Genomic DNA, 55,219 nt, shown 5'->3' with positions numbered 1-55,219 from the left:
CTCCTCGACGACGTCCAGCTGCGCCTGCCGGACGGCGCCGAGCTGCGGGCCAGGGGCGGCAGGCGGCAGCTCCGGCGCCGCATCGCGCTGTCCGCGGCGGCGGTCGCGGCCGTGGCGGGGGCGGTGGTGTGGGCGGCGGCGCCCGGGGGCGGGGACGGCGGCAGGGACGTGCGCCCGGCGGACCGGCCGACGGAGCGGGGCGTGTACGAGAAGACGGACACCTCGTACAGGAAGAACGGCGTGGTGCACCTGCTGGGCGCGAAGAAGCTTCCGCTGTACGGGAAGTGGCACTGGCAGGACAAGGAGGATCAGGGCGTCGACGCGGAACTGAGCATCATGAAGATCGGGATCAACGACGTCGGCTGCGCGCCGCTCGGTTCGGGCGACGAGCCGGGCCACGGCCGCTACACCCGGACCTACCGGGGTGACAGCAACGCTGCCGCCCGGCACCGCTACGCGGAGTTCGGCCGCGCCGCCGACGCGGACGCGGTGGTCCGGCACCTGCGCAACGTGCTCCACGACTGCGGCATGGAACGGCGTGGGGAGGGGGCGGCCGCGTACTACACGGGGGTGGGTACGGGCCCGCGGTCCCACCTGCGCGTGTACCTGGAGCAGGGCGAGAAGTGGCTGTCGGTGGTGGAGACGCTGGACGACTTCGACCGGTCGTCGTAGGACACGGGTACGGGCACGGCCCCGCATCCCGACGGAAGGCCCGCGCCGCTCCAGGGCGGCGCGGGCCTTCCGCGTGTCCCGGCTCCGGGCGACGCGCCCAGCTCGGGTCAAGAGGGGGAGGGCGGGGCCGGGGCCGGGGGCTGTGCGGGACTACAGCGACTTGCGGGCCCCCGGGACCGCCAGCTCCGAGGCCGTCTCCGGGTAGTGGCACGCCGTCAGATGCCCCGCCCCGTTCCCGTCGATCTGGACCAGCGGCGGGTCCTCCGACGCGCACTTGTCCGTCGCCTTCCAGCACCGCGTGCGGAAGCGGCAGCCCGAGGGCGGGTTCACGGGGGACGGCACGTCGCCCTTGAGCAGGATGCGCTCGCGGCGCGGGACGTCGTCAGGGGTCGCCTCGGGGACCGCCGACAGGAGCGCCCTGGTGTAGGGGTGGCGCGGGTTCCCGTAGAGGCTCTCGCGGTCGGCGATCTCCACGATGCGGCCCAGGTACATCACGGCGACGCGCTGCGAGAAGTGGCGTACGACGGCGAGGTCGTGGGCGATGAAGAGGAACGCGATGCCCAGGTCCTTCTGGAGCTGCTGGAGCAGGTTGACCACCTGCGCCTGGATCGACACGTCCAGGGCCGAGACCGGCTCGTCCGCCACGATCAGCTTCGGCTCCAGGGCGAGCGCCCTCGCCACCCCGATGCGCTGGCGCTGGCCGCCCGAGAACTCGTGCGGGAAGCGGTTGAAGTGCTCGGGGTTGAGGCCGACCGTTTCGAGGAGCTCACGGACGCGTGCCTCGCGGCCGCCCGCCGGGTTGATGTCGTTGACCTCCATCGGACCCGCGATGATCTTGCCGACCGTCTGGCGCGGGTTCAGCGACGCATACGGGTCCTGGAAGATCATCTGGATCTCGGAGCGGACCGGCGCCAGCTCCTTGCGCGAGGCGTGCGTGATGTCCTGGCCGCGGTAGGAGATCTTCCCGCCGGTCGGCTCCAGGAGGCGCGTGATCAGGCGGCCCGTCGTCGACTTGCCGCAGCCGGACTCGCCGACCAGGCCCAGGCTCTCGCCCCCGCCGACGGTGAAGTCCAGACCGTCCACCGCCTGCACGGCGCCGATCTTCCGCTTGAACGGGAACCCGCCCATCACGGGGAAGTGCTTGGTCAGCCCGCTGACGTCCAGAAGAGGAGAGGGCGTGGTGCTGCTCATCGTCGTGAAATCCCGTCTCTTGTACGTCAGTCGGTGCGCGTGCCCGCGAAGTCCGCGAAGAACTCCGTGCGCTGGTCGGCCGTGAGGTGGCAGGCCGCGCCCCGGCCCCCGGTCAGTTCGAGGAGCGGCAGCTCGCCCGCGCAGCGACCGTCCCCGACCTGCTCGGTGAACGCGCACCGCGGGTGGAAGCGGCACCCGGAGGGCGGGTTGAGGAGGCTCGGCGGGGTGCCGGGGATCGGCGAGAGCGGCACGTCCACGGGGCCTTCCAGGGAAGGCATGGAGCCCAGCAGGCCCCAGGTGTAGGGGTGCTGCGGCGCACGCAGGACCTCCTTCTTCGTGCCCCGCTCCACGCACCGTCCGCCGTACATCACCAGGACGTCGTCCGCGATGTCCGCGATCACGCCCAGGTCGTGCGTGATGAAGATGATCGCCGTGCCGAACTCCTGCTGGAGGTCCTTCAGGAGGTCCATGATCTGCGCCTGGACCGTCACGTCGAGCGCGGTGGTCGGCTCGTCGGCGATCAGCAGCGTCGGGTTGCAGACCAGCGACATCGCGATCATCGCGCGCTGGCGCATACCGCCGGAGAACTGGTGCGGATAGTCGTCCACGCGCAGGTCGGGCTGCGGGATGCCGACCTTCGTCAGCATCTCGATCGACCGGTCCCTGGCCTCCTTCTTGGAGGCGCCGGTGTGCTTGCGGAACGTCTCGCCGATCTGCCGGCCGATGGTGTGGTACGGCGACAGGGACGCCAGCGCGTCCTGGAAGATCATCGCCATCTTGTTGCCGCGCAGCTGCTCCAGCTCCCGCTCGGTGGCGGTGAGCAGCTCCTTGCCGTCGAGGAGGATCTCGCCGTCGATGGCGGTGCTGTCCTTGTGGTGCAGGCCGAGGATCGTGAGGTTCGTGACCGACTTGCCCGATCCGGACTCGCCCACGATGCCGAGGGTCTTGCCTTTCTCCAGCTCGAAGTCGAGGCCGTCGACGGCCTTGACCATGCCGTCCTCGGTGGAGAAGTGGACGCGCAGGTCGCGTACGGAGAGGAAGGGGGTGCTCATGGGTTCCGGCTCCTAGGCGAGGCGCACGCGCGGGTCGATGAGGGCGTACACCGCGTCGACGAGGATGTTGAAGACGACGATCGCGGTGGCTGCGACGAGGACGACGCCCAGCAGCATGGGCAGGTCACTGGTGTTGACCGCCCGTACCGAGAGGTCGCCGATGCCGTGCAGTGCGAAGGTCTTCTCGGTGATGATCGCGCCGCCGAGGAGTACGCCGAGGTCGAGGCCGAAGATCGTGACGATCGGCCCCATCGCCCCGCGCCAGGCGAAGCGGAAGAACACCGAGCGACTGGAGAGCCCCTTGGCGCGCGCCGTGCGGACGTAGTCCTCGCTGAGCGTCTCGACCATCTGGGAGCGCGTCATGCGGGTGTAGTTCGCCGTGAAGATCAGCGAGAGCACCAGCCAGGGGATCAGCAGTCCGGAGAACCATTCGCCGGCGTTCTCGGTGATCGGCGTGTACTGAGGCCGGTCCATCCACTGCAGCTGGTGCACGAAGAGGAAGACGGCGAAGACGCCGACGACGTAGATCTGCAGCGAGGAGGCGATCAGCGAGGCGGACGAGGCGATCTTGTCGAGGGCCTTGCCCTGCTTCACGGCGGCCAGCATGCCGGTGCCCACGCCGAAGACGACGAACACGGCCGCGGCACCGAGCGAGAGCGACACGGTGGTCGGGAAGCGGTCCAGGATGGTGCCGAGGACCGGCTCACGGTTGCGGAACGAGTATCCGAGGCAGGGCGCGGGACAGTTGCCGTACGAGCCGTAGTCGCGGCCCATGAACAGGCCCTCGAACCAGTGCCAGTACTGCACCGGCAGCGGGTCGGCGATGCCCAGGTTCTGCCGTACCAACGCCAGCGTGTCGGGCGAGCAGACCTTGCCGCAGGCGAGACGGGCCGGGTCGCGCGGGGCGGCGTAGAAGAGAACGAAGACGAGGACGCTGATGATCAGCAGGATCACCGCGCCACCGACGATGCGGCGAAGGAGGAAGCGGAGCATGGCAGTTGGTTTTCCTGACGGATGCCGTGGGTGCCGTGGGTGATGAGGGGGCGGGGCGGTCCTCGGCGAGGAGCCGCCCCACCGTGGGGCCGGTCGTCAGGCCTTGACGTACGTCTTGTAGATCAGCGTCGCGGCGAACTGCGGGTCGTGCTGCGCGCCACCGACCTTGGAGCCGTGGAGGTAGAAGCGGCGCTGGTAGGTCTCCGGGATGATCGGCACGACCTCGGTCATGATCTTCTTGTCCAGCTCGGCCCAGGCCTTACCGGCTTCCTTCACATCCGGGATGACCGAGTTCTTCTTGATCGCCTCGTTGATCCAGCCGATGTCCGTCTGGGAGATGTTGTTCTGACCGTCACCGATCGCCTCGCCGTCGAACAGCGGCTGGATCAGGGTGTAGGCGGTCGGCCAGTCCGGGGACCAGCCGAACCACATGACGTCGAACTTGTTGTCGATGCGCTGGGCCTGGTCGTAGTAGTCCGTCGAGTTGAGCGGCTTGATGACCGGGTCGAAGCCCGCATCCTTCAGCGCGTTCTCGATGACGACCTTGGTCTTGTCGTACGTGGGGCGCTGCGGGAAGGCGTAGACGATCTTCTGGCCGAGCTTGCCGGCCTTCTTGAGGATCTCCTTGGCCCGCTTCGGGTCGCCCGCGGGCTTCTTCAGCTTGCCGAAGACGTCGAACTCCTCGCGGCCGATGATGTCGGGGCTGAGGATGGTGGTGGCCAGGTCGCCCGCCGACTCGCCGCCGTAGATCCGGCGGATCTGCTCCAGCGGCCAGGCGACGTTGAGGGCCTTGCGCACCTCGACGTCGGTGATGCGCTTGCAGTTGATGGCGTAGTAGTACGTGCCGGAGGACAGTCCGTTGAAGGACCGCTTCTTGACGTCCGGGTTGGTGAGCACCTTCTGCATGCGCTCGGCGGGGATGGGCTCGTAGATCGCGATCATCTGCTGGTCCTTGCCCTGGTCCGCGATGAAGCGGTCGCAGGAGTCAAGGCCCGTCGGGCCGAACTCGAACTCGAAGCTGTCCGGGTAGGCGTTGCGGATCGGGTCGGTCTTCGGGTCCCAGTGCTTGTTGCGCGTCAGCGTCATCGACTTGTCGATGGAGCGGTGCTTGACGAGGTACGGGCCGCAGGAGAAGGGCGCCTTGTCGTACTTCTCCTTGGTGTCGTGCTTCACGGGCACGGGAGAGTACGACGTCATCGCCAGGGTGAAGTTGAAGTCCGGGCGGGCTTCCTTCAGCTTGAAGGTGATCGTCTTCTTCGCCTTGTCGATGGCGATCGAGTCGAGGTGGTCGCCGCCATAGGGACCCTTGTAGCCCTCGCGCCACTTGGCGCCCTTGCCGGTCAGGGCCGTCTGGACGTACGAGGCGCCCTCGGTGATGAACGATGCCCAGGCGCGCTCGAAGCCGTGCCGGACGTCCTCGACGGTCAGCTCGCTGCCGTCCTGCCACTTCAGACCGTCCTTCAGCGTGAAGGTCCAGGTCTTGTTGCCGTCGGACGCCTTGCCCACGTCGGTGGCGAGGTCGCCGACGAGGGTCATCTTGCCCTTGGCGTCGATGAAGTAGCCGGTGAGGGCACGCGCGTAGAGGTTGGCCACCGAGGAGTTGTACGCGAAGTAGATGCGCTGCGGGTCCATGTGCGACACGTCGTCCTCGGCGACGCCGTAGATCGTGCCGCCCTTCTTCGCGCCCGGGACCTCGGGGGCGGGGCCCTTCGAGTCGTCCGCCGTGCCGATCTTGACGGAGGCGCCCGTGTACTCGGTGGCGCCACCGTGGTTTCCGCCCCCGCCACCGCCGGAGCCGCCGCTGCTGCACGCGGACAGAACCATTGATCCACCGGCCGCGACCGTGGTCGCGACGACGAAGTTTCTGCGGGAGAGAGACATGTGGCTACCAACCCTGATTGTCGAAGTAAAGAGGAGCGGAGGGAACGACCCGGCACGCCCGTCGCGTGTGCCAGGACCGGGGAGTGTCAGCGTTTGGTCTTCGGGTCCAGCGCGTCGCGCACGGAGTCACCGAGGAGGTTGAAGGCGACGACGAAGATCACCATGGCGATGCCGGGGAAGGCCATGTACGTGATGTCCTGCTCGTACACCTCGGAGGCGCGCTGGATCATCACGCCCCAGTCGGGGGTGGGCTCCTGAAGTCCCACTCCCAGGAATGCGAGTCCGGCCTCGGCGGTCACGAACATGGGGAGGGCGAGCGTGGCCTGGATGAGGATCGGCGTCCACAGGTTGGGAAGCAGTTCCTTGAAGATGATCCGGGCCGGCGAGGCACCGGTCACCTTCGCCGCCTCCACGAACTCCCGCTCCCGCAGGGCCAGTACCTCACCGCGCAGCAGACGGGCGATGGACGCCCAGCCGAAGGCGGTCATCACCGCGATGAGGCTGGTGACCGTCAGCCACGTCGGCGTCTTGTCCTCCGGGGCGACCACGACCGAGATCATCACGGGCCAGAAGGCGATGAAGAAGAGCGTCGAGGGGAAGGCCAGCAGGATGTCGATGACGCGGCCGATGAAGTAGTCGGTCTTGCCGCCGATGTATCCGGCCGTGATGCCGACGACGATGCCGATGATCGTCACGAGGATCGTCGTCGCCGCAGCGATCAGCAGCGAGTTGCGCATGCCGTACAGCAGGAAGGTGAGGACGTCCCGGCCCAGCTGGGGCTCGATGCCGAACCAGAAGTCGCTGGAGATGCCGCCGTTCGGCTTGATCGGATAGCTGAACTCGTTGAAGAGGCTCGGATCATTCACCCCGTACGTCGTGTACGGATTCTTCCCGTACACCTTCGCGATCAGCGGCGCGCAGAGCGCGATGACGAAGAAGAAGATCACGACGCAGGCGGCGATCACGCCGGACTTGTCCCGCTTGAAGCGGGTCCAGGCGAGCCGTCCCGGCGAACGGCCCTTGCTGCCCTGGTCCTTGGGCGGTTCGGGCGTGCCGTCTGTTTTGTCCGTCACTTCAAGCGTGGCGGCAGCGGCGGGAGTTGGGGAGGTCATGGCGCTCCAGGCCCGGAGAGGGTCATCAGGAATCCGCAGGACAACCAGCACCCACGGGCTTGGCGCGACTTTCGCAAGGCGTTTCCCACGCGGTCAATGAATCGTGGGCCGCTTTGAGCCTCTCTTGAGGTCCTTTACTTAGTCTTTACCTGAACATGGGCATGCCATTGCGTTGGCGTAATCATGCGTGATGGACAAGAAATGACAGCTCCGGGCAAACGTGGCAATGAGTCCGATATGAGTCCGATATGCGGGCGCGGACGTCTCGGAATGCGTACATCCGGATGGGCTCACACCCGTACGGGTGGGATAAATGTGCGGTTCATTCCTCTTGAGGCGATATTTGGCGGTAAGTAATCGCGGTAGCCAAGTAGCCAGGTAGCTGGGGACAGGAGGACTCCATGCGTGGAGCCACGCACGCCAAGTGGGCCGCATGTGCGGTGACCGTCGCTCTCGCGGCGACGGCCTGCGGTGGCGGGGGGAGCAGCGGCGGCGGCGGTGGCGACGGCTCCGGCATCGTGAGCTCCTCCTGGGGCGACCCCCAGAACCCGCTGGAACCGGCGAACACCAACGAGGTGCAGGGCGGCAAGATCCTCGACATGGTCTTCCGCGGCCTCAAGCGGTACGACCCGAAGACCGGCGAGGCCAAGGACATGATCGCCGAGTCGATCGACACCAAGGACGCCCAGAACTTCACGGTCAAGATCAAGGACAACTGGAAGTTCAGCAACGGCGAGAAGATCACCGCCAAGTCCTTCGTGGACGCCTGGAACTACGGCGCCAACCTCAAGAACAACCAGAAGAACGCCTACTTCTTCGGCTACATCGAGGGCTACGACAAGGTCCACCCCGAGAAGGGCGAGCCCGGCGCGCAGACCCTCTCCGGACTGAAGGTCGTCGACGACAAGACCTTCACGGTCAAGCTCAGCCAGAAGTTCTCCACCTGGCCCGACACCCTCGGCTACCCGGCCTTCGCGCCGCTGCCCAAGGCGTTCTACGACGACCACGACGCCTGGCTCTCCAAGCCCGTCGGCAACGGTCCGTACGCCGTGGACTCGTACACCAAGGGCTCGAAGATGTCCCTGCGCAAGTGGGACGGCTACCCCGGCGACGACAAGGCGCAGAACGGCGGTGTGGACATGAAGGTCTACACCGACAACAACACCGCCTACACCGACCTGATGGCGGGCAACCTCGACCTGGTCGACGACGTCCCCGCCTCGCAGCTCAAGAACGCCAAGAACGACCTCGGCGACCGCTACATCAACACCCCCGCGGGCATCATCCAGACCCTCGCCTTCCCGTTCTACGACAGCAAGTGGAACAAGCCGGGCCTGGAGAAGGTCCGGATGGGCCTGTCCAGGGCGATCAACCGCGAACAGATCACCGAAACGATCTTCCAGAAGACGCGGACGCCCGCCTCCGACTGGACCTCTCCGGTCCTCGGTGAGAAGGGCGGCTACAAGAAGGGGCTGTGCGGCGACGCCTGCGAATACGACGCCGCGGCGGCCAAGAAGCTGGTCGAGGAGGGCGGCGGCATCCCCGGCGGCACCCTCAAGGTCACCTACAACGCGGACACCGGCTCGCACAAGGAGTGGGTCGACGCCGTCTGCAACTCCATCAACAAGGCCCTCGGCAACGACAAGGCCTGCGTCGCCAACCCCGTCGGCACCTTCGCCGACTTCCGCAGCAAGGCCTCCAAGCAGGAGCTGGACGGCGCCTGGCGTGCGGGCTGGCAGATGGACTACCCGCTGATCCAGAACTTCCTGGAGCCGGTCTACTTCACCGACGCCCCGTCCAACGACGGCAAGTTCTCCGACAAGGAGTTCGACAAGCTCGTCAACGAGGCCAACGGGGAGACGGACACCAACAAGGCCATCGGCAAGTTCCAGGACGCCGAGAAGATCCTCGCCAAGGAGATGCCCGCCATCCCGCTCTGGTACCAGAACGGCAGCGCCGGCTACTCGGACAAGGTCTCCGACGTCTCGCTGAACCAGTTCAGCGTGCCGGTCTACAACGAGATCAAGGTCAACTGAGACGCCGGGAGCGGCCGCCCGGCCCCCGCGGGGGAGCCGGGCGGCCGCTCCCCTTAATTCCGGAGCCCCCATGGGACGTTATGTGATCCGGCGTCTGCTGCAGATGATCCCGGTCTTCATCGGCGCCACGCTGCTGATCTTCCTGATGGTGAACGTGATGGGCGACCCCGTCGCGGGCCTGTGCGGCGACCGCAAGTGCGACCCCGCCACGGCCGCCCAGCTGAAGAAGGAGTTCGGCCTCGATAAGCCGGTGTGGCAGCAGTACCTCACGTACATGGGCAACGTCTTCACCGGCGACTTCGGCACCGCGTTCAACGGTCAGAAGGTCACCGAGCTGATGTCGGCCGCCTTCCCGGTCACCATCCGCCTGACCGTCGTCGCCATCGTCTTCGAGATCGTCATCGGCATCTCGCTGGGCGTGCTGACGGGCCTGCGGCGCGGGCGCCCCATCGACACCGTGGTGCTGCTGCTCACGCTCGTCGTCATCTCCATCCCCACCTTCGTCACCGGACTCGTCCTGCAACTGCTGCTCGGCGTGCAGTGGGGCGTCATCAAACCCTCGGTGTCGAGCGAGGCGCCCTTCAACGAGCTATTGATCCCAGGACTCGTGCTCGCCTCGGTCTCCCTGGCGTACGTCACCCGCCTGACCCGCACCTCCATCGCGGAGAACCGGCGCGCCGACTACGTCCGCACCGCCGTCGCCAAGGGCCTGCCCCGGCGCCGCGTCGTCACCCGGCACCTGCTGCGCAACTCGCTGATCCCCGTCGTCACCTTCATCGGCACCGACGTGGGCGCACTGATGGGCGGCGCGATCGTCACCGAGCGGATCTTCAACATCCACGGCGTCGGCTTCCAGCTCTACCAGGGGATCCTCCGCCAGAGCACCCAGACCGTCGTCGGCTTCGTGACCGTCCTCGTCCTCGTCTTCCTGGTGGCCAACCTGATCGTCGACCTCCTGTACGCCGTACTCGACCCGAGGATCCGCTATGCCTGAACCCCATGAGCCAGAGGGCGCCATCGCCGCGACCGGCATGGGCGGCGCGATGGACCTCGCGGCGAGCGAGGCGACCTCCCTGGACAAGACGCCGGGCGGACCCGACGGCGGCGGCCCCTCCGCCCCCGCACGCAGCCTCTGGTCCGACGCCTGGCGCGATCTGCGGCGCAACCCGATCTTCATCGTCTCGGGCCTGGTCATCCTCTTCCTCGTCGTCATCTCCCTGTGGCCCTCGCTCATCGCCTCCGGCAACCCGCTGGACTGCGACCTCTCCAACGCCCAGAAGGGCTCGGCGCCAGGACACCCCTTCGGCTACAACGAGCAGGGCTGCGACGTCTACACCCGCGTCGTGTACGGCACCCGCGTCTCGGTCACCGTCGGTGTCTGCGCCACCCTCGGCGTCGCGCTCATCGGCAGCGTGCTCGGCGGGCTCGCCGGGTTCTTCGGCGGGGCGTGGGACGCGGTCCTCTCCCGCATCACCGACATCTTCTTCGCCATCCCCGTCGTCCTGGGCGGTCTGGTGCTCCTGTCGGTGGTCACCAGCTCCACCGTCTGGCCGGTGATCGGCTTCATGGTGCTGCTCGGCTGGCCGCAGATCTCCCGCATCGCCCGCGGCTCCGTCATCACCGCCAAACAGAACGACTACGTCCAGGCGGCCCGGGCGCTCGGCGCCTCCAACTCCCGGATGCTGCTGCGCCACATCACCCCGAACGCCATCGCCCCCGTGATCGTCGTGGCGACCATCGCGCTCGGCACGTACATCGCCCTGGAGGCCACGCTCTCCTACCTCGGCGTCGGTCTGAAGCCGCCGACCGTCAGCTGGGGCATCGACATCTCGGCCGCCTCCCAGTACATCCGCAACGCCCCGCACATGCTGCTCTGGCCCGCCGGAGCCCTGGCCATCACCGTGCTCGCGTTCATCATGCTCGGCGACGCGGTGCGCGACGCCCTCGACCCGAAGCTGAGGTAGGCGCCCATGGCAACCGTGGCATCCGAGGCGGCCGCGTCCGGCACGCCCGCGGCGTCCAAGCTGCTCGAAGTGCGTGACCTGCACGTGGAGTTCCGCACCAGGGACGGCGTCGCCCGAGCCGTCAACGGCGTCGACTACAGCGTCGACGCGGGCGAGACGCTCGCCGTCCTCGGCGAGTCGGGCTCCGGCAAGTCCGTCACCGCCCAGGCCGTCATGGGCATCCTCGACACCCCGCCCGGGAAGATCACCGGGGGTGAGATCCTCTTCCGCGGCCAGGACCTCCTCAAGCTCAAGGAGGAGGAGCGGCGCAAGATCCGCGGCGCCGGGATGGCGATGATCTTCCAGGACGCGCTGTCCTCCCTGAACCCGGTGCTCAGCGTCGGCGAGCAGCTCGGCGAGATGTACGTCGTCCACCGCGGCATGTCGCGCAAGGACGCCAAGGCCAAGGCCGTCGAACTGATGGACAGGGTGCGCATCCCGGCCGCCAAGGAGCGGGTCGGGCAGTTTCCGCACCAGTTCAGCGGCGGCATGCGCCAGCGCATCATGATCGCCATGGCGATGGCGCTGGAACCCTCGCTGATCATCGCCGACGAGCCCACCACCGCCCTCGACGTGACGGTCCAGGCCCAGGTCATGGACCTGCTCGCGGAGCTCCAGCGCGAGATGAACATGGGCCTGATCCTCATCACCCACGACCTCGGCGTGGTGGCGGACGTCGCCGACACCATCGCCGTCATGTACGCGGGCCGCATCGTCGAACAGGCCCCCGTCCACGAGATCTACCGGGCCCCCGCACACCCCTACACCCGCGGCCTGCTCGAATCCATCCCGCGCCTGGACCAGAAGGGCCAGGAGCTGTACGCGATCAAGGGGCTGCCGCCCAACCTCATGAACATCCCGCCGGGCTGCGCCTTCAACCCCCGCTGCCCCATGGCCCAGGACGTCTGCCGCACCGACGAGCCGCCGCTCGCGCAGGTGACGTACGAAGGACTGACCGCCGACCGCAGGAGCGCCTGCCACTTCTGGAAGGAGACGCTCGATGCGACACGGTGAAGGCGGCGCGCACATCAGCAAGAAGCAGCTGGCGGAGGAGGGCGAGACCGCGCGGCAGCTGATGGACAAGGCCAAGGGCGAGATGGACTTCGCCGCGCACGGATCGGAGTCGGGGCGCGAACCCATCCTCCAGGTCCGCGGCCTGGTCAAGCACTATCCGCTGACCCAGGGCATCGTCATCCGCAAGCAGGTCGGCGCGGTCAAGGCCGTGGACGGCGTCGACTTCGACCTCGGGCAGGGCGAGACGCTCGGCATCGTGGGGGAGTCCGGCTGCGGCAAGTCGACGGTCGCGAGGATGCTGGTCAACCTGGAGCGGCCGACCGCGGGCGAGATCCGTTACAAGGGAGAGGACATCACCAGCCTCTCCGGCCGCGCCCTGAAGGCGGTGCGCCGCAACATCCAGATGGTGTTCCAGGACCCCTACACGTCCCTGAACCCCCGGATGACGGTCGGCGACATCATCGGCGAGCCGTACGAGATCCACCCCGAGGTCGCGCCGAAGGGCTCGCGCCGCCAGAAGGTGCAGGAGCTGCTCGACGTGGTCGGGCTCAACCCCGAGTACATCAACCGCTATCCGCACCAGTTCTCCGGCGGTCAGCGCCAGCGCATCGGCATCGCGCGCGGCCTGGCGCTGCGCCCCGAGGTCATCGTCGCCGACGAACCGGTCTCCGCACTCGACGTCTCCGTGCAGGCCCAGGTCATCAACCTCCTGGAGAAGCTGCAGAACGAGTTCGACCTCAGTTACGTCTTCATCGCGCACGACCTCTCGATCGTGCGGCACATCTCCGACCGGGTCGGCGTGATGTACCTCGGGCGGATCGTGGAGATCGGCTCGGACGCGGAGATCTACGACCACCCCACGCACCCCTACACCCAGGCGCTGCTCTCCGCCGTGCCCGTCCCCGACCCCGAGGCGCGCGAGCACCGCGAGCGGATCATCCTCTCCGGAGACGTGCCCTCGCCCGCCAACCCGCCCTCCGGCTGCCGCTTCCGCACCCGCTGCTGGAAGGCGCAGGAGCGGTGCGCGCTGGAGGTCCCGCTGCTCGCCGTACCGGCGGAGTTCCGGCTCGACGAAAGCCCCGCCGCGCACGACTCGGCCTGCCACTTCGCCGAGGAGAAGCAGGTCGTGCCGTAGCGGGCGGGGCTGCTCGCGGCTACTTCCCCGGCAGGCCCAGGGAGCGCTTCAGGAAGTCCACCTGGAGCAGGAGCAGGTTCTCCGCGACCTGCTCCTGCGGGGTCATGTGGGTGACGCCGGACAGCGGCAGGACCTCGTGCGGGCGGCCCGCGGCGAGCAGCGCGGAGGACAGCCGCAGGGAGTGCGCCACCACCACGTTGTCGTCGGCCAGACCGTGCACGATGAGCATCGGGCGGTGCGGCTCGGCCGCCTCCACCAGCCCGTCGTCCCAGATCAGGGAGTTGTGCCGGTACGTCTCCGGGGTCCGGTTGGGATCGCCCAGGTACCGCTCCTCGTAGTGCGTGTCGTAGAGCCGCAGATCCGTGACCGGGGCGCCGACGACCGCGGCGTGGAACACGTCGGGTCGGCGCAGCGCGGCCATGCCCGCCAGGTAGCCGCCGTAGGACCAGCCGCGGATCGCCACCCGGGACAGGTCGAAGGGGAACCGTTCGGCGAGCGAGTGGAGGGCGTCGACCTGGTCCTCAAGGGTGAGGGTCTTGTCGTTCTTGATCGACTTTTCCCAGCCGGGGGAGTGGCCCGGGGTGCCGCGGCCGTCCGCGACGAGCACCGCGAAGCCCTGGTCGGCGAACCACTGCGAGGTCAGGAAGATGTTGTGCGCACGCTGGACGCGCTGGCCGTGCGGGCCGCCGTACGGATCGAGCAGGACCGGAAGAGGCCCGTCCGTCTCCTTGTAATCAGTGGGGAGCAGGACGGCGCACGGGATGTTCCGCGTGCCCCCTTCCGTGAGCGTCACGCGCGGAGTGAGCCCCGGGCGCTGGGCGTGTGAGGCAACGGTCGCCACCTGCTTGCCCCCGCGCAGCACCTGCACCTGCGCGCCGGGGCGGTCGAGCGTGGCCGACACCAGGACGGTGAGGCCGCCCGCGCGCACCGCCGAGTGCACGCCCGGCTCCTGCGAGACGCGCTCCACCCCCAGCTCATTGACGCGGTACACGTGGATCTCGCCGGTCTCCGGGTCGGCCGCCGCCGCACCCGCCGACGCCGAAACCAGGATGTCCTCCTCGGTGACGTCGAGGACCGCGCGGACGTGCAACTGCGGTCCGGTGAGCGGACGTTCCCCCCACGCGAGGACGCGGGCGCCCCCCTCGTCGACGATCCGCACCAGCTTCCCGCTGGGCGACCAGCACGGCACACCAGGGAAAAGTTCAAGCCATTCTGGATCTTCCTCTGCGTGCACCATCCGCGTGGCACCGCTGTCCGGATCCACCGCGAGATACAGCTGGCTGCCCTGGTCCCTGGACTGCACGAGAAGCAGCGGCGCGCCGTCCGCCGACCAGTGCACCCGGGCGAGGTACGGGAAGCGGGCGCGGTCCCAGACCACCTCGGTGCGCGAGCCGTCCAGACCGAGCACGCACAGGCGCACGTCCGCGTTGGGAGTGCCCGCGGCCGGGTACGCGACCTGCTCGGGCGCACGGTCCGGGTGCGCGGGATCCGCGATCCACCACCGCTGCACAGGGGTGTCGTCGACCCGCGCGACGAGCAGCCGCGCCGAGTCCGGAGACCACCAGAAGCCCCGGGAGCGGGCCATCTCCTCCGCCGCGATGAACTCGGCGAGACCGTAGGTGACGGTGGCCTCCTGGCCCGCCTCGGGCTCCGCGAGGGGCCGGTCGCCCGCGCCGTCGGCGCCCGTCACGCGCAGGGCGCCCTGCGCCACGTAGGCGACGTGCCGCCCGTCGGGCGAGGGGCGCGGGTCGATCACCGGCCCGGGCACGGGCAGTTCGCGCGCCGTGCCCGCGCGCAGCTCCGCGGTGAAGAGACGTCCCGAAAGCGCGAACGCGGCCAGCTCCACCGCCGCGTCCGTCGCGTAGCCCACGATGCCCGCGCCGCCCTCACGGCTGCGTTCGCGCCGTGCGCGCTCCTCGGCGGACAACTGCTCGGCAACGCCGCCGAGCAGCACGTGCGGATCGGCCGCGACCCGCTCCGAGCTGCCGTCCGACACGTCGAGGACCCAGAGCCGGTTCGCCCGGTCGGTGCCGTCTGACGAGCGCAGGAAGGCGACGCGCGACCCGTCGGGCGCCACCGTGAACGCACGGGGCGCGCCGAGGGTGAAGCGCTGCGTCCTGGCGTGCTGACGCGGGAAGGAGAGCCGCTGTGCCTGGCTCTCGTCGGGCCTGGGAATTCCGGGGTTCTCGGTGGTCATCCCCCGAGCCTATGGCTCATGCGCCCCCCTGTGCTGCCGTGCTCCGACTCATGCGTCCGCACGGATAGTTATGATCCGTAGCGCTTGGTGGGTATAGACCTGCTGGGGTCCGCACTGGGGTACGACAACGAGTTGGAGGTGACCGCCGTGGCACTCTCGATTTCGGCGGTGGTGCTGCTGGCGATCATCGTCTTCCTGTTGGTCAAGAAGTCAGGACTGAAAGCGGGACACGCGGTCGTCTGTACGCTGCTCGGCTTCTATCTGGCGAGCTCGTCCGTCGCGCCCACGATCAACGAGCTGACGACCAACGTGGCCGGGATGATCGGCGACATCAAGTTCTGACGCGGGCTCGTAGGGTGGTCCCATGACGGAACTGCCCGCCCGGCGCCTGCTGCTCGTGCACGCGCATCCCGACGACGAGTCGATCACCACCGGCGCGACCATGGCCAAGTACGCGGCCGAGGGCGCTCATGTCACGTTGGTGACCTGCACGCTGGGCGAGGAGGGCGAGGTCATTCCGGCCGAGCTCGCCCATCTTGCCGCCGACCGAGAGGACTCCCTGGGCGCCCAGCGCATCGGGGAGCTGGCGGCCGCCATGAAGGAAGTGGGGGTCGCCGACCACCGCTTCCTCGGCGGCACCGGGCGCTACCGCGACTCCGGGATGATGGGCGTCGAGCAGAACGACCGCCCAGGCGCCTTCTGGTCGGCGGACCTCGACGAGGCCGCCGCGCACCTCGTCGAGGTGATCCGCGAGGTGCGCCCCCAGGTCCTGGTGACGTACGACCCGGACGGCGGGTACGGCCACCCCGACCACATCCAGGCGCACCGCGTCGCCATGCGCGCGGCCGAGCTCGCCTCCGAGCCCGCCTTCCGCGCGGACCTCGGCACGCCCCACACCATCGCGAAGATCTACTGGAACCGTGCTCCGCGGTCCGTGGTCGAGGAACGCTTCCACTGGATGTCGGGCGCGCTGCGGCACTCGCCGTTCGGCACGCCCGCCGTCGTCGCCGACGTGCCCGGCGTCACGGACGACGAGCGGATCACCACGGAGATCGACGGCCGACCGTACAAGGCGGCCAAGGCGGCGGCCATGGCGGCCCATGCGACCCAGATCACGGTGAGCGGTCCGCTCTTCATCCTCTCCAACGAGCTCGCGCAGCCGATTTTCGATGTGGAGTACTACGAGCTGGTGCGGGGAGAAGCGTCGGCAGAAGGAACGTCCCGGGAGACCGATCTCTTCGCGGGACTCGAAAGGGTGACGGATGTGGCTGAGGTGACCGCGCTGTGAGTACGCGTTCCCGTGCGTCGTCAGGGGCCGGTTCCGGGGCCTCCAAGCCCCCCGCTCCGAAGGGGGCAGGGTCCGGTCCGACGTCCGCCGCGGACGCCGCCGGAGCCCCCGGCAGCTTCCTCGCGCAGCCCCTGAGAGCGGGACGGCTCGCCGCCTATGCCCTGCTCTTCGTCCTCGGCGCCGTCGTCGGCGTCGCCGGGGCGCTCGTCCAAGGGGGCTTCTTCCCCGCGGGGTTGCTGCTCGCGCTCGTCGGCGCGGGTGGCCTCTTCTACGGCGGGTCGCGGGCGATCGGCACCAGGGCGGGGGCCGTTGCGCCTGCCGCGGGCTGGCTGGTCGTGGTCATGCTGCTCACCGCCACCAGGCCCGAGGGCGACTTCCTCTTCGGCGCGGGTCTCGGTTCGTACGGCTTCCTGCTCGGCGGAATGGCCGTCGCTGTGATGTGCGCCACGCTCGGGCAGGGGCCGCAACCGAGCGCGTCCGCCGCCCGACTTGGCAAGTGACGTACCACTTCGGCCGGTGTGCCGCACGGGTTTGACACCGGTCACGGGATGAGTGCCGACGGCGGCCAGTATGGTGGTGCGGCCGCCGAGCCTCCCCCAACCTCCGGCCGGGGGGACCCCGGATGAGGTCGAGACGGGCGGCGGAGTCAACCAGGAGAACCTGCCTTGAGTCGTGAAACTGACAGTTCGTCCTCCGGGCCCCAGGGGCGCGGTGGAGCCGCATACCCCTCGGGGACGCCGCCGTACGGCTCCCCGGCACAGGGTGCTCCCGCCGACGGCGGAATGGACGGAGCGCGGCGGCAGGCCGCCGAGGAGCGGCCCGAAGAGCCCGAGACCCAGACCACGCTGACCACCCGCATCCGGATCAACATCCCCGGTTCGCGGCCCATCCCGCCGGTCGTCATGCGCACGCCCGTCGGTGACGAGGGTCCGCGCGGGGAGTCCGTGCCCCTGGACGGCGGCCGCCGTGGCGGTGCCGCGCCGGGCGCTCCCGGCGCTCCCGGAGCATCCGGTGCTCCCGGCGCCGGGGAGACGGGCCGGGCGACGGGGGCCGGAGCCCCGGTCGCCGCCGGGTCCGCCGCCCCGGGCGACGGCGGCACGGGATCCTCCTCCCCGGCGGAGGAGAAGACGAGCGACTGGTTCGCACCGCGCAAGCCCGCCAGGAACGAGGGCGGGAGCGGCACGGGCGGTTCGGGCGGTTCCGGTACGAACGGGTCCGGTACGGGCTCCTTCGACGTGTCCGGCGCCGTGGCGTCGGGCCCCCTCGGCACGGGCGCCCCGCAGGGCGATCCGCAGCGCGGCGACCTGCCGTACTTCTCCGGCGGTACGGGCGGCCCCGGCGGCTCCCGGCCCCCGGCAGGGCCGACCGGCGGTCCCGTCACGGGTGACAGCCCGCTGGCGCCTCCGACGCCCCAGGCGGCCCGTCCGTCGGGCCCGGGTGCTCCCGGTGGTCCTGGCGCTCCGGGTGGCCCCGGTGGCCCCGGTGGCCCCGCCAATTCCGGCGCGCGGCCGCCCCGTTCCGGCGTCATGGGCGACGACACCGCGATCCTCACGCCGCAGAAGGCCGGTCCGGTCTCGCCGCCGCCCGGCGGCCCGCGGCCTCCCGTCGGCGGACCCGGTGCTCCTGGCGGCCCCGGTGCTCCCGCGCCGGGCTCCAACGTCTCCGGCGAGACGCTGACCAGCGGCATCCCCGTCGTACCGCCCGCGCACGACAACTCGCCCTTCGGGACCGGCCCGCAGGGCGAAGGCCCCGTGCCGCACACCCCGCCGAAGCTGCCCGAGCCGGTCCGCTCGGACGTGCCGCCCGCCGCTCCCGCGCCGAAGGCGAAGGCCAAGAAGAAGGGCCGCAACAAGCTGGTCCTCCTCGCGGTCGCCGTCGTGGTCGTGGGCTGCGGGGCGTACGGCGCGGGCCTGTTGATGAACCACGCCGACGTCCCGAAGGGCACCACCGTGCTCGGCGTCGACATCGGCGGCGGCACCCGCGACGAGGCCGTCCAGAAGCTCGACTCGGCACTCGACGCGCGCGTCACCAAGTCCCTGAAGCTCTCGGTGGACGGTGACACCGTCAACCTCAAGCCGGACCAGTCGGGCCTGACCCTGGACAGCCAGGCCACCGTCCGCGAGGCCGCGGGCAGCGACTACAACCCCGTCTCGGTGATCGGCTCGCTCTTCGGCGGCCAGCGCGTCGTCGAGCCCGTCATGCCCGTCGACGAGGAGAAGCTCGCGGCCGCCCTGGAGCGCGCCGCGGGCGGCTCGGGCACGGCGCAGGAGGGCACGGTGAACTTCGTGCCGGGCAAGGCCGTGCCGGTCTACGGCAAGGTCGGCAAGGGCATCGACCCGCAGGCGTCGACCACGGCGGTCGCCGACGCGTACAAGAAGCAGGTCGAGACGGGCAGCGCGGGCTCGGTCCAGGTGCCGGTCACGACGCGCAAGCCGACGATCTCCAAGGCCGCGGTCGACAAGTTCATGACCGGGTTCGCCAAGCCCGCGATGTCCGCCAACGTCACCATCAAGGCGGGCGCCAAGTCGATCCCCTTCGGCCCGGAGAAGTCGCTGCCGAAGATCCTTGAGACGAAGCCCCTCAAGGACGGCACCCTCCAGGTGCACTACAACCTGGAAGAGCTCAAGAAGCTGTACGGCAACGTCTTCGACGGCGTCCTGATCCAGCGCGGCAACGGCTCCAAGACGCCGGTCCAGGCGACCGACGTGGCCCAGGCGATGGGCAAGGCGCTGACCGGCAAGACGCCCGCGGAGCGCATCGGGGTCATCGAGACGAACGCGAGCTGATCCCGCCCGGCACACGGAGGCCGGACGGTTCACCCGGGCCACTCGGGTGAACCGTCCGGTCTTTTGCATGACATCTGTCATCCCGGAGTCACCACAACCGACACTGCCGCTGCCACCTGCGCTTTTGTGACGATGTTCGGTATGACGACGACCACAGCACCGCCCGCCGCCGACGTGGTGAGCTTCGAGCAGGTGACCAAGAGCTACGGCGACGTCCGTGCCGTCGACGGCCTGACCCTCGACCTCCGCCCGGGCGAGACGGTGGCGCTCCTCGGGCCGAACGGCGCGGGCAAGTCCTCCACTCTCGACCTGCTGCTCGGCCTGCGGCGGCCGGACAGCGGCACGGTGCGGGTCTTCGGGGCCGAGCCGCGCGAGGCGATCACCGCGGGCCGGGTCGGCGCCATGCTGCAGAGCGGCGGCCTGATGGGCGAGGTGACCGTGCGCGAGCTGGTGACGCTCGCCTGCGACCTGCACCCCAGGCCGTACCGCGTCAACGACGTGCTCGCCCACGCGGGCATCACCAAGATCGCCGACCGCAAGGTCGACAAGCTCTCCGGCGGCCAGGAACAGCGCGTCCGCTTCGCGCTCGCCACGGCGGGCGCCCATGACCTGATCGTGCTCGACGAGCCGACCACCGGCATGGACGTCTCCGCCCGCCAGGCGTTCTGGGCCACCATGCGGGAGCAGGCGGACCAGGGCCGCGCGGTCCTCTTCGCCACGCACTACCTGGAGGAGGCCGACGCGATCGCCGACCGCGTCCTTGTCCTGCACCGCGGCCGCCTCCTCGCGGACGGCACCGCGGCCGAGATCAAGGCGAAGGCGGGCGCCCGTAAGGTCGCCTTCGACCTGGCGGAGATCGATCCGGCGTGCACGGAGCAGCTCCGCGAGCTGCCCTTCCTGACCACGCTCGACATCACGGGCCACACGGTCCGCATCCAGTCGACGGACGCCGACGCCACCGTGCACGCGCTGTACGGGCTCGGCCTCTACCCCCGCAACCTCGAAGTCGCCGGGCTCGGCCTGGAGCAGGCCTTCGTGGCGATCACCGAGGCCGAGGAGGCCAGGACCCGATGAACAGTCTGATCAAGCTCGAGATCACCCGCGCCCTGCGCAACCGCAAGTTCCTCTTCTTCTCCGTCATCTACCCGTCGGTGCTCTTCGTGATCATCGCGGGCAACCAGAACGGCGCCGACAAGGTCCCCGACACCGGCCTCTCCGTCCCCGCGTTCATGATGGTCTCGATGGCGTCCTTCGGCGCCCTCACCGCCGTCCTCATGGGCAACAGCGAGCGCATCGCCAAGGAGCGCGAGAGCGGCTGGGTGCGGCAGCTGCGCCTGACCGCCCTGCCCGGGCGCGGCTACGTCCTCGCCAAGACCGCGAGCGCGGCCGTGGTCAGCCTGCCGTCCATCGTCGTGGTGTTCGCCGTCGCGGCGATCTTCAAGGACGTCCGCTTCGAGGCCTGGCAGTGGGGGGCGCTGACCGGAGCGATCTGGGCGGGCAGCCTCTGCTTCGCCGCGCTCGGCGTGGCCATCGGCTACCTCGCGACCGGCGACGCCGTACGCCCGATCACGATGATCATCTACTTCGGCCTCTCCATCCTCGGCGGCCTGTGGATGCCGGTGACGACGTTCCCGCACTGGCTGCAGGAGACCGCGTCCTGGCTGCCCACCCACGCGTACGCTGCCCTCGGGCAGGCCATCGAACTGGGCGAGGCACCGCACGCGAAGGACATCACGCTCCTGGTCGCCTACTTCCTCCTCTTCGCGGGCGGCGCGGCGTGGCTGTACCGGAAGGACACACTGAAGGCGTGAACGTGAAAGACGCTGAGTGCAGCGAACTCCACCCCGTGTACACCTTCGGACGGCCGCCGCAGGGCCGCCGCCAGTTCCTCACGAAGGCGGCCTGGATCGGTGTCTGGCTGGTGTTCCTGAGCGCTCCGGTCAGGGACCTGGCCGAGGGCCGTCACACGCCCCTGGCCACGGTGCTCGGCTCGCTCGGCCTCGCGCTCTTCGTGGCCTGCTATCTGACCCTCGTCTTCCGCTACACCACCAAGATCCTCCAATGGCGCGCCGTCATCACCTCGTTCGCGGTGCTCGTGGCCCTCGCCGTGCTCCTCGCCTTCAGCTTCGGCGACAACTGGCTCGGACTCTTCGTGTACGTCTCGGTCTCCGCGGGAGCCGTCCTGCCGGTGCGGTACGCGCTCGGGGTCATCCCCGCGGTCACCCTGCTGATGATCGTGGTCGGCCTGCGCGACGACGGCCTCGGCGACCTGATCACCAACCTCGGAGTGATCACCCTCCTGGTGGGCTTCGCGATGTCCGGCGTCCGCGAGCTGATCCGCACGACGGTCCAGCTCCGCCAGGCCCGCGCCACCGTCGCCCAACTCGCCGCCAACGAAGAGCGGTTGCGGCTCGCCAGGGACCTGCACGACCTGCTCGGCCACTCGCTCTCCCTGATCACGCTCAAGAGCGAGCTCGCCGGGCGGATGCTCCCCACCGACCCCGACAAGGCCGCCCAGCAGGTCGCCGACATCGAACAGGTCAGCCGCCAGGCCCTGGTGGACGTGCGCGAGGCGGTCTCCGGCTACCGGCGGCGCACCCTCGCCGGTGAGCTCGCGGGCGCGCGCACGGCGCTCACCGCCGCCGGTGTCGACCCCGTGGTGCCGCTGGAGCCGCCCGCCGAACTGCCCGGCGAGGAGGCCGAGGCGGCGCTGGCCTGGGCGCTGCGGGAGGCCGTGACCAACGTCGTGCGGCACAGCGGGGCCGGGCGCTGCACAGTGGCGTTCACGGCGCGCCAGACGCTCGACGGACGGCTTCTGGAGCTCTCCGTGGAGGACGACGGGGTGGGCGGTTCCGGCGCCACGGCGGGCAACGGCCTGACGGGACTCACCGAGCGCGTGGCGGCGGTCGGCGGAGTCCTGGAGACGGGGCCCGCGGAGCGCCGCGGCTTCCGCCTGGCGGTCCGCGTACCGCTGGCGAAGGCGGCCGTAGGATCCCCCTCATGATCAGGATTCTGCTGGCCGAGGACCAGGCGATGGTCCGTGAGGCCCTCGCGGCGCTGCTCGGCCTCGAACCGGACATCGAGGTCGTCGCCCAGGTGTCCCGCGGCGACGAGGTGCTCGCGGCGGCGCGCGAGCACGCCGTGGACGTGGCGCTGCTCGACATCGAGATGCCCGGCTGTACGGGCATCGAGGCGGCCGCCGAACTGCGGACGCACTTCCCGGAGTTGAAGGTCGTCGTGCTCACCACCTTCGGCCGCCCCGGCTATCTGCGCAGCGCCATGGAGGCCGGTGCCGACGCGTTCCTGGTCAAGGACGCGCCCGCGGCCCAGCTCGCCGCGGCGGTGCGCAAGGTGCTCGCGGGGGAGCGGGTCATCGACCCCACGCTGGCGGCGGCCGCCCTCGCCGGGGGCGCGAACCCGCTGACCGACCGCGAGCGCGAGGTGCTCCGCGCGGCGGCCGACGGCGCCACCAACGCCGAGCTCGCCACCGCCCTGCACCTCTCCCAGGGCACGGTCCGCAACTACCTCTCGACCGCGATCCAGAAGCTCGCGGTCCGCAACCGCGCGGAGGCGGTCAAGGCGGCGAGGGACAAGGGCTGGCTCTGAAGCCCGGCCGCCTCGATTGCCTCCGTCGCCCCGGCAGTCAGTTCAGCATCGCCCGCGCCCCCATCGCCTGCCGCCGCGCCCGGTCGGCCGTGGTCGGGTCCAGCGCGGCGACCTCGTCGGCGTAGGTGTCGAGCTCCCGTGCGCCCGCCTGGAACTCCCCCTTATGTACGAGGAGTTGGGCGCGTTCGTAATGCAGTCGGGGCGGCGGCGCGGGCAGCAGCAGGCAGAGGTCCACCGCCCAGAGCGATACGTCGGAGCGCTCGGGGCGGGACGCGGCCCAGGCGCGGATGTTGTTGAGGATGCGCGCCACGATCTCCAGCGGCCCCGCGGTGCCCAGCATCGACGCCGCCGTCGGGGTCCCCGTGGCCGCCGCGACGAGCAGCTCCACGTCCATGCCGGACAGCAGCCGCCCGCCGCCGAACGGATCGGCAAGGACCCGGTCCTCCGGAGGGCCGAAGCCCACGATGAAGTGTCCGGGCAGCGCCACTCCGTGGACGGCGGCACCGGCGCGCCGCGCCACCTCCATCCATACGACGGAGAGCAGGATCGGCAGTCCTCTGCGCCGTCGCAGGACCTGGTGCAGGAGGGAGGAGTCCAGCCGCTGGTAGTCGCCGGGTCTGCCCTTGAACCCGTGGCTCCCGCCGAGGAGTTCGGAGGTGGACACGGCCCAGGCGAGGGGGCCGCCGTTCCTGCGGGACCGGTGACCGAGCGCGACCTGTTCCGCCAGCCGGTCGAGCAGGCGCCGCGCGGCGTCCATGCCCGCCTCGTCCAGCGAAGGGTCCGCCTCGGTGCCGATCAGCAGGCACAGCAGCGACAGGTCGGGTCGGGGCGACCCGGCCTCGGCCGCGAACAGCCGCCGCCACTTGGTGGTTCCGGGGGGTCGGGGGTGCATACGTCCCTCGTGCCCGGTCGCCTCGATCGATACGTCGGCCGGGCGGGGCCGCACTCCCTGGCCGGGGCTCAGTTCAGCATCGCCCGCGCGGCCCGCGCCTGCTGGCGGACCCGCTCCGCCGTGGTCGGCTCCACCGTCGTCACCACATCCGCGTAGGCGTCGAGCTCCGTCGCGCCCCCGAGGAAGTCGCCCCGCTGTACGAGGAGTTGGGCCCGTTCGTAGCGCAGGCGCGCCGGATGGGCGGGCAGCAGGAGAGACAGCTCAAGGGCCCACAGCGCGACGTCGGAGCGCTCGGGCCTGGCGGCCGCCCAGGCGCGGATGTTGTTGAGGATGCGCTGCACGATGTTCAGCGGGTCGGCGGGCGTCAGCATCGACGGCTGGATGCCCGTGCCCGCCGTACCCGCCACCAAGAGCTCCGCGTCGGCCCCGGTCAGCAGCCGCCCGCCGTCGAAGGGATCGGCGAGTATCTGGTCGTCCTTGGGCCCGAACCCGACGACGAAGTGCCCCGGCAGCGCCACCCCGTACACCGGGGCGCCCGCGCGCCGCGCCACCTCCATCCACACCACGGAGAGCAGGATCGGCAGGCCTCTGCGGCGCCGCAGGACCTTGTGCAGGAGGGAGGAGTCCAGCCGCTGGTAGTCGCCCGGCGTGCCCTCGAACCCGCACTGCTCGCCGAGGAGTTCGGCCATGGCGGCGGCCCACGCACGGGGTCCGCCGGGGCGGAAGGGCAGCAGGCCCGCGAGACGGTCGAGCTCGATCTCGGCGGCGTCGATCCCCGCGTCGTCGAGGGAAGGGTCGGCCTCGGTGCCGATCAGCAGGCACAGCGGTGCGAGACCGGGCCGTTCGGACCTTGCCTCTTCGGCGAACCGCCGCCGCCATTCGCCGGACTCCGCGTGCATACGTGCCTCGTGTCTGCCCTCGCCGGGCGCTGTTTCCGTGCCGTGCTCTGCTGTGCCGTGCCTTGTTCCGTCGGTCGTGCCGCTCTGTCGCTCTGCTGCTCTGCCGCTCCCGCTCAGGCGGGGCCGTACCGGTAGTGGTGATAGGCGTGATGCGCGGCGAAGCCCATCCCGTCGTACAGCGCCCGCGCGCCGTCGTTGTCGTCCTCGACCTGCAGCCAGGCCGCCGATGCGCCCTCGGCCAGGGCCTGCCGGGACAGCGCGGTCATCACCGCGGTGGCGAGCCCCTCGCGCCGGTGCTCCGGGGCCACCTCGACCGCCATGAAGCCCGCCCAGCGTCCGTCCACCACGCACCGCCCGATGGCGGCCGGAGCGTCACCGCTCCCGGGCACGGAAGCGAACCATACCGAGGGCCCGCCCGCCAGCACCTCGAGCACATGCGGCCCGGGAACCCCGAACCGCTTGTACCGCCGCAGCCACGGCTCGTCGAAGGACCGGGACAGCGTCACGCGGTCCGTGTCCGCGTCCAGGTCCGCGACCGGGGCGAGGGCGCCGATGTGCAGCTGGGTGCTCACCTCGCGCGTCCAGCCGTGCTCCTCCAGCGCGGCGCAGAGCAGCTCCTGGGTGCCTTCGGCGCCGGTCGCGGTCTGGACGTACGGCGGAAGGCCGCGGTCCGCGTACCACTCGCGGACGTACCGGAGCGCCTCCTCCAGCGGCCGCCCGGGATCGCCGAGCGGCAGCACGGAGTTGGCCCGCCTGGTGAATCCCGCCGCCGACCGCAGCTCCCACTCCCCGAGGCGTTCGCTCTCCACCGGCTGCCAGGCGCGGGCGGACACGCGCGCCAGCTCCTCGTACGAGGCGGCGGGGCCCCTGCGGCGGGCCGGCGCGGCAGGCACGACCTTTCCGGCGACCAGGGAGCGCTCCGGGATGCGGACGCTTTCGCCGTCCCGCCGTGTGATGAGCACCACACCGTCGTTCCACGATGCGAGAACGCCCACCGTGTCGGTGAACTTCTCACCCGAGATCAAAGCGTCGCTCAAGCGCCGTACAGAGACTCGTTTGCCCACGTCAGCAGGGGTGATGCGGACCTCGAGACGTCCGCCCGCAGTGAATTCCACAGCTCTGTAAGCCCCTCCTGTTCGGATCATGCCCGGGAACGGAGATACTAGGGGTGGGCATCGACGACGCCGCGCTCCCGCGCGCCAGGCGAGCGGAGCCTGAGGACGGCCCGCCAACGCCCGTATCGAGGAGGAACGACAGCGTGACCTACGTCATCGCGCAGCCTTGTGTCGACGTCAAGGACAAGGCGTGCATCGAGGAGTGCCCGGTCGACTGCATTTACGAGGGCTCCCGGTCCTTGTACATCCACCCGGACGAATGCGTCGACTGCGGAGCCTGCGAACCGGTCTGCCCGGTCGAGGCGATCTTCTACGAGGACGACACTCCTGAGGAGTGGAAGGACTACTACAAGGCGAACGTCGAGTTCTTCGACGAGCTCGGTTCGCCCGGTGGCGCGAGCAAGCTCGGTCTGATCGAGCGCGACCACGCCTTCATCGCCGCCCTGCCGCCGCAGAACCAGTAACGGCAGCCCGAGCGTCGCCCCGGTCCCGTACGGCATCTTCGCCGCACGGGACCGAGGCGTTTGCAACGACCAGTACCAGCACGGGAGTCACCACGTGTCCGCAGTCTCCGACCGGCTTCCCACCTTCCCCTGGGACAAGCTCGAGCCGTACAAGGCCACGGCGGCCGCCCACCCCGGCGGCATCGTCGACCTGTCGGTGGGCACCCCCGTGGACCCGGTCCCCGAGCTGATCCAGAAAGCGCTGATCGCGGCCGCGGACTCGCCGGGCTATCCGACCGTCTGGGGCACGCCCGCGCTGCGTGACGCGCTCACCGGCTGGTGCGAGCGGCGGCTCGGCGCCCGTGGCTTCACGCACCGCAACGTGCTGCCGGTCGTCGGATCCAAGGAACTGGTGGCCTGGCTCCCGACGCAGCTGGGCCTCGGCCCGGGCGACGTGGTCGCCTACCCGCGGCTCGCCTACCCGACGTACGAGGTGGGCGCCCGCCTGGCCCGCGCCGAGTACGTCGCCTACGACGACCCCACCGAGCTCGACCCGACGAACCTCAGGCTCCTGTGGCTCAACTCGCCCTCGAACCCGACCGGCCGGGTCCTCTCGCGCGAGGAGCTCACCCGTACCGTCGCATGGGCGCGCGAGCACGGCGTGCTGCTCGTCAGCGACGAGTGCTACCTGGAGCTCGGCTGGGAGGCCGAGCCGGTCTCGGTCCTGCACCCGGACGTGTGCGGCGGTTCGTACGACGGGATCGTCGCCGTCCACTCGCTCTCCAAGCGGTCCAACCTGGCGGGCTACCGCGCGGCGTTCGTCGCCGGTGACGAGGCCGTCCTCGGGGACCTGCTGCAGATCCGCAAGCACGGCGGCATGATGACCTCCGCGCCGACCCAGGCGGCCGTCGTGGCGGCGCTGGGCGACGACGAGCACGTGCGCGAGCAGCGCGCGCGGTACACGGCCCGGCGCACCGCCCTGCGCGACGCCCTGGTGAAGCACGGCTTCCGGATCGAGCACAGCGAGGCGAGCCTGTACCTGTGGGCCACCCGCGAGGAGTCCTGCTGGGACACCGTGGGCCACCTCGCCGGTCTTGGCATCCTGGTGGCGCCCGGTGACTTCTACGGCCCGGCGGGCGACCGCTTCGTGCGTGTCGCCCTGACGGCGACGGACGAGCGCGTCGCCGCGGCGGTCGAGCGCCTGGCGTGAGCACGGCAGCCGTGAGTCCAGCGGCGTGAGCACGGCGGAGGGCCCGGAGCCAATGGCTCCGGGCCCTCTGTGTGCGTGCCGGGCGATCAGCCGAGGGGGAGGCTCTTGACCGGCAGCTGGTCGGTGGGGAGGCCGCCCTGGGTCAGCGAGTCGGTGGGCAGGCCGCCACCGGTGGCCGAGTCCGCGGTCTCGCCGAGCGCCTTGCCCGCGCCGCCCGCGACGTCACCCGCGGCCTGCTGGGCGGCCGGGGTGGCGGTCTTGCCGACCCGGCCCACGGCCTTGCCCGCGGTCGGGACGGACTTCTTCACGGCCTTGCTGCCGGTGTCACCGGCGAGGTTGCTGACGTTCTGAGCCGCATCGTCGACGGTGTTGCCGAGGCCGTCGCCGTCCATGGCGGAGATGCCGCCCAGGTCGGGACTGGCGGGAAGATCAACGGCGCTCGCGGAGCCGGCCGCACCGACCACGGAAGCTGCACCCGCGGCGCTGAGCAGCGCGGCACGGGCGATCCGGCGGGTCAGGGGGAGGGACATGATGCTCCTTCAGACGGGAGAGAACGTTGGGTTGTCCGGCCGGATCGGATCCGGCGTTCCACCGGACGGCTTCCGGCGATCGGACGCAGTGACTACCGCTCGAAGTCCGCGAAGGTTTCGGTGCGCCAACGTAAAGAGTTGGCAATGCGTCGCATAATCGGCTGCGGATAAAAACGGGCAAAGAGCTTCAGGGCCGATCCGCTGCAGAAACCTTCATCCCTGGTGATCTCAAGGGATTCGGGGTTTTGGAGGGACGCGGGAGGGAAAGTCGGACAGGGTGTCGGTCCGTAGCACTCGGCATGCCCCCATCGGGGGACCCGTCGCACTACTGGCCGGTGATGATCCGGACCTCGTCCATGGCCCCGCCCGGCCCCGCGGCCCCGTTCTTCGCCGCTTCCGGGTCCGCTCGGCGCCACTTTCCCGGCCCTCCGGAGTGCCACTCCCGCCCGCCGTACGAGACCCGCTCGATGTGCAGCGCCGACGACTGCGCCACGGCCCAGTGCGCCAGCTCCCAGCCGCGCTGCGGGGCCCGGTCGGTGGCCAGGGGAGCGGGCACCGGCACCGTGACCGTGCGCCCCCGGGCCGCGCCGGGGTGCACCTCGCGGCCGAAGTCGCGGAGCAGCGCGGCGCGCACCTTCGTGGGGCCGCCGGGGTCCGTGTCCGGGCGCCCCTCGCAGCTGAACGTGGCGGGCGCGCGGCCCGTCAGCGCGGCGGCGAGCAGCGCGGCGTCCGGCTCGTGCTTGGCGTAGGCCTGCGGAAATCCGCTGCGCTGCACACGCTGCGCGGCGACCGTGAGGGGCAGCCGCGAATAGCCCGGGACCTCGGCCAGGTGCGCGTAGAAACGGCCCGCCGAATACGCCGGGTCCATGATCTGGCGTTCGTTGCCCCAGCCCTGTGACGGGCGCTGCTGGAAGAGGCCGAGCGAATCCCGGTCCCCGTGCGCGATGTTGCGCAGACCGGACTCCTGCAGCGCGGTGGCGAGCGCGATGGTCACCGCGCGCTCGGGCATCCCGCGCGAGGTACCGGCCACCGCGACCGTCGCGGCGTTCTCCGCCTGCTCGGCCGTGAAGGTGTACGAAGCGCCGTCGCCCTTAGCCGACACCACCGTGCACCGCGGCTCGGGCTTGCCCCCGTACACGTACTGCAGCGCCACATAGCCCACGACGGCGAGCAGCACGGCGGCCGCGGCCCCGATACGCACGAGACGGCCGCGCCGGACGAGGGTGGGGGGCTCAGGCACGCGTCCAAGGTACTGGAGTCCACCGACAGCCAGGACCGACCGCTGGCTTAGGGTCGTCGGCATGCCTCACACACCGCTTGACCTCACGCTCGACGCCGCGGAGCTGACCGCGCGACTGGTCGATTTCCCGTCCCCGAGCGGCGAGGAGAAGGCGCTCGCCGACGCCATCGAGACGGCCCTGCGCGCCCTGCCGCACCTCACGGTCGACCGGCACGGCAACAACGTGGTGGCCCGGACGAACCTCGGCCGCACGGAGCGGGTCATCCTCGCCGGGCACATCGACACGGTGCCGATCGCGGACAACGTGCCGTCCCGCCTCGACGAGGACGGTGTCCTGTGGGGCTGCGGCACCTGCGACATGAAGTCGGGCGTCGCCGTCCAGCTGCGCATCGCGCAGACGGTGACCGAGCCCAACCGCGACCTCACCTTCGTCTTCTACGACAACGAAGAAGTGGCCGCGCACCTCAACGGCCTCGGACACGTCGCCGAGGCCCACCCCGACTGGCTGGCCGGTGACTTCGCCGTCCTCCTCGAACCGACCGACGGACAGGTCGAGGGCGGCTGCCAGGGCACCCTGCGCGTCCTCCTGAAGACCAAGGGCGTACGGGCGCACTCCGCGCGCGCGTGGATGGGCTCCAACGCCATCCACGCGGCCACCCCGATCCTCCAGAAGCTCGCCGCGTACGAGCCCCGCAAGCCGGTCGTGGAGGGCCTGGAGTTCCACGAAGGCCTCAACGCCGTCCGCATCGAGGGCGGCGTCGCCACCAACGTCATCCCCGACGAGTGCACCGTCACCGTCAACTTCCGCTACGCCCCGGACCGCAGCGAGGACGAGGCGCTCGCCTTTGTACGCGACTACTTCGCGGACTGCGGCGTCGACGAGTTCATCGTCGACGACCACACGGGCGCGGCCCGCCCCGGCCTCACCCACCCGGCCGCCGCGGCCTTCATGGCGGCCGTCGGCGGCGAGGCACGCCCCAAGTTCGGCTGGACGGACGTCTCCCGCTTCAGCGCGCTCGGCGTGCCCGCGGTGAACTACAGCCCCGGCAACCCGCTGCTCGCGCACAAGATCGACGAACGCGTCGAGGCGTCCCTCATCCCCCTTGCGGAGGAGAAGCTGCGGTCCTGGCTGACGTCGTAGGCACACGAGGCTCCTGGTGCCGGACATCCCGAGGTCCCTCGTACGTAACCCGCGTAGACCTACGCTGTGACAGACGTACGCATGGAGGGAGCAGACGATGAGCAATTCCGATGACAGTGCTGCCCGCGCTGCAAGTAGGCGTCCCGAGGAGCAGCGGCTCGGCCCGGTGCTGCGCCGGCGGGACCAGGTGCAGGCCGGTACCACCGATCAGCGTCTCCTCGACTCCGACGGACCCTCCGAATGGGTCCACACGGATCCCTGGAGAGTCCTGCGGATCCAGTCCGAGTTCATCGAGGGCTTCGGCACCCTTGCCGAACTTCCGCCCGCGATCAGCGTGTTCGGGTCGGCGCGCACCGGAGAGGGCTCTCCGGAGTATGCCGCGGGCGTCGAGATCGGCAAGGCGCTCGTGGAGGCCGGTTTCGCGGTGATCACGGGCGGCGGGCCCGGCGCGATGCAGGCCGCCAACCAGGGCGCCGTCGAGGCGAAGGGCATGTCGGTCGGCCTCGGCATCGAGCTGCCCTTCGAGCAGGGTCTCAACCCCTACGTCGACATCGGCGTGAACTTCCGGTACTTCTTCGTCCGCAAGACGATGTTCGTGAAGTACGCGCAGGGCTTCGTGGTCCTGCCCGGGGGCCTCGGCACCCTGGACGAGCTCTTCGAAGCGCTCACCCTCGTCCAGACCCGCAAGGTCACGCGGTTCCCGATCGTCCTCTTCGGGTCGCAGTACTGGGGCGGCCTGATCGACTGGCTCAAGAACACGGTCATCGCCCAGGGCAAGGCCTCCGAGGCCGACCTGCTCCTCTTCCACGTCACGGACGACGTCGAGGAGGCCATCTCCCTGGTGACGAAGGAAGTCGGGAAGTAGCTACAGACTCCCCTTCGGGGAGTTCACGCGAGCCCTCGGCGGGCGACCGCCGGGGGCCTGTGCCCCGCGATCGTCGCCACCATGTCCAGGACCTGCTTCGTCTCCGCGACCTCGTGCACGCGGTACACCTGCGCGCCCAGCCAGGCCGAGACCGCCGTCGTCGCGAGGGTGCCGATCACGCGCTCCTTGACCGGCCTGTCGAGGGTCTCGCCCACGAAGTCCTTGTTGGACAGGGAGACCAGGACGGGCCAGCCCGTGTCCACCATCTCCTCCAGCCTGCGGGTGGCCTCCAGGCTGTGCCGGGTGTTCTTGCCGAAGTCGTGGCCCGGGTCGATCATCACGGACTCGCGCGGCACGCCGAGCTCCACCGCGCGCTCGGCCAGGCCGACCGTCACGCGCAGGATGTCCGCCATCACGTCGTCGTACGTGACGCGGTGCGGCCTCGTGCGCGGCTCGGCGCCGCCCGCGTGCGTGCAGACGAGACCCGCCCCGTACCGCGCGGCGACCTCCGCGAGCTTGGGATCAACGCCGCCCCACGCGTCGTTGAGCAGATCGGCACCCGCCTCGCAGACCGCCTCGCCGACGTCGTGCCGCCACGTGTCGACGCTGATCACCACATCGGGGAACCGCTTGCGGACCTCGGCGACGAACCCGACCGTGCGGCGCGCCTCCTCCTCGGCGCTCACCTCGTCGCCCGGGCCCGCCTTGACCCCGCCGATGTCGATGATCGCGGCGCCCTCGGCCACGGCCTGCTCCACGCGCGCGAGGGCGGGTTCGTCGCGGAACGTGGCGCCCTGGTCGTAGAAGGAGTCCGGGGTCCGGTTGACGATCGCCATGATCACCGGCTCGTGCGCGTCGAACTCGCGCCTGCCAAGCCTGAGCATCCCCTGCGGCCCTCCTGGGTCCTAGTCGCGGTGCGGCCGCCTGTGACCTTAACTGTCAGAGCCACGTGGCACGATCGGACCCTGACAGTTTGAGCACGGGCAGTCGAGCGTGAGGGCCTGAAGAGATGGTCTTGTTCTTGTTCCTGGTCATCGCGCTCGTCGTGGTGGTCGGCGCGGTGACCCTCGCCGTGATCGGCGGCGGCGAGAGCGGAGCGCTGCCCGACGCCGCGCCCGAGCGGTTCACCGACCCGCTGCCCGCGGACCGGCCGCTGCGCCGCGCGGACGTCGACGCGGTGCGCTTCCCGATGACCCTGCGGGGCTACCACATGGGCGAGGTGGACGACGTGCTCGGCCGCCTCGGCGCCGAGCTCGCCGAGCGGGACGCCCACATCGCCGAGCTGGAGGCCGCCCTTGCCGGGGCGCAGGCCACCGCGGTGGCGGGCCCCGCCCTGTTCGACGGGCACGAACCGGGCGAGGCCGAGGACAAGAAGGGTGACGACCAGTGAGCACCGAGAGCGGCGCGGTTCCGGGCCCGGACGGCGGCCTTCGCTGCCCCTGGGGCCTGTCCACCGAGGACTACGTGACGTACCACGACGAGGAGTGGGGCCGCCCGGTCCACGGCGACGACGCGCTGTACGAGAGGCTCTGCCTGGAGGCCTTCCAGTCCGGCCTCTCCTGGATCACGATCCTGCGCCGCCGCGAGGGCTTCCGTGCCGCCTTCGCCGACTTCAGGATCGCCTCGGTGGCGGAGTTCACCGACAAGGACCGCGAGCGGCTCCTCGCCGACCCGGGGATCATCCGCAACCGCGCCAAGGTCGACGCGACCCTCGCCAACGCGCGCGTGCTCGCCGACTGGCCCGAGGGCGAACTGGACTCCCTGATCTGGTCCTTCGCGCCGGACCCGGCGACCCGCGGCATCCCGCGGACCCTCGCCGACGTGCCCGCGATCACCGACGAGTCCACGGCCCTGTCCAAGGCCCTCAAGAAGCGCGGCATCCGCTTCGTCGGCCCCACCACGGCGTACGCCTTGATGCAGGCCTGCGGCCTGGTCGACGACCACCTCGCGGACTGCGTGGCCCGCGAGGCGTCGTAACCGCTGCCGATCAGCGCCCTGAGCGCACTCAGCGCCCCAGGTACTTGGGCTTCTCCTTGGCGATGAAGGCCTGGACGGCGATCGTGTGGTCCTCGGACGCGCCCGCCCTGGTCTGCAACTCGTCCTCCTTGTCCAGCGCCTCGTCCAGGGAGTGGCCCGCCGCGTAGGCGAGGGACTCCTTCAGCGCCGCGTAGGCCAGCGTGGGGCCCTCGGCCAGGGCGCGGGCCACCTGGGCTGCCTCGGCGGCGAGGTCGGCGGCGGGCACGATCTTGTTGGCGATGCCCAGGTCGTACGCCTCCCGTGCGTCGATGTTGCGCGGGAAGAGGAGCAGGTCCGCGGCCCGGCCGGGGCCGATCGCCCGCGGCAGCGTCCAGGAGACGCCCGAGTCGGCGGTCAGCGCGACGCCCGCGAAGGAAGTGTTGAACTTGGCGGTGTCCGCGACCACCCGGTAGTCGGCGGCGAGGGCGAAGCCGAGGCCCGCCCCCGCGGCGACGCCGTTGACGCCCGCCACGACCGGCTTCTGCATGCCCGTGAGCGCCCGGACGATGGGGTTGTAGTGCTCCCTGACCGTGCTCATGGTCTGCCCGGTGCCCGCCTCGCGGTCCGCGGCGAGGAAGCCGATGTGCTCCTTGAGGTCCTGGCCCACGCAGAAGGCGCGGCCCGTCGCGGTGAGCAGCACCGCGCGCACGGCCTCGTCGGCGGCGGCCGCCAGCGCGGCCTCCCGGAGGGCCACCTTGGCCTCCGTGTTCATGGCGTTCATCGCCTCGGGACGGTTGATCGTGATCGTCGCGAGGCCGTCACTCACCTCGTAGAGCACGCTGTCGGCCATGATGGTCCCCTCCGTTGGTCCAGTGCGTAGGAGCTCAGCATGACGGAGATCATCGGGGTCCGGCATGAGGTCATCTATGTGACCTGCGTCAAAGAATTCCGGGCCCCTGAGGCGTATGGGGCGGCGAAGTATCGCAGCCACATCGCCGAATTGGGTGGTTTTGCGGGCGCGCGTTGCCCAAGCGATGCCGACCGATGTTGGTCATCGGGTCCTGCCATGCGGGATAATGGCCTGGAAGCAATGTGTTCGATGCCGGTGACACCTGGGTTGTCGGCTGCGATGAGCTGGTTTCAGGAAGGGGAACGAGCATGGCGGCCATGAAGCCGCGGACGGGCGACGGCCCGCTCGAGGTGACCAAGGAGGGGCGGGGCATCGTCATGCGCGTTCCGCTCGAAGGCGGCGGACGACTTGTCGTCGAACTGACTCCGGACGAGGCCGACGCGCTCGGCGACGCCCTGAAGAAGGTCGTCGGCTGACGCGGAAGCGCGCACACTCTTTTCACTGCCCCGGCATCGTACGACGATGCCGGGGCAGTGCTGTTTTAGGGGGGTGTGCGGGGTTGTACGGGGGTGTGGGCGGCCCGGTGGGGCCGGGGGTCACCGTTTGACGGCGGGCCCGGGGATCACCGTTTGACGGCGCAGAGCAGGCCGTCGCCCACAGGGAGCAGCGAGGGGATCAGGTCCTGGCTCTCGCGCACCGCGCGCAGCAGCTCGCGCAGGCGCAGCACCTCGACGGGCTGGGGCCCCGAGTCGACCGTCCGGCCGTCCGCGAAGACGCCCTCGAAGCAGACGAGGCCGCCGGGCCGCAACAGGCGCAACGATTCAGCGAGGTATTCGAGGGACTCCAGACGGTCGCCGTCGCAGAACACGAGGTCGTACCCGCCGTCCGCGAGGCGCGGCAGTACGTCGAGGGCGCGGCCCGGGATGAACCGTGCGCGGTTGCCCGCGAACCCGGCCGCGCGGAAGGCCTGCCGGGCGAACTGCTGGCGCTCGGGCTCGGGGTCGACGGTGGTCAGCACGCCGTCGGGCCGCATGCCGTGCAGCAGATGGATCCCCGACACTCCCGTGCCCGTACCGATTTCGGCCACCGCTTTCGCGTCAGCCGTGGCGGCGAGCATGCGCAGCGCGGCGCCGGTGCCGGGAGACACCGAGGGCAGGCCTGCCTCCCGGGCCCGCTCCCGGGCCCAGCGCACAGCCTCGTCCTCGGCGACAAAGGCGTCGGCGAACGCCCAGCCCGTCTGCCGGTTGCCGGTAATGGCCCTCTCCTGTCCCCGTGGTTGCCTGGCCGTGACTGTATCCGTTGGGGGCGGGAACCCGCAGATGGGACCGCGCGTTTATAGGGGGTGGACGCGCAGCGGGGGTAACGGATGGATCAAGACTTGAAGTGGGCGGCTCGCAGGGGCAGGACACCTGCAGCGAAGCCCGTACCAAATTCACGTAAAAACGCTTATCCGGAGCTAACGGGCGAGGTGGTTATGGTAGGGGCTCCACTGGACACCACCAGAGCCGACAGGGGAGGTGCGGCTGCGTCCGCGGATCGGGGAGGAGTGCTCCGGCGCTTTCTCGGATTGGCGGGTGAGCCGAAATCCGTGACCGACACCGCTGACCGAATCCGTGCCAACGACTCCGCTCAGACCGCGACCTTTGCCGCTGACGCGGAATCGCAGGCGTGGACTCCGCCCACCTGGGAGGAGATCGTCAGCACGCACAGCGGCCGCGTGTACCGCCTGGCGTACCGCCTGACCGGCAACCAGCACGACGCCGAGGACCTCACGCAAGAGGTCTTCGTCCGTGTCTTCCGGTCCCTCTCGACCTACACCCCCGGCACGTTCGAGGGCTGGCTGCACCGCATCACCACGAACCTCTTCCTGGACATGGTGCGCCGCAAGCAGCGCATCCGTTTCGACGCGCTCGGGGACGACGCCGCGGAGCGGCTGCCGAGCCGCGAGCCGTCGCCCCAGCAGGTGTTCAACGACACGCACTTCGACGCGGACGTCCAGCAGGCGCTGGACACCCTTGCGCCCGAGTTCCGTGCGGCCGTTGTCCTCTGCGACATCGAGGGCCTTTCGTACGAGGAGATCGCCGCAACCCTCGGCGTCAAGCTCGGTACGGTCCGCAGCCGTATCCACCGGGGCCGTTCGCAGCTGCGCAAGGCCCTCCAGCACCGGTCTCCCGAGGCCCGCGCCGAGCGCCGTTCGCTCGCGGTCACGGGAGCCGTGGCGCTGGGAGGAGGGGGCGCGACCGAGTGAGTGGATCACGGTCGAATCCTGCCGAGCGGCATGTAGCCGAGGCCGAGCAGCATCTGGGGGACCGGCTCGCAGCCCTTGTGGACGGCGAGTTGGGTCATGACGCGCGCGAGCGCGTCCTCGCACATCTGGCGACCTGTCCGATGTGCAAGACGGAGGCCGACGCGCAGCGTCGCCTGAAGAGCGTTTTCGCGCAGGCGGCACCGCCGCCGCCCACCGAGAGTTTCCTCGCCCGCCTCCAAGGTCTTCCAGGAGGCGGTTCCGGGCCGTCCGGAGGACCCGGCGACGGGGACGGGTTCGCCACCGGAGCAACTGATTCCGCGGGACTTCCGCGGAACGGGATCTTCGGCGTGAGCACCGACCCCTTCGTGGAGTACGCCCCGGCCGGAGCCCATGCCGCGGTGCTCCCCAGTGAGCAGCGTGGCTTCCGCATCCACGAGGTCAACCGGCGACACGAGACGGAGCGTCCGGTCTGGCGCGGGCGCCGCTTCGCGTTCGCGGCGGCGGGTGCGGTGTCGATGGCCGCGATCGCCCTCGGTGGCGTCACGGTCGGCGTCCCCGTGGACTCGGGCGACACCCGCGCGGGCGGCTCGGGGAGCAATGTCACCCCGCAGCGCACCCAGGGTTCGGGCTCCGCGGCCACCCCCGACTCCGTGCGCCGTCGCGGCGGCGGCAATCCGCTGTCGGCGCAGGGCCAGCGCCCCGGCGCGCTGTCGGCGCCGGTCGCGCCGACGGAGGTGACGGGACCACTGCTGCCCGGAGCCCCCGCGCAGCCCCTGCGCTCCCGCGACTCGGTGTACGAGCTGACGGCTCCGATGCTGGCGGGCACCGCCGCCATCTCCCCGTTGATACGCCCGGCGCCGCCCGGCCGCCACACCGCCGCGATGCCCGGCATCAAGCTGCCGCAGGCGGCGGACGCCATGGTGCCGGGGGGCGCGGATCCGGTGCGGACCAGTGCGGCGCCGCCGGGTGCCGGACCGCTGAAGGGCACGTCGCAGATTCACTGACGCGACGGTGCCCTGCGCTTCCGTGGGCGAACCTGGTTGAATCCTCGGTGGGCCGTGCCCGCCGGGGATTCGGCGGTCACGGGGTTGAGCATGCAAACGGCGTCCGCCGCGGGCCAGTTGTGGGGAGAACATGGACGACGGGAAGCCCACGAAGGCGAACTGGTGGAGCCGCCCGCGGCCGGAAGAGCGGGGAGTGCCGGACGAGTCGTCCGTGCCGCCCCCGGCCCCCACGCAGCCCCCGCACGACGCGACACCGCCCGGCCCCGCCGCCCCGGCCGATCTGTCTGACTTCCCGCTGGCTCCGGCGCCGCAGGACGTGACGTCGCCGGGCTCTGACGCCCAGCCGCAGGGCACCTCGGACGCCCTGGCCGATCCGTCCGACTTCGCGCTGGCTCCGGCTCCGCAGGACGTGACGCTGCCGGGCTCTGACGCCCCGGCGCAGGGCATCCCGGACGCCCCGGCCGATCCGTCCGACTTCCCGCTGGTCCCGGCGCCGCAGGATGTGACGCTGCCGGGCTCTGACGCCCCGGCGCAGGGCATCCCGGACGCCCCGGCCGATCCGTCCGACTTCCCGCTGGCTCCGGCGCCGCAGGACGTGCCGCCGCCCGGCCCCGCCGCCCCGGCGCCGACCGCCGCGTTCCCGTCCGCCCCGGTCGCCGATCAAGCCCCGCAGAATGCCACGCCCAGTGGGCCCATACCGGGCGCCGACGTCCCGTCCGCACCGGTTCCGGCGCAGGGACCCGGCCCTGCGGAGCGGCCCCGCCCCCTCCACGACCCGGACCCGTACGGCACCCCGCCCTACGGCGAACCGGGCCCGTGGGCACCCGCGCCTCCGGTCCAGCACCCCGCGGCGACCCCGGCCCACGGCACGCCCCTCTCCACGGCCCCGCACGGCGGCGGCACCCCGCCACACGGCACGCCCGGGCCCGCCCAGGGCACTCCGCCGCACGGCACGCCTGGGCCCGCCCAAGGCACCCCGCCGCACGGCACCCCGGGCCCCGCCCACGGCACGCCCGCCCAGCCCCCGCACGGCGGCACGCCCGCCCACGGCACGCCCGCGCACGCCCCCGGCACTCCGCCGCACGGCACGTCCGGGCCTGCCCAGGGCACTCCGCCGCACGGCACCCTCGCCCCCGCCCAAGGCACCCCGCCGCACGGCACCCCGGGGCCTGGCCAGGGCACCCCGCCACACGGCACCCCCGGCCCCGCCCCGCACCTGCCGCAACAGCCCCAGCCAAACGCAGCCCAGTCGCAACAGCAGCCCCAACCCCAGCCACACGCACCCCATTCCCACCCCCAGGCCGCCCAAGCCGCCCAAGCCCCCCAGGCCACCGCACCCCCCACACCCCCCGCGGCCTCGCAAACCGTGCCGCCTCGGCAGCCCTACGACCCCTGGAACGCTCCCCTTCAGCAGGTCGGCTCGGTGCCGCCCGAGACTCGGGAGAAGCGGGACAAGCGGGGGCGGCGGGTGTTGTTCGTCGGGGTTGCCCTCATCGCGCTGCTTTCGGGGCTCATCGGCGGTGCGACCGGTGCGTATCTGGAGCGCAACGGGAGCGGGGACGTCGAGTTGCGGCAGGCGGACGCCGAGTCCGCCGACCGGCCCAAGGGCAGCGTCGCGGGCATCGCGTCGGCCACCCTGCCCGGCGTCGTGACGCTGCACGTCAGCGGCGACTCCGCGCAGGGCACCGGCACCGGGTTCGTCCTCGACGGCAAGGGCCACATCCTCACCAACAACCACGTCGTCGAGCCCGCGGGCACCGGCGGCGAGGTCTCCGTGACCTTCAGCGGCGGCGAGACCGCCAAGGCCGAGGTCGTCGGCCGCGACTCCGGCTACGACCTCGCGGTCGTCAAGGTGAGCGGCGTCCGCGGTCTGAAGCCCCTGCCCCTCGGCAACTCCGAGAACGTCCAGGTCGGCGACACGGTCGTGGCCATCGGCGCCCCCTTCGACCTGGAGAACACGGTCACCTCCGGGATCATCAGCGCCAAGGAGCGGCCCATCACCGCGGGCGGCGAGAAGGGCGACGGCAGCGACATCTCGTACGTGGACGCCCTGCAGACCGACGCCCCCATCAACCCGGGCAACTCAGGCGGCCCCCTGGTCGACGCCAAGGCCCGCGTCATCGGCATCAACAGCGCCATACGCTCCGCGGACGACGGCTCGGACCAGGGCGGCGGCCAGGCGGGCTCCATCGGCCTCGGCTTCGCCATCCCGATCAACCAGGGCAAGCGCGTCGCCGAAGAGCTGATCAACTTCGGCAGGGCCACGCACCCCGTGATAGGCGTCACGCTCGACACGGAGTTCAACGGCGACGGGGCCCGGATAGCGGACAAGGGCAAGAACGGCGGCCCGTCGGTCAACAGGAACGGCCCCGGTGACGAGGCGGGACTGAAGCCCGGCGACGTCATCACCGAGGTCGACGGCCGCGCGGTGCACTCCAGCGACGAACTGATCGTCAAGGTCCGCGCGCACCGTCCGAAGGACCGACTGCGGCTCACCGTCGAGCGCGACGGCAACGACCGCGAGGTGACCCTGGTGCTCGGTTCGGCCGGTGGTAGCTGAGTAAAGGACTGGCCACGGTGGACCGGGTTGTCGTGCAGCGGCTACCGGACATACATCAGCGCCGGGTACCGTGGTCACGGTCCAGACCTCGGACGACGACCTGTTGCCGACGACCTGCTGCGGGCTGAGGACATCGCAAGGAGTTCCAGGTGTTCAATGACATTGGCGCACTCGAGATAGTGACGCTGGTCGTCCTCGCCGTGCTCATCTTCGGTCCGGACAAGCTGCCGAAGGTCATTCAGGACATCTCCCGCACCATCCGCAAGATCCGCGAGTTCTCCGACAGCGCGAAAGCGGACATCCGCGATGAGCTGGGTCCGGAGTTCAAGGACTTCGAGTTCGACGACCTGAACCCCAAGAAGTTCATCCGCAAGCAGCTCGACAACGACGAGCTCGGGCTCAAGGAAATCCGCAACGGCTTCGACCTGAAGAAGGAGATGAACGAGGTCGCGGACGCCGTGCACGGCCGCGACAGCGACTCCTCCGACACAGGTAAGGAGACCTCCGCGGCCTCGTCCGGCGGAGCGTCCGGCGGTGCCCGCGTCGACATGCAGAAGAAGCCCGCGGAGCCCCAGAAGCTCGACTCCGGCGACCGTCCGCCGTTCGACGCGGACGCCACCTGAGACCTCGCCTGGACTGCCCCCGCCAACAGGTGTGGCTATCCTGCCTTGTTGTCCGGCGTGAGGACGCCCGAGGGGGGCGGGCCGCTCCGGACACACGAGAGCGAGGAGGCGGCCGGGTACATGGAGACGACAAGTCGGGTGGGCGCGCAGGCGCCGACCGCGGAAGGCACCGCACAAGCGGTGCCGACCGCCCGACGCACGGTCGACGGCTACCTGCTGGCGCCCTTCCCCTGGTACGGCCTCGACGAGGCCTTCACGGGGCGGCGCTGGCTGATGCAGGTCGGCGCGACGGCGGACGGGACCGTGGAGCACGGTTCGATAGGACACGGCGACGAGCCGTCGGTCCGTGGCGAGGGCAGCCTCGGCAACAGTGACAAGGAGCGCTTCGCGGTCGTGGTGACCGTCGCGGCCAACCCGGTGCGGCGCACCGCGGACGGCACGGGCGTCCTGGAGGCCACCTCGGTCTCCTCGGCGGCCTGGCTCGCCGGGGTCGGCCTGCTGTCCTTCACCTGGCCCGGCCAGATGGACCACACCCTGCGCGACGACTGGCTGGACCAGCAGACGGAGACCGCCTGGGTGCTCGCCGACGACCTGGAGGGCTCCGACTGGTCGACGCTGTCCCTGCCGGTGGACGGGGTGCCGACGCCCTTCCACTACCGCGAGTCCGAGTACGGCTGGGTCCTCGCGGGCTCCACGAAGGAGGGCGTGCACCTGGGCGCCTACGGCCGCGGCATGAGCGCGTACGGCCTGGGCTTCTCAGTGATCAAGGACATTGGCGCGTACGCCTAGGGCGGCGGGCTGAGCGGAGAAGGGGGCGCCGTCGGAATGACGGCGCCCCCCTTTCCGAAGGACGTGCTCGTGGTTCGTCTGCGGGGCCGCTGTGGCTGGTCGCGCAGTTCCCCGCGCCCCTTACGGGGCGCTCCCAGGCGTTCCTCAGAACTTGTTGCGCGGCGTGATGCCCAGCGACATGCCCGACAGGCCGCGCTGGCGGCCGCCCAGCTTGCCCGCGATGGCGTGCAGCGCCGCGCCCGCCGGGGAGTCGGGGTCGGTCAGGACGACGGGCTTGCCCTCGTCGCCGCCCTCCCGGAGCCGGACGTCGATCGGGATGGAGCCGAGGACCGGCACCGTCGCGCCCGTCGTCTTCGTGAGGCCCTCGGCGACCCGCTGGCCGCCGCCCGTGCCGAACACGTCGACCATCTCGCCGCAGTGCGGGCAGGGCAGGCCCGACATGTTCTCGACGACGCCGACGATCTTCTGGTGGGTCTGGACGGCGATGGACCCGGCGCGCTCGGCGACCTCGGCGGCCGCCTGCTGGGGCGTCGTCACGACCAGGATCTCGGCGTTCGGGACGAGCTGCGCGACCGAGATCGCGATGTCGCCCGTGCCCGGCGGCAGGTCGAGGAGCAGCACGTCCAGGTCGCCCCAGAAGACGTCCGCGAGGAACTGCTGGAGCGCGCGGTGCAGCATCGGGCCGCGCCACACGACCGGCGCGTTGCCCGGCGTGAACATGCCGATGGAGATGACCTTCACGCCGTTCGCCGACGGCGGCATGATCATGTTCTCGACCTGGGTGGGCTTGCCGTCGGCGCCCAGCATGCGGGGCACCGAGTGGCCGTAGATGTCGGCGTCCACGACGCCGACCTTCAGGCCGTCGGCGGCCATCGCGGCCGCGAGGTTCACCGTCACCGAGGACTTGCCGACCCCGCCCTTGCCGGACGCGACCGCGTAGACCCGGGTCAGGGAGCCGGGCTGGGCGAAGGGGACCTCGCGCTCGGCGGTGCCGCCGCGCAGCGCGGCCGCCAGCTCCTTGCGCTGCTCGTCGCCCATCACGTCCAGGGTCACGGTGACGTCCGTGACACCCTCGACGGCCGCGACCGCGTCGGTCACGTTCTTGGTGATGGTCTCGCGCATGGGGCAGCCGGAGACGGTCAGGTACACGGTGACCGCTACCGCCCCCTCGGCGGAGATGTCCACCGATTTGACCATCCCCAGTTCGGTGATGGGTCGCTGGATCTCGGGGTCGTTCACCGTCGCCAGTGCTTCACGCACCGCGTCTTCCGTAGCCATAAGACCGATAGTACGGCGCGGTAACCCCGCCCCGGAAAGGTATGTCAGCGGTCGCCTACATCACTTCCGCGCGAGCGCTCCGACGGGAATACCGCGCGCTGCTCCTCCAACTCCTTGACCAGGTCCTGTAGCTCGGAGCGGATCCAGTCGCGGGTCGCTACCTCGCCGAGGCCCATGCGCAGCGAGGCGATCTCCCGGGTGAGGTACTCGGTGTCCGCGATGGACCGCTCGTTCTGCTTGCGGTCCTGTTCGAGGTTGACGCGGTCGCGGTCGTCCTGGCGGTTCTGCGCGAGGAGGATCAGCGGGGCGGCGTACGACGCCTGCAGCGACAGCATCAGCGTCAGGAAGATGAACGGGTACTGGTCGAAGCGCAGGTGGTCGGGGGCGGCGATGTTCCACACCACCCACAGGATGATGACGACCGTCATCCAGACGATGAACCTGCCGGTGCCCAGGAACCGCGCGATGCGCTCCGAGAGCCGCCCGAACGCCTCCGGGTCGTACTCGGGCAGGAGCCTGTTGCGCGGCGGCCTCGGCTGGTCGAGGCGGAATCGCGGGGTGCGCGGCTCGGGACGGTTCTCGCGCTCGCGGTCAGCCGCCATGGACCGCCCCTTCCTCCTCGAAGTGGAACTCCGTCTCGCGCCAGTCGTCCGGCAGCATGTGGTCGAGCACGTCGTCGACGGTGATCGCCCCGAGCAGCGAGCCGCTCTCGTCGACGACGGGGGCCGCCACCATGTCGTACGTCGCGAAGTACCCGGCGACGGCAGGCAGCGTGGTGCCGGGCGCGAGCGGCAGCAGATCGTCGTCCAGGATCGAGCCGACCAGCGTGTACGGCGGATCGCGAAGGAGACGCTGGAAGTGCACGGTGCCCAGGTACTTGCCCGTCGGCGTCTCGTCGGGCGGGCGGCACACGTACACCTGCGCGGCGAGCGCGGGGGAGAGGTCCTGCTGCCGCACCCTGGCGAGCGCGTCGGCGACCGTCGAGTCGGGCCGCAGCACGATCGGCTCGGTGGTCATCATGCCGCCTGCCGTGCGCTCCTCGTACGCCATCAGACGCCGCACGTCCGCCGCGTCGCCGGGCTGCATCAGCGTGAGCAGCCGCTCCTTGTCCTCCTCCGGCAGCTCGGCCAGGAGGTCGGCCGCGTCGTCCGGGTCCATGGCCTCCAGGACGTCGGCCGCGCGCTCCTCCTTGAGCTTTCCGAGGATCTCGATCTGGTCGTCCTCGGGGAGCTCCTCCAGGACGTCGGCGAGCCGGTCGTCGTCGAGGGCGGCGGCCACCTCGGTCCGCCGTTTGGGGGAGAGGTGGTGCAGCACGTTGGCGAGGTCGGCGGGGCGCAGCTGCTCGAAGGTGGCCAGCAGGCTCTCGGCGCCCTGTCCGTGCTCCTCCAGGGAGAAGCCGTCCACGGCGGACCAGTCGACGGTGAGCGTCTCGCCCTTGCGCCGGAAGGTGCCGCCCTTGCCCTTCCGTACGAAGACCCGGTCGATCTCCCAGTCGCGGCGGGCGGGGAGCTGCTGAATCGATACGTCGAGGACGGTGACCTCATTGTCGGTGTTATCGGTGTCGCCGGTGCCGACGAGCCGCACCCGCCGGTCGAGCATCTCGCCGAGGACGAGCCGCTCGGTGGGCCGCTGCTCGAAGCGCCGCACGTTCACCACTCCGGTGGTGATGACCTGGCCCGACTCGATGCCGGTGACGCGGGTCATCGGCAGGAAGATGCGGCGCCGGGTCGAGAGCTCGACGACGAGGCCGAGGAGCCTGGGCGGCCGCCTGCCGACCCTGAGCATCGCGACCAGATCGCGCACCCGGCCCACCTGGTCGCCGTTCGGATCGAAGACGGGGGTGCCGGAGAGGTGTGAGACGAAGACCCTGGGGGCACCTGCCGCCATGCGAGCGCCTCCTTCAGGCCGGGGGTTTCATGCCGGTTGGTCCGTCAATACGGGCTTCAGGCTAGCCCGTCCCGGTCGGATACGCCCCGGCGGAGGGTCCGGACGGACTGCCGCCGACCGGCTGCGCCGACACAGGTACGCTGCCGTACTGCCGAAGCCGTAGAGGTCGTCCGCACGAGAGGCAGCGCCACCTGTGACCGCTCATCCCCTGGCCAGCCGCGCCCGCAGGGCAGCGTTCGTGAGTGCGATGTGCGCGGGCCTGGCGGTGGCGGTGACGAGTCTGGCGGGCTGCAGCAGCAGTGAGGACCCGGACGCGGGCACGAACGGCGTCGGGAAGCTCTCCGCGTCGAAGATCCAGGGCAAGGCGGGCACGGCGGCCGGGGCGGCGTCGGCGGTGCGGCTCTCCGGCACGGTGGTCAGCAAGAGCCACACGTACACCCTCGACATGCGCCTCAAGGGCGAGGGCGGCACCGGCTCGGTCACCTCCAAGGGGCAGACCTTCCAGCTGCTGAGGGTCGGCGAGCAGCTGTATCTGAAGGCCGACACGGAGTTCTGGACGCACGACGGCGGAAAGGGCGACGGAAAGTCCGGGCAGTCGGACGCGACGGCCGCGGCCAAGCTGGACGGCAAGTACGTGAAGGTCCCGCAGGGCGACCCTGCCTACCAGCAGCTGGGCGGCTTCACGGACAAGGACAAGCTCCTGGACGGCATGCTCACCCTGCACGGCAAGCTCGCCGTGGGCGACCGCGGCAAGACGGGCTCGCTGCGCAGCATCAAGATCACCGGCGACGACGGCGCGGGCGGCACGCTCTCCGTCTCCCTGGACGGCAAGCCGTACCCCTTGCGCCTGGACCGCGGCGGCGGCGCGGGCACCCTCAAACTCACCGACTGGAACAAGGACTTCTCCTTGCAGGAGCCGGGCAAGGACGAAATGGTCGACTACGGAAAACAACTCCCGACGTCCTGACGGGGGCCGGGTGAGGCAAGCCCCGCAGGGGCAGGCCTCAGGGGCGCGGGGAACTGCGCGACCAGCCACAACGCACCCGCAGAGCAGAGCGACCCAGCCCTCAACGGCGCTTGCGCTTGAAGAGCAGCCGCGGCAGCGCATCCGGCACCGGCTGCCGAGTCGTAGCCCCCGTGGGCAGGGGCACAGCCGCCAGGGACCCCGAGGGCAACGCGCTCACCCCGTCACGCGGCGTGAGCCGGACGACCCGACACTGCTCAGCCCACCGCACGGTGACCCGCTCCGCATCCGGCGCGTTCAACCGCTTCCCCTTGAGCTCCGCGACCGCCGCCTCCCACTCCTCGGAGCCGGGCGCGAGCTCGGCGACCGCCGCGGTCCAGGCGACGACCCGCCCGCCCTTGTCCTTGCTGCGCACGGTCACTTCCGCGGTGCCCCCGTCGACGAGCCCCGGCAGCGGCTGCTCGCCGGGCCCGTCGCCGACGAGATGCACCGCACCCTCGTACCAGACGTGCCAGAGCGCCCGAGCGGGCGAGCCCGCGCCCTGGACCCAGACGAGGCCGGACTTCTTGGTGGCCTCCTCGACGAGGGCGCGGTCGAGCAGCGGGTCAGCAGTCATGGCGGCAGCCTACCGAGTGGGGGTCACAGCCAGCCGTTGCGCTTCAGGGTCCGGTGGATCGCGAAGCAGACGCCGCCGATGAGGGCGAGCACCATCGGGTAGCCGTAGCGCCACTGGAGCTCGGGCATGTGCTTGAAGTTCATGCCGTAGATCCCGCAGACGGCCGTCGGGACGGCGATGATCGCCGCCCACGAGGTGATCTTGCGCATGTCCTCGTTCTGCGCGACGGCGGCCTGCGCGAGGTTGGCCTGCAGGATCGAGTTGAGCAACTCGTCGAAGCCGATGACCTGTTCCTGGACGCGCGTGAGGTGGTCGGCGACGTCGCGGAAGTACTTCTGGATGTCGGGGTCGACGAGCCGCATCGGCCGCTCACTGAGCAGCAGCATCGGGCGCAGGAGCGGCGAGACGGCGCGCTTGAACTCCAGGACCTCGCGCTTGAGCTGGTAGATCCGCCCGGCGTCGACGCCGCGCGAGGTCCCCTTGCCCTTGCTCGGCGCGGAGAACACCTCGCTCTCCACGTCGTCGATGTCGTCCTGCATGGCGTCGGCGACCGCGATGTAGCCGTCGACGACGTGGTCGGCGATGGTGTGCAGGACGGCGGAGGGGCCCTTGGCGAGCAGCTCGGGGTCGTCCTGGAGGCGGCGCCGCAGGGCGCGCAGCGAGCCGTGGCCGCCGTGCCGGACGGTGATGAAGAAGTCCCGGCCGGTGAAGCACATCACCTCGCCGGTCTCCACGACCTCGCTGGTGGCGGTGAGTTCGGTGTGCTCGACGTAGTGGATGGTCTTGAAGACGGTGAACAGCGTGTCGTCGTACCGCTCCAGCTTGGGCCGCTGGTGGGCGTGGACGGCGTCTTCGACGGCGAGCGGGTGCAGCCCGAACTCGGCGGCGATTCCGGCGAATTCGGCCTCGGTCGGCTCGTGCAGGCCGATCCAGGCGAAGCCGCCCCTGCGGCGCACCTCGAGCATCGCCTCGTGCGGCGTGAGGGCGTCGGCGCACTCCAGACGGCTCCCGTCGCGGTAGACGGCGCAGTCGACGACGGCCGACGCGGCGTCGCGGGTGGCGTCGTAGGTGTCGTAGGAGGCGGGGGAGGAGGGATAGGCGGTGCCGTCCTTGCGCAGCGAGGGGCGGACGGCGGCACGAAGGTCGCGGATCATCGACATGGGCAGGCTCCTTCGAAGGAGGCCGCCGGCGACGGTTGGAACTGCCCGGAATGGGGACGTCCTACTGCGGAATGTTTGGCACGTCCACAAAGCGGGGAGCACCGCACCGTCGCGGTGGCAGCTTCGCTACTGACACAGATCAGGAATCTCAGACAGATCAGGTGGGAACGAAGTGCTCTTCCGACGCACACGGCACGAACGGTGCTCGCGGTGCGTGCGTGTGCTCGCGCAGCTACGGGGCTGCGTGAATCACCGGGCGGAAGAGCGGGTGGTACTGCACGGTCGACTTCGGTCCATTGCAGCCCCACCTCCTCCGGCCGGTCCCCCGTAAGGGAAGTCCCATGCGCCCTTCACGCCCGTGGCGCAAAGTCAGTGTCTGTCTGCAGGGCTTGAAAGCGACGCTTCTGCGTGCTGCCCTGAGCCAGCGGCCAACACTATCAGCCGACAGAAGTGTCAAGCCCCCGCTTTGCCCGCCCCTGACGAGTTCTATGCTCGCGTCATGGCTGATGTTCTTGCGCTGGTCGAGGCCCGTTTCCGCACTGGCCTGGGGGAACCTGACGCGCGCGCCGCGGTGACCTTCCTCGGGACCGACCGCATCGAAGTGTTGCGGTTCACGGACGGCGACGTGGTGCGCTATGCCACGCTCGGGATGTCGGCCCAGCCCATGGCCGACCCCACCGCCGCGCTGGCCGATCCGGTCAAGGGGCCGCGCGCCGAGCTGGTGTTGTCGGTACGAGGCGGACTCACCGGCACCGTCGACACGGACAAGGTGCTGCGGCCGCTCGCGGTCCTCGCCGCCTCACCCCAGGTGGAGGGGCTGATCGTGGCGCCGGGCGCATCCCTTGACGTGGGTGAACCGCTGTGGCCGGGGGCGCCGTTCACCTCGGTGCTCGTGGCGGAGTCCGGCGGTCTGCTCGAGGACCTCGCGCTGGACGAGCCCATGGATCCCGTACGTTTCCTGCCGCTGCTCCCCATGACGCCGAACGAGGCGGCGTGGAAGCGGGTGCACGGCGCGGCGGCCCTCCAGGAGCGCTGGCTGAACAGCGGAACGGACCTGCGCGATCCGCTGCGCAAGTCCGTGCCCCTGGACTGAAGTTCCGCCGCCGGAAGCTCAGTTGGCGAAGACCGTCACGCTGTCCTCGGTGGCGTGCCGCGGTTCGAGTTCCTCGGCCTCGTGGGTGAGGGCATCCCTGCGCACCCACACCACGACCGCGCCGAGCACCGCGGTGACGGCCGCGACCACGAACGGGATGTGGATGTTGCTCCACTCCTCGATCTTCGGCGCGAAGAACGGCGCGGCGGCGGCCGCGAACCACCGGACGAAGTTGTAGCCCGCGCTGGCCACCGGGCGCGGCGCGTCGGAGACCCCGAGGGCGAGCTCGGTGTACACGGTGTTGTTCACGCCGATGAAGGCGCCGGACAGGATGGTGCAGACGACGGCCACGGTGTGGTTGCCGTAGCCGAGCACCAGTACGTCCACGGCGAGCAGCACCAGGGAGCCGCCGAGCACCTTCAGCGAGCCGAACCGTGCCTGCAGCCGCGGCGCGACGAGCACCGAGAACACCGCGAGCAGCACGCCCCAGGCGAAGAACACCGCGCCCGATTTGTAGGGGGACATGTTCAGCACGAACGGTGTGAAGGCCAGCACGGTGAAGAACGTGTAGTTGTAGAAGAACGCCGAGGCCGCCGCGGAGGCGAGGCCGCCGTGGCCGAGCGCCTTGACCGGGTCGAGCAGCGATGTCTTCTGCGCGGGCTTCGGCTGCTCCTTGAGGAACGCCGTGATGCAGAGGAAGCCGATCGCCATCAGCGCGGCGGTGCCGAAGAAGGGGTAGCGCCAGCTGGCGTCGCCGAGCAGGGCGCCGACCAGCGGTCCGCACGCCATGCCGAGGCCCAGCGCCGACTCGTACAGCAGGATCGCGGCCGCGCTGCCACCGGCCGCGGCGCCGACGATGACGGCGAGGGCGGTCGAGACGAAGAGCGCGTTGCCGAGGCCCCAGCCCGCCCGGAACCCGACGAGCTCACCGACCGAGCCCGAGGTCCCGGAGAGCCCCGCGAAGACGACCACGAGCGCGAGGCCGAGCAGCAGGGTCTTCTTGCCGCCGATGCGGCTGGAGACGAAGCCGGTGACCAGCATGGCGACGGCGGTGATCAGGAAGTACGAGGTGAAGAGGAGGGAGACCTGACTCGCGTCGGCGTCCAGGCCCTTGGCGATGGAGGGCAGGATCGGGTCGACGAGCCCGATGCCCATGAAGGCGACGACGGAGGCGCCCGCCGTGGCCCACACGGCTTTGGGCTGCCGCAGCAGGCTGCCCGCCCCGGCGTCGAACGGGTCCCCTTCGGCGGGACCCCCTGTACTGCTGTTCATACAGCCGCTCCTTCGCTGCTTCCGCCGCTTCCACGGAAGTCGTTGACGTATACACATATTAAGTTAGAGAGCCTAATTGGTGCAAGCTACATGTAATTTTGCCTGGTGACAGCGCCACCGGACGGGTGATCGTCCTTGACGGGGCGCCGACCGGGGAGGACCGTTGAGCGCTATGAGGGGCGAACCCAGTTGCCCGAAGTGTGGTGGCCGGGTCAGGGCTCCCGGTCTCTTTGCCGACTCCTGGCAGTGCGATGTGCACGGCACGGTGCACCCGCTGCAGCCCGTGATCCCGCCCAGCGTCGAGGCCCTCCAGGTCGTGGTGCACCGCACGCAGGTCCCGGTGTGGATGCCGTGGCCCCTGCCGGTCGGCTGGCTGTTCACGGGCGTGGCCTGCGCGGGGGACGACAGGAGTGGCGGCCGTGCGACGGCCGTGGCCTGCTCGGGGCCCGCGCCGCTCGGCGGCGTCGGTGAGCTGGTGCTCGTCGCCGAGGAGCTCGGTGTCGGCCTCGGCGCGCGGTACGCGGGCATCGACGGCCCCGACCCCGGCCCCCATATGAGCGTCGAGAAGCCGCCGCAGACCAAGGTGCTCGCCGCCGGGCGGCCGACGCCGATGTGGCACGTCTCCGGGACGCCGGACGACCGCGCCGTCTTCGCGGGGGAGGCGTGCGGCCTGTGGCTGTGGGCCATCGCGTGGCCGGAGCAGTCGGGCCTGCTCATGTACGACGAGCTGGTCCTCACGGATCTGCGGGACGCGGGCGCCGAGGTGGACCTGCTGCCGTGCGGGGCGCTGTCCCCGCGGCTGCTCATGCCGTGAGCGGGGCGGCCCTGTCGGCCTCGTGCGGAGCGGGCCGCTCGGCGTGGTGAGCGATGCCTCTTCGGAGACGGGCCGGGAGACGTCCGACTCCCGTTATCCTTGAGCGTCCCCTCATTCGCCCCGTCAGAGCACTGGAGCCAGCGTCGTGCGCATCGATCTGCACACCCACTCCACCGCATCCGACGGCACGGACACCCCGGCCGAGCTGGTCCGCAACGCCGCGGCGGCAGGCCTCGACGTCGTCGCGCTGACCGACCACGACACCACCCGGGGATACGCCGAGGCGAAGCGGGCCCTGAGCGAGCTCCCGACGGACCTGGCCCTCGTGACCGGCGCCGAGCTCTCCTTCAACCTCGACGGCATGGGCCTGCACATGCTGGCCTACCTCTTCGACCCCGAGGAGCCGGAGCTGGCCCGCGAGTGCGAGCTGGTCCGCGACGACCGGGTGCCGCGCGCGAAGGCGATGATCGGCAAGCTGCAGGGGCTCGGTGTGCCGGTGACCTGGGAGCAGGTCGCGCGCATCGCGGGCGACGGTTCCGTGGGCCGCCCGCACATCGCCGAGGCACTCGTCGATCTCGGCGTCGTGCCCACCGTCTCCGACGCCTTCACGCCCGAGTGGCTCTCCGACGGCGGCCGCGCGTTCGCCGACAAGCACGAGCTCGACCCCTTCGACGCGATCCGCCTGGTCAAGGCGGCCGGTGGCGTCACCGTCTTCGCGCACCCCGGCGCCGTCAAGCGCGGCAAGGTCGTGTCCGAGAGCGTGATAGCCGACCTCGCGGCGGCCGGTCTGGACGGCATCGAGGTCGACCACATGGACCACACGTCCGAGACCCGCACCCGGCTGCGCGCCCTCGCGGGGGACCTCGGCCTGCTGGTCACCGGGTCGAGCGACTACCACGGCAGCCGCAAGACGTGTGTGCTCGGGGAGTTCACCACCGACCCCGAGATCTACGGCGAGATCACGCGCCGCGCGACGGGCGCGTTCCCGGTGCCGGGCGCGGGCGGACACTCCGCCGCGTAGCAGCCCGCATCGAGCGGCACTGCCCTTCGCGCCACCTCACTTCACCTCCCTCCACCTCGCTTCACCGCATCCCACCGTTCCGTGACGGCGGTCGCCCGTGCCCCGCGCCCGGGGCCGTCCGTCGCGGGCTCCTTCGTACGACTCTCCGCAAGGCCATCACTGTGTTCGACGTTGCCGTTTTCGGATCCCTCTTTCTCACGCTTTTTGTGATTATGGACCCTCCTGGGATCACCCCGATCTTCCTCGGTCTCACCGCGGGCCGACCCGCCAAGGTGCAGCAGCGGATGGCCTTCCAGGCCGTCTGCGTCGCCTTCGGCGTCATCTCGGTCTTCGGCCTCGTGGGCCACCAGATCCTCAACTACCTGCATGTCTCCGTCCCCGCGCTGATGATCGCGGGCGGGCTGCTGCTGCTCCTCATCGCGCTCGACCTGCTCACCGGCAAGACGGACGAGCCGAAGCAGACCAAGGACGTCAATGTCGCGCTGGTGCCGCTCGGCATGCCGCTGCTCGCGGGTCCCGGCGCGATCGTCTCGGTCATCCTGGCCGTCCAGGACGCCGACAGCGTCGGTACGCAGATCTCCGTCTGGGCGGCGATCGTGGCCATGCACGTGGTGCTGTGGCTGGTGATGCGGTACTCGCTGCTGATCATCCGCGTGATCAAGGACGGCGGCGTGGTGCTCGTGACGCGCCTGGCGGGCATGATGCTGTCCGCCATCGCGGTCCAGCAGATCATCAACGGCGTGACGCAGGTGATCAAGGGCGCCTGAGCGGAGCCCGGGTGCTCTGACTGCGGTACCGGCCGTCCACGTACATACGAAGGGCCCCCGTACGGATTCCGTACGGGGGCCCTTCGACGTCTGCGTTACGAGGCCGAGGTGTCGGCCGGTCGGATATAGATGCGCTGGCCGATCGCTGCGGCCTGCTGCACGATCCGATTGACGGAGGCGGCGTCCACGACGGTGCTGTCCACGGCGGAGCCGTCGACGTCGTCGAGTCGCATGATTTCGAAGCGCATAGGGCTTCTCCCTTCGTCTGGTCATCCTCCTGCAAGGAGAACTGCTGTGTTCCTGATGGGTACAACGAGTTGCCCCCTGCAAACATTCCCTACGCTAAAGAAATTTTTCGGTAACCTAATTACTTGTGAGTAGCGAGAGCGGTTGTGTTCGCTGCGTGACCAGCGGGAGACTGGGACCGATATGAACGACGCCGATCCCAGCGCAGTCGACATCAGCGCCCAGCTGGAGCGCACCAACAGCCTGCTGGAGCGGGTGCTCGCCGAGGTGGCGAAGACACCGTCCACGCACGCGATCTTCGTTGATGCCGGGTATCTCTACGCCGCGGCGGGCCGGCTGGTCGCCGGAACCGAGGACCGGCGCGCCTTCGACCTCGATGCGGAGGGCCTCATCGAGGCGCTCATCGACAAGGCGCGGACGATCTTCGCGGACAGCCGACTCCTGCGCGTCTACTGGTACGACGGCGCCAGGCGCCGCATCCACACGACCGAGCAGCAGTCGATCGCGGAGCTGCCCGACGTCAAGGTCAGGCTCGGCAACCTCAACGCCAACAACCAGCAGAAGGGCGTCGACTCCCTGATCCGCAGTGACCTGGAGTCACTCGCCAGGCACCGCGCCGTCAGCGACGCGGCCCTCATCGGCGGCGACGAGGACCTGGTCTCGGCCGTCGAGGCGGCGCAGGGCTACGGCGCGCGGGTCCACCTGTGGGGCATCGAGGCCCCCGACGGCCGCAACCAGGCGGAGGCGCTGCTCTGGGAGGTCGACAGCCAGCGCACGTTCGACCTCGACTTCTTCAAGCCGTACGTGGTGCGGCGCACCGTCGCGGCGTACGAGACGGGCACCGCCGCGCACCGCCCCTCCCGTGACGACGTCCGCTTCGTCGGCGCGCAGATCGCCGCGAAGTGGCTCGGGGCGCGGGGGCGCGAGGCCCTGGTGGGGCTGTTGCCCGGGCATCCCTATCTGCCCGGGTCGGTGGACCAGGACCTGCTGGTGGAGGCGGAGCGGCTGCTGCAGTACTCGCTGCGCGGGCAGTCCGATCTGCGCAGGGCGCTGCGGGACGGCTTCTGGGAGCACTTGCAGGCGCAGTACTGAGGGGGCAGTACTGAGGGTGCAGTACTGAGGGTCCCTCCCGCTGCCGTGCCGGTGTCCTCAGTGCCGGTGCCAGAAGTCGACCAGAGCCGCGGCGGTCTCCGCCGGGCGGTCGGTGTTGGGGGAGTGCTCGGCGCCGTGGATCACCGTGCGGTGGGCGGCCAGGCGGTGGGCCATGTCGTCCATGAGCGGCACGGGCCAGGTGTCGTCGCGCTCGCCCGAGATGACGTGCTTGGGCAGCGGCAGCGCGGCGAGCTCGGCCACGCGGTCCGGTTCCGCGGAGAGCTGCCTGCCGGTGGCGATGAGCTGGGCCGGGCTGTGCAGCAGCCAGCGGGCGTGCAGGGCCTCGCTGTCGTCCTCGCCGTCGTCCTCGCAGTCCGGATCGCCCTCGCCCTCGCCCGTCTGCGCGTCCTGCGGGGGCGGCGGCTCCATGGCCCGCATCGCCTGCCACACCTCGTCCATGGACAGCGCCGCGAGGGCGTCCGCCAGCATCTTGGCGCGGGTCTGCTGGTCGGGGGTGATCGCGGCGGGGCCCGACGACATCAGGGTGAGGGTGGCGAAGGTGCGGGGTTCGAGGAGCACGGCGGCGCGGGCGATCTGGCCGCCGAGGGAGTGGCCGAGGAGGTGGGGGCGGGCCTCGGACAGGGCGGCCGCCTGGGCCAGCACGTCCCGGGCCAGCTCCGTCTGGGCGTACGCCGACACGTCGTCCGGGCCCGGCGTCTCGTACTGCCCGCGCCCGTCCACGGTCACCGCGCGGTAGCCCGCGTCCGCCAGCGGCTCCAGGAGGGCGATGAAGTCCTCCTTGCTGCCGGTGAAGCCGGGGAGCAGGAGGACAGTGCCTCTGCGCCGGACACCTGCCGCCGGAACCGCGTCGAGAACGGCGAAGTCACCCCGCTCGGTGCGGAGGGTCCGCGCGCTGGCGCACGGGGGCGGGACGAAGGTCGGCGGCCTGCTCATGAGCCGAGGCTAACGGGTGACCTGCGCGTCGCGGCAGCGTGGCTCCCCTCCGACGCCAGAAGGCCCGTCCCGGAGGGGACGGGCCTTCTGTACGGCGGGCCGGTGGAGAACCGGACGGAGGGGACCGGAGGTCAGCCCTCCGGAGTCTCCACGGATTCCGCCTTCTTGCGCGTGCGACGACGCGGCGCCGGGGCGGTCGCCTCGGCCTCGGCCGTGTCCGCCGGGGCGGCAGCGGCCTTGCGCGTACGACGGCGGGGCTTGGACTCCTCCGTCGCCTGGGCCGGGATTCCGGCCTCGGCGGCCTCGGCCGCAGCCGGAGCCTTGGCCGCGGTCTTGCGGGTGCGGCGCTTGGGCTTCTCGGCTTCGGCGTCGGTCGCGGTGACCTCGGGGGTGGCGGCTTCGGCGACCTTTTCCGCGGTCTTGCGGGTGCGGCGCTTCGGCTTTTCGGTGGCCGGGGCCTCCGTGGTGGCCTCGGCCTCGACGGCGTCGGCGACCTTGGCCGCTGCGGTCTTGCGAGTGCGGCGCTTCGGCTTCTCCGCCTCGGCGTCGGTCGCGGCGACCTCGACGGTGGCGGCCTCGACGACCTTCTCCGCAGCCTTACGGGTGCGGCGCTTCGGCTTTTCGGCGGCCGGGGCCTCCGTGGTGGCCTCGGCCTCGACGGCGTCGGCGACCTTGGCCGCTGCGGTCTTGCGAGTGCGGCGCTTCGGCTTCTCCGCCTCGGCGT

General features: G+C 70.7%; 54 protein-coding genes and 2 pseudogenes (1 of these 56 cut by a window edge). 33 read left to right on the top strand and 23 right to left on the bottom strand.

Features of this window, described 5'->3' with window-relative positions; translation table 11 throughout:
* On the top strand, positions 1–672 hold the 3' portion of the coding sequence (locus tag ABZV77_RS04930) for a hypothetical protein (RefSeq protein ID WP_356250394.1). 36 nt of this gene lie to the left of the window's left edge; the window shows 672 of its 708 coding nt (coding positions 37–708); its start codon lies beyond the left edge, outside the window; the stop codon is at positions 670–672.
* Positions 673–822: 150 nt separating this feature from the next.
* On the opposite strand, the gene ABZV77_RS04925 is transcribed toward ABZV77_RS04930, so the two are convergent.
* The 5 genes from ABZV77_RS04925 to ABZV77_RS04905 form a co-directional block, all read right to left on the bottom strand.
* On the bottom strand, positions 823–1,863 hold the full coding sequence (locus ABZV77_RS04925; RefSeq protein WP_356250392.1) for a dipeptide ABC transporter ATP-binding protein: 1,041 nt from the start codon (positions 1,861–1,863) through the stop codon (positions 823–825).
* 26 nt (positions 1,864–1,889) lie between these two features.
* On the bottom strand, positions 1,890–2,915 hold the full coding sequence (locus ABZV77_RS04920) for an ABC transporter ATP-binding protein (protein ID WP_356250390.1): 1,026 nt from the start codon (positions 2,913–2,915) through the stop codon (positions 1,890–1,892).
* A gap of 12 nt (positions 2,916–2,927) precedes the next feature.
* Entirely contained in the window at positions 2,928–3,908 is a 981-nt protein-coding gene (locus ABZV77_RS04915; RefSeq protein ID WP_356250388.1) for an ABC transporter permease, read from the bottom strand.
* Positions 3,909–4,004: 96 nt separating this feature from the next.
* Positions 4,005–5,789: an ABC transporter substrate-binding protein gene (locus tag ABZV77_RS04910; RefSeq protein ID WP_356250386.1), complete on the bottom strand. Its 1,785-nt coding sequence runs from the start codon at positions 5,787–5,789 to the stop codon at positions 4,005–4,007.
* Positions 5,790–5,875: 86 nt separating this feature from the next.
* On the bottom strand, positions 5,876–6,901 hold the full coding sequence (locus ABZV77_RS04905) for an ABC transporter permease (RefSeq protein WP_356250384.1): 1,026 nt from the start codon (positions 6,899–6,901) through the stop codon (positions 5,876–5,878).
* Positions 6,902–7,302: 401 nt separating this feature from the next.
* Here ABZV77_RS04905 and ABZV77_RS04900 point away from each other — a divergent pair, with 401 nt between their 5' ends.
* The 5 genes from ABZV77_RS04900 (at position 7,303) to ABZV77_RS04880 (ending at position 13,089) form a co-directional block, all read left to right on the top strand.
* Entirely contained in the window at positions 7,303–8,937 is a 1,635-nt protein-coding gene (locus tag ABZV77_RS04900) for an ABC transporter substrate-binding protein (protein WP_356250382.1), read from the top strand.
* 70 nt (positions 8,938–9,007) lie between these two features.
* Positions 9,008–9,931 (top strand): ABC transporter permease, encoded by a 924-nt coding sequence (locus ABZV77_RS04895; RefSeq protein WP_356250380.1) that lies wholly within the window; start codon positions 9,008–9,010, stop codon positions 9,929–9,931.
* Positions 9,924–10,901 (top strand): ABC transporter permease, encoded by a 978-nt coding sequence (locus tag ABZV77_RS04890; RefSeq protein WP_356250378.1) that lies wholly within the window; start codon positions 9,924–9,926, stop codon positions 10,899–10,901. The genes ABZV77_RS04895 and ABZV77_RS04890 overlap by 8 nt, the downstream gene beginning before the upstream one ends.
* Before the next feature lie 6 nt (positions 10,902–10,907).
* The gene (locus ABZV77_RS04885) at positions 10,908–11,954 is read left to right on the top strand and encodes an ABC transporter ATP-binding protein (RefSeq protein WP_356250376.1); all 1,047 of its coding nucleotides are present in this window, start codon (positions 10,908–10,910) and stop codon (positions 11,952–11,954) included.
* A 61-nt stretch (positions 11,955–12,015) separates the two neighbouring features.
* A complete protein-coding gene (locus ABZV77_RS04880) occupies positions 12,016–13,089 on the top strand; it encodes a dipeptide ABC transporter ATP-binding protein (protein ID WP_356252294.1) in 1,074 nt (357 codons plus the stop codon).
* 19 nt (positions 13,090–13,108) lie between these two features.
* On the opposite strand, the gene ABZV77_RS04875 is transcribed toward ABZV77_RS04880, so the two are convergent.
* Complete coding sequence (locus tag ABZV77_RS04875; RefSeq protein WP_356250374.1) at positions 13,109–15,286, bottom strand: prolyl oligopeptidase family serine peptidase; 2,178 nt, start codon at positions 15,284–15,286, stop codon at positions 13,109–13,111.
* Positions 15,287–15,433: 147 nt separating this feature from the next.
* On the opposite strand from ABZV77_RS04875, the gene ABZV77_RS04870 reads away from it, so the two are divergent.
* The 8 genes from ABZV77_RS04870 (at position 15,434) to ABZV77_RS04835 (ending at position 22,966) form a co-directional block, all read left to right on the top strand.
* The gene (locus ABZV77_RS04870; RefSeq protein WP_055569071.1) at positions 15,434–15,628 is read left to right on the top strand and encodes a hypothetical protein; all 195 of its coding nucleotides are present in this window, start codon (positions 15,434–15,436) and stop codon (positions 15,626–15,628) included.
* A gap of 22 nt (positions 15,629–15,650) precedes the next feature.
* A complete protein-coding gene (gene mshB / locus ABZV77_RS04865) occupies positions 15,651–16,574 on the top strand; it encodes an N-acetyl-1-D-myo-inositol-2-amino-2-deoxy-alpha-D-glucopyranoside deacetylase (RefSeq protein WP_356250372.1) in 924 nt (307 codons plus the stop codon).
* 131 nt (positions 16,575–16,705) lie between these two features.
* A complete protein-coding gene (locus ABZV77_RS04860) occupies positions 16,706–17,074 on the top strand; it encodes a DUF6113 family protein (RefSeq protein ID WP_356252291.1) in 369 nt (122 codons plus the stop codon).
* A gap of 165 nt (positions 17,075–17,239) precedes the next feature.
* Positions 17,240–19,360, top strand: coding sequence for a hypothetical protein (locus tag ABZV77_RS04855; RefSeq protein ID WP_356250370.1), 2,121 nt, complete (start codon positions 17,240–17,242; stop codon positions 19,358–19,360).
* Between the two features lie 132 nt (positions 19,361–19,492).
* Positions 19,493–20,434, top strand: coding sequence for an ABC transporter ATP-binding protein (locus tag ABZV77_RS04850; protein ID WP_356252288.1), 942 nt, complete (start codon positions 19,493–19,495; stop codon positions 20,432–20,434).
* Positions 20,431–21,171, top strand: coding sequence for an ABC transporter permease (locus ABZV77_RS04845; RefSeq protein WP_356250368.1), 741 nt, complete (start codon positions 20,431–20,433; stop codon positions 21,169–21,171). The genes ABZV77_RS04850 and ABZV77_RS04845 overlap by 4 nt, the downstream gene beginning before the upstream one ends.
* Positions 21,172–21,206: 35 nt before the next feature.
* The gene (locus ABZV77_RS04840) at positions 21,207–22,364 is read left to right on the top strand and encodes a sensor histidine kinase (protein ID WP_356252285.1); all 1,158 of its coding nucleotides are present in this window, start codon (positions 21,207–21,209) and stop codon (positions 22,362–22,364) included.
* Positions 22,352–22,966, top strand: coding sequence for a response regulator transcription factor (locus ABZV77_RS04835; protein WP_356252282.1), 615 nt, complete (start codon positions 22,352–22,354; stop codon positions 22,964–22,966). The genes ABZV77_RS04840 and ABZV77_RS04835 overlap by 13 nt, the downstream gene beginning before the upstream one ends.
* Positions 22,967–23,003: 37 nt before the next feature.
* On the opposite strand, the gene ABZV77_RS04830 is transcribed toward ABZV77_RS04835, so the two are convergent.
* The 3 genes from ABZV77_RS04830 to ABZV77_RS04820 form a co-directional block, all read right to left on the bottom strand.
* Positions 23,004–23,858, bottom strand: a complete 855-nt coding sequence (locus ABZV77_RS04830) for a transglutaminase-like domain-containing protein (RefSeq protein WP_356250366.1) — start codon at positions 23,856–23,858, stop codon at positions 23,004–23,006.
* Positions 23,859–23,926: 68 nt separating this feature from the next.
* Positions 23,927–24,757 carry a transglutaminase-like domain-containing protein gene (locus ABZV77_RS04825; protein ID WP_356250364.1) on the bottom strand — a complete coding sequence of 277 codons (831 nt, stop codon included), beginning with the start codon at positions 24,755–24,757 and terminating at the stop codon, positions 23,927–23,929.
* Between the two features lie 113 nt (positions 24,758–24,870).
* The gene (locus ABZV77_RS04820) at positions 24,871–25,872 is read right to left on the bottom strand and encodes a GNAT family N-acetyltransferase (RefSeq protein ID WP_356250362.1); all 1,002 of its coding nucleotides are present in this window, start codon (positions 25,870–25,872) and stop codon (positions 24,871–24,873) included.
* A gap of 143 nt (positions 25,873–26,015) precedes the next feature.
* On the opposite strand from ABZV77_RS04820, the gene fdxA reads away from it, so the two are divergent.
* The gene (fdxA, locus tag ABZV77_RS04815) at positions 26,016–26,336 is read left to right on the top strand and encodes a ferredoxin (RefSeq protein ID WP_030573070.1); all 321 of its coding nucleotides are present in this window, start codon (positions 26,016–26,018) and stop codon (positions 26,334–26,336) included.
* 94 nt (positions 26,337–26,430) lie between these two features.
* The gene (locus tag ABZV77_RS04810; RefSeq protein WP_356250360.1) at positions 26,431–27,525 is read left to right on the top strand and encodes a bifunctional succinyldiaminopimelate transaminase/glutamate-prephenate aminotransferase; all 1,095 of its coding nucleotides are present in this window, start codon (positions 26,431–26,433) and stop codon (positions 27,523–27,525) included.
* Between the two features lie 86 nt (positions 27,526–27,611).
* Here the strand turns inward: ABZV77_RS04810 and ABZV77_RS04805 are convergent, their stop codons facing one another.
* Both ABZV77_RS04805 and ABZV77_RS04800 read right to left on the bottom strand, forming a co-directional pair.
* Entirely contained in the window at positions 27,612–28,055 is a 444-nt protein-coding gene (locus ABZV77_RS04805; protein ID WP_356250358.1) for an ATP-binding protein, read from the bottom strand.
* 325 nt (positions 28,056–28,380) lie between these two features.
* Complete coding sequence (locus tag ABZV77_RS04800) at positions 28,381–29,295, bottom strand: heavy metal transporter (RefSeq protein ID WP_356250356.1); 915 nt, start codon at positions 29,293–29,295, stop codon at positions 28,381–28,383.
* A gap of 61 nt (positions 29,296–29,356) precedes the next feature.
* Here ABZV77_RS04800 and dapE point away from each other — a divergent pair, with 61 nt between their 5' ends.
* Together dapE and ABZV77_RS04790 are read left to right on the top strand one after the other, a co-directional pair.
* Positions 29,357–30,436: a succinyl-diaminopimelate desuccinylase gene (dapE, locus tag ABZV77_RS04795; RefSeq protein ID WP_356250354.1), complete on the top strand. Its 1,080-nt coding sequence runs from the start codon at positions 29,357–29,359 to the stop codon at positions 30,434–30,436.
* 97 nt (positions 30,437–30,533) lie between these two features.
* A complete protein-coding gene (locus ABZV77_RS04790; RefSeq protein WP_356250352.1) occupies positions 30,534–31,301 on the top strand; it encodes a TIGR00730 family Rossman fold protein in 768 nt (255 codons plus the stop codon).
* Positions 31,302–31,324: 23 nt separating this feature from the next.
* Here the strand turns inward: ABZV77_RS04790 and folP are convergent, their stop codons facing one another.
* Positions 31,325–32,185 carry a dihydropteroate synthase gene (folP, locus tag ABZV77_RS04785; RefSeq protein ID WP_356250350.1) on the bottom strand — a complete coding sequence of 287 codons (861 nt, stop codon included), beginning with the start codon at positions 32,183–32,185 and terminating at the stop codon, positions 31,325–31,327.
* 125 nt (positions 32,186–32,310) lie between these two features.
* Here folP and ABZV77_RS04780 point away from each other — a divergent pair, with 125 nt between their 5' ends.
* Both ABZV77_RS04780 and ABZV77_RS04775 read left to right on the top strand, forming a co-directional pair.
* Positions 32,311–32,691, top strand: a complete 381-nt coding sequence (locus tag ABZV77_RS04780; protein WP_356250348.1) for a DivIVA domain-containing protein — start codon at positions 32,311–32,313, stop codon at positions 32,689–32,691.
* Positions 32,688–33,278: a DNA-3-methyladenine glycosylase I gene (locus tag ABZV77_RS04775; RefSeq protein WP_356250346.1), complete on the top strand. Its 591-nt coding sequence runs from the start codon at positions 32,688–32,690 to the stop codon at positions 33,276–33,278. Before ABZV77_RS04780 ends, ABZV77_RS04775 begins: the two co-directional genes overlap by 4 nt.
* 28 nt (positions 33,279–33,306) lie before the next feature.
* Here the strand turns inward: ABZV77_RS04775 and ABZV77_RS04770 are convergent, their stop codons facing one another.
* On the bottom strand, positions 33,307–34,107 hold the full coding sequence (locus ABZV77_RS04770; RefSeq protein WP_356250344.1) for an enoyl-CoA hydratase-related protein: 801 nt from the start codon (positions 34,105–34,107) through the stop codon (positions 33,307–33,309).
* 39 nt (positions 34,108–34,146) lie between these two features.
* On the opposite strand from ABZV77_RS04770, the gene ABZV77_RS04765 reads away from it, so the two are divergent.
* Together ABZV77_RS04765 and ABZV77_RS04760 are read left to right on the top strand one after the other, a co-directional pair.
* Positions 34,147–34,428, top strand: coding sequence for a hypothetical protein (locus ABZV77_RS04765; RefSeq protein ID WP_356250342.1), 282 nt, complete (start codon positions 34,147–34,149; stop codon positions 34,426–34,428).
* Complete coding sequence (locus ABZV77_RS04760) at positions 34,416–34,583, top strand: DUF3117 domain-containing protein (RefSeq protein ID WP_003966491.1); 168 nt, start codon at positions 34,416–34,418, stop codon at positions 34,581–34,583. The genes ABZV77_RS04765 and ABZV77_RS04760 overlap by 13 nt, the downstream gene beginning before the upstream one ends.
* 146 nt (positions 34,584–34,729) lie before the next feature.
* On the opposite strand, the gene ABZV77_RS04755 is transcribed toward ABZV77_RS04760, so the two are convergent.
* The gene (locus ABZV77_RS04755) at positions 34,730–35,428 is read right to left on the bottom strand and encodes an O-methyltransferase (protein WP_356252279.1); all 699 of its coding nucleotides are present in this window, start codon (positions 35,426–35,428) and stop codon (positions 34,730–34,732) included.
* 153 nt (positions 35,429–35,581) lie between these two features.
* Between ABZV77_RS04755 and sigE the strand changes: the two genes are divergently transcribed.
* The 5 genes and pseudogenes from sigE to ABZV77_RS04730 all read left to right on the top strand — a co-directional run bounded on the left by sigE (position 35,582) and on the right by ABZV77_RS04730 (position 41,331).
* Entirely contained in the window at positions 35,582–36,355 is a 774-nt protein-coding gene (gene sigE, locus ABZV77_RS04750; protein ID WP_356250340.1) for an RNA polymerase sigma factor SigE, read from the top strand.
* Positions 36,356–36,432: 77 nt separating this feature from the next.
* Positions 36,433–37,209: pseudogene (locus ABZV77_RS04745) on the top strand (zf-HC2 domain-containing protein); the annotation flags it as partial.
* A 280-nt stretch (positions 37,210–37,489) separates the two neighbouring features.
* Complete coding sequence (locus ABZV77_RS04740; RefSeq protein WP_356250338.1) at positions 37,490–39,919, top strand: trypsin-like peptidase domain-containing protein; 2,430 nt, start codon at positions 37,490–37,492, stop codon at positions 39,917–39,919.
* 149 nt (positions 39,920–40,068) lie between these two features.
* Positions 40,069–40,542 carry a sec-independent translocase gene (locus ABZV77_RS04735; RefSeq protein ID WP_356250336.1) on the top strand — a complete coding sequence of 158 codons (474 nt, stop codon included), beginning with the start codon at positions 40,069–40,071 and terminating at the stop codon, positions 40,540–40,542.
* A gap of 120 nt (positions 40,543–40,662) precedes the next feature.
* Positions 40,663–41,331: a hypothetical protein gene (locus ABZV77_RS04730; protein ID WP_356250334.1), complete on the top strand. Its 669-nt coding sequence runs from the start codon at positions 40,663–40,665 to the stop codon at positions 41,329–41,331.
* Between the two features lie 144 nt (positions 41,332–41,475).
* Here ABZV77_RS04730 and ABZV77_RS04725 read toward each other — a convergent pair whose 3' ends face one another.
* From ABZV77_RS04725 to ABZV77_RS04715, 3 genes are read right to left on the bottom strand one after another with little or no spacing between them, the layout of a single operon-like run.
* Positions 41,476–42,609 carry an Mrp/NBP35 family ATP-binding protein gene (locus ABZV77_RS04725; RefSeq protein ID WP_356250332.1) on the bottom strand — a complete coding sequence of 378 codons (1,134 nt, stop codon included), beginning with the start codon at positions 42,607–42,609 and terminating at the stop codon, positions 41,476–41,478.
* Between the two features lie 44 nt (positions 42,610–42,653).
* Positions 42,654–43,211, bottom strand: coding sequence for a DUF1003 domain-containing protein (locus tag ABZV77_RS04720; RefSeq protein WP_356250330.1), 558 nt, complete (start codon positions 43,209–43,211; stop codon positions 42,654–42,656).
* Positions 43,201–44,496 (bottom strand): CBS domain-containing protein, encoded by a 1,296-nt coding sequence (locus ABZV77_RS04715; RefSeq protein ID WP_356250328.1) that lies wholly within the window; start codon positions 44,494–44,496, stop codon positions 43,201–43,203. Before ABZV77_RS04715 ends, ABZV77_RS04720 begins: the two co-directional genes overlap by 11 nt.
* Before the next feature lie 193 nt (positions 44,497–44,689).
* Here ABZV77_RS04715 and ABZV77_RS04710 point away from each other — a divergent pair, with 193 nt between their 5' ends.
* Positions 44,690–45,463 carry a hypothetical protein gene (locus ABZV77_RS04710; protein ID WP_356250326.1) on the top strand — a complete coding sequence of 258 codons (774 nt, stop codon included), beginning with the start codon at positions 44,690–44,692 and terminating at the stop codon, positions 45,461–45,463.
* A 100-nt stretch (positions 45,464–45,563) separates the two neighbouring features.
* On the opposite strand, the gene ABZV77_RS04705 is transcribed toward ABZV77_RS04710, so the two are convergent.
* A complete protein-coding gene (locus ABZV77_RS04705; RefSeq protein ID WP_356250324.1) occupies positions 45,564–46,076 on the bottom strand; it encodes a hypothetical protein in 513 nt (170 codons plus the stop codon).
* 23 nt (positions 46,077–46,099) lie between these two features.
* A complete protein-coding gene (locus ABZV77_RS04700) occupies positions 46,100–47,236 on the bottom strand; it encodes a magnesium and cobalt transport protein CorA (RefSeq protein WP_356250322.1) in 1,137 nt (378 codons plus the stop codon).
* 499 nt (positions 47,237–47,735) lie between these two features.
* Between ABZV77_RS04700 and ABZV77_RS04695 the strand changes: the two genes are divergently transcribed.
* Positions 47,736–48,329, top strand: a complete 594-nt coding sequence (locus tag ABZV77_RS04695; RefSeq protein WP_356250320.1) for a suppressor of fused domain protein — start codon at positions 47,736–47,738, stop codon at positions 48,327–48,329.
* Positions 48,330–48,347: 18 nt separating this feature from the next.
* Here the strand turns inward: ABZV77_RS04695 and ABZV77_RS04690 are convergent, their stop codons facing one another.
* The gene (locus tag ABZV77_RS04690) at positions 48,348–49,601 is read right to left on the bottom strand and encodes an MFS transporter (RefSeq protein WP_356250319.1); all 1,254 of its coding nucleotides are present in this window, start codon (positions 49,599–49,601) and stop codon (positions 48,348–48,350) included.
* A 172-nt stretch (positions 49,602–49,773) separates the two neighbouring features.
* Here ABZV77_RS04690 and ABZV77_RS04685 point away from each other — a divergent pair, with 172 nt between their 5' ends.
* From ABZV77_RS04685 to ABZV77_RS04675, 3 genes are all read left to right on the top strand, one after another.
* Complete coding sequence (locus ABZV77_RS04685) at positions 49,774–50,415, top strand: DUF6758 family protein (RefSeq protein WP_356250317.1); 642 nt, start codon at positions 49,774–49,776, stop codon at positions 50,413–50,415.
* A gap of 145 nt (positions 50,416–50,560) precedes the next feature.
* Complete coding sequence (locus ABZV77_RS04680) at positions 50,561–51,436, top strand: PHP domain-containing protein (RefSeq protein WP_356250315.1); 876 nt, start codon at positions 50,561–50,563, stop codon at positions 51,434–51,436.
* 161 nt (positions 51,437–51,597) lie between these two features.
* Entirely contained in the window at positions 51,598–52,203 is a 606-nt protein-coding gene (locus ABZV77_RS04675) for a MarC family protein (protein ID WP_356250313.1), read from the top strand.
* A 95-nt stretch (positions 52,204–52,298) separates the two neighbouring features.
* On the opposite strand, the gene ABZV77_RS04670 is transcribed toward ABZV77_RS04675, so the two are convergent.
* Positions 52,299–52,451: a hypothetical protein gene (locus ABZV77_RS04670; protein ID WP_266659153.1), complete on the bottom strand. Its 153-nt coding sequence runs from the start codon at positions 52,449–52,451 to the stop codon at positions 52,299–52,301.
* A 181-nt stretch (positions 52,452–52,632) separates the two neighbouring features.
* Between ABZV77_RS04670 and ABZV77_RS04665 the strand changes: the two genes are divergently transcribed.
* The gene (locus tag ABZV77_RS04665; protein ID WP_356250311.1) at positions 52,633–53,541 is read left to right on the top strand and encodes an NYN domain-containing protein; all 909 of its coding nucleotides are present in this window, start codon (positions 52,633–52,635) and stop codon (positions 53,539–53,541) included.
* A gap of 57 nt (positions 53,542–53,598) precedes the next feature.
* Here the strand turns inward: ABZV77_RS04665 and ABZV77_RS04660 are convergent, their stop codons facing one another.
* Positions 53,599–54,495, bottom strand: coding sequence for an alpha/beta hydrolase (locus tag ABZV77_RS04660; protein ID WP_356250309.1), 897 nt, complete (start codon positions 54,493–54,495; stop codon positions 53,599–53,601).
* Between the two features lie 131 nt (positions 54,496–54,626).
* Positions 54,627–55,219, bottom strand: a pseudogene (locus ABZV77_RS04655) (hypothetical protein); the annotation flags it as partial.

The sequence above is a fragment of the Streptomyces sp. NPDC004732 genome (genome assembly GCF_040609235.1).
Lineage (GTDB): Bacteria > Actinomycetota > Actinomycetes > Streptomycetales > Streptomycetaceae > Streptomyces.
The sequence above is the reverse complement of the archived record's forward strand: the minus strand, read 5'-3'. Positions and strand labels throughout refer to the sequence as shown.

Coding starts and splice junctions, on each gene's coding strand:
- ABZV77_RS04925 (WP_356250392.1), bottom strand. CDS start 1,863: ATGAGCAGCACCACGCCCTCTCCTCTTCTGGACGTCAGCGGGCTGACC.
- ABZV77_RS04920 (WP_356250390.1), bottom strand. CDS start 2,915: ATGAGCACCCCCTTCCTCTCCGTACGCGACCTGCGCGTCCACTTCTCC.
- ABZV77_RS04915 (WP_356250388.1), bottom strand. CDS start 3,908: ATGCTCCGCTTCCTCCTTCGCCGCATCGTCGGTGGCGCGGTGATCCTG.
- ABZV77_RS04910 (WP_356250386.1), bottom strand. CDS start 5,789: ATGTCTCTCTCCCGCAGAAACTTCGTCGTCGCGACCACGGTCGCGGCC.
- ABZV77_RS04905 (WP_356250384.1), bottom strand. CDS start 6,901: ATGACCTCCCCAACTCCCGCCGCTGCCGCCACGCTTGAAGTGACGGAC.
- ABZV77_RS04900 (WP_356250382.1), top strand. CDS start 7,303: ATGCGTGGAGCCACGCACGCCAAGTGGGCCGCATGTGCGGTGACCGTC.
- ABZV77_RS04895 (WP_356250380.1), top strand. CDS start 9,008: ATGGGACGTTATGTGATCCGGCGTCTGCTGCAGATGATCCCGGTCTTC.
- ABZV77_RS04890 (WP_356250378.1), top strand. CDS start 9,924: ATGCCTGAACCCCATGAGCCAGAGGGCGCCATCGCCGCGACCGGCATG.
- ABZV77_RS04885 (WP_356250376.1), top strand. CDS start 10,908: ATGGCAACCGTGGCATCCGAGGCGGCCGCGTCCGGCACGCCCGCGGCG.
- ABZV77_RS04880 (WP_356252294.1), top strand. CDS start 12,016: ATGGACAAGGCCAAGGGCGAGATGGACTTCGCCGCGCACGGATCGGAG.
- ABZV77_RS04875 (WP_356250374.1), bottom strand. CDS start 15,286: ATGACCACCGAGAACCCCGGAATTCCCAGGCCCGACGAGAGCCAGGCA.
- mshB (WP_356250372.1), top strand. CDS start 15,651: ATGACGGAACTGCCCGCCCGGCGCCTGCTGCTCGTGCACGCGCATCCC.
- ABZV77_RS04850 (WP_356252288.1), top strand. CDS start 19,493: ATGTTCGGTATGACGACGACCACAGCACCGCCCGCCGCCGACGTGGTG.
- ABZV77_RS04845 (WP_356250368.1), top strand. CDS start 20,431: ATGAACAGTCTGATCAAGCTCGAGATCACCCGCGCCCTGCGCAACCGC.
- ABZV77_RS04830 (WP_356250366.1), bottom strand. CDS start 23,858: ATGCACCCCCGACCCCCCGGAACCACCAAGTGGCGGCGGCTGTTCGCG.
- ABZV77_RS04825 (WP_356250364.1), bottom strand. CDS start 24,757: ATGCACGCGGAGTCCGGCGAATGGCGGCGGCGGTTCGCCGAAGAGGCA.
- ABZV77_RS04805 (WP_356250358.1), bottom strand. CDS start 28,055: ATGTCCCTCCCCCTGACCCGCCGGATCGCCCGTGCCGCGCTGCTCAGC.
- dapE (WP_356250354.1), top strand. CDS start 29,357: ATGCCTCACACACCGCTTGACCTCACGCTCGACGCCGCGGAGCTGACC.
- ABZV77_RS04790 (WP_356250352.1), top strand. CDS start 30,534: ATGAGCAATTCCGATGACAGTGCTGCCCGCGCTGCAAGTAGGCGTCCC.
- folP (WP_356250350.1), bottom strand. CDS start 32,185: ATGCTCAGGCTTGGCAGGCGCGAGTTCGACGCGCACGAGCCGGTGATC.
- ABZV77_RS04780 (WP_356250348.1), top strand. CDS start 32,311: ATGGTCTTGTTCTTGTTCCTGGTCATCGCGCTCGTCGTGGTGGTCGGC.
- ABZV77_RS04770 (WP_356250344.1), bottom strand. CDS start 34,107: ATGGCCGACAGCGTGCTCTACGAGGTGAGTGACGGCCTCGCGACGATC.
- ABZV77_RS04765 (WP_356250342.1), top strand. CDS start 34,147: ATGACGGAGATCATCGGGGTCCGGCATGAGGTCATCTATGTGACCTGC.
- ABZV77_RS04760 (WP_003966491.1), top strand. CDS start 34,416: ATGGCGGCCATGAAGCCGCGGACGGGCGACGGCCCGCTCGAGGTGACC.
- sigE (WP_356250340.1), top strand. CDS start 35,582: ATGGTAGGGGCTCCACTGGACACCACCAGAGCCGACAGGGGAGGTGCG.
- ABZV77_RS04740 (WP_356250338.1), top strand. CDS start 37,490: ATGGACGACGGGAAGCCCACGAAGGCGAACTGGTGGAGCCGCCCGCGG.
- ABZV77_RS04730 (WP_356250334.1), top strand. CDS start 40,663: ATGGAGACGACAAGTCGGGTGGGCGCGCAGGCGCCGACCGCGGAAGGC.
- ABZV77_RS04725 (WP_356250332.1), bottom strand. CDS start 42,609: ATGGCTACGGAAGACGCGGTGCGTGAAGCACTGGCGACGGTGAACGAC.
- ABZV77_RS04720 (WP_356250330.1), bottom strand. CDS start 43,211: ATGGCGGCTGACCGCGAGCGCGAGAACCGTCCCGAGCCGCGCACCCCG.
- ABZV77_RS04715 (WP_356250328.1), bottom strand. CDS start 44,496: ATGGCGGCAGGTGCCCCCAGGGTCTTCGTCTCACACCTCTCCGGCACC.
- ABZV77_RS04705 (WP_356250324.1), bottom strand. CDS start 46,076: ATGACTGCTGACCCGCTGCTCGACCGCGCCCTCGTCGAGGAGGCCACC.
- ABZV77_RS04700 (WP_356250322.1), bottom strand. CDS start 47,236: ATGTCGATGATCCGCGACCTTCGTGCCGCCGTCCGCCCCTCGCTGCGC.
- ABZV77_RS04695 (WP_356250320.1), top strand. CDS start 47,736: ATGGCTGATGTTCTTGCGCTGGTCGAGGCCCGTTTCCGCACTGGCCTG.
- ABZV77_RS04690 (WP_356250319.1), bottom strand. CDS start 49,601: ATGAACAGCAGTACAGGGGGTCCCGCCGAAGGGGACCCGTTCGACGCC.
- ABZV77_RS04685 (WP_356250317.1), top strand. CDS start 49,774: ATGAGGGGCGAACCCAGTTGCCCGAAGTGTGGTGGCCGGGTCAGGGCT.
- ABZV77_RS04670 (WP_266659153.1), bottom strand. CDS start 52,451: ATGCGCTTCGAAATCATGCGACTCGACGACGTCGACGGCTCCGCCGTG.
- ABZV77_RS04665 (WP_356250311.1), top strand. CDS start 52,633: ATGAACGACGCCGATCCCAGCGCAGTCGACATCAGCGCCCAGCTGGAG.
- ABZV77_RS04660 (WP_356250309.1), bottom strand. CDS start 54,495: ATGAGCAGGCCGCCGACCTTCGTCCCGCCCCCGTGCGCCAGCGCGCGG.